This window comes from Streptomyces tsukubensis (assembly GCF_003932715.1).
GTDB classification, from domain to species: Bacteria; Actinomycetota; Actinomycetes; order Streptomycetales; family Streptomycetaceae; genus Streptomyces; species Streptomyces tsukubensis.
The window spans coordinates 6,093,837-6,150,990 of the sequence record NZ_CP020700.1; the positions used below are offsets into that span (position 1 = coordinate 6,093,837).

47 protein-coding genes (2 of these 47 only partly in view) are annotated in these 57,154 nt (G+C 72.1%); 26 read left to right on the forward strand and 21 right to left on the reverse strand.

Features of this window, described 5'->3' with window-relative positions; translation table 11 throughout:
• The 7 genes from B7R87_RS25330 to B7R87_RS25360 all read left to right on the forward strand — a co-directional run.
• On the forward strand, positions 1-513 hold the 3' portion of the coding sequence (locus B7R87_RS25330) for a helix-turn-helix domain-containing protein (RefSeq protein WP_006346200.1). 321 nt of this gene lie to the left of the window's left edge; only the last 513 of its 834 coding nucleotides appear in the window; the start codon falls outside the window, past its left edge; it ends in the stop codon at positions 511-513.
• Between the two features lie 129 nt (positions 514-642).
• Positions 643-2,265: a 30S ribosomal protein S12 methylthiotransferase RimO gene (gene rimO, locus B7R87_RS25335; protein ID WP_391118857.1), complete on the forward strand. Its 1,623-nt coding sequence runs from the start codon at positions 643-645 to the stop codon at positions 2,263-2,265.
• Entirely contained in the window at positions 2,262-2,933 is a 672-nt protein-coding gene (gene pgsA / locus B7R87_RS25340; protein ID WP_161990807.1) for a CDP-diacylglycerol--glycerol-3-phosphate 3-phosphatidyltransferase, read from the forward strand. The genes rimO and pgsA overlap by 4 nt, the downstream gene beginning before the upstream one ends.
• On the forward strand, positions 2,930-3,448 hold the full coding sequence (locus B7R87_RS25345) for a CinA family protein (RefSeq protein ID WP_006346197.1): 519 nt from the start codon (positions 2,930-2,932) through the stop codon (positions 3,446-3,448). Before pgsA ends, B7R87_RS25345 begins: the two co-directional genes overlap by 4 nt.
• Positions 3,449-3,557: 109 nt before the next feature.
• Positions 3,558-3,938, forward strand: coding sequence for a helix-turn-helix domain-containing protein (locus B7R87_RS25350; RefSeq protein WP_006346196.1), 381 nt, complete (start codon positions 3,558-3,560; stop codon positions 3,936-3,938).
• 285 nt (positions 3,939-4,223) lie between these two features.
• Positions 4,224-4,694, forward strand: coding sequence for a Dps family protein (locus B7R87_RS25355; protein WP_040913912.1), 471 nt, complete (start codon positions 4,224-4,226; stop codon positions 4,692-4,694).
• A 131-nt stretch (positions 4,695-4,825) separates the two neighbouring features.
• Positions 4,826-5,059, forward strand: a complete 234-nt coding sequence (locus B7R87_RS25360; RefSeq protein ID WP_006346194.1) for a hypothetical protein — start codon at positions 4,826-4,828, stop codon at positions 5,057-5,059.
• Positions 5,060-5,121: 62 nt separating this feature from the next.
• Here the strand turns inward: B7R87_RS25360 and B7R87_RS25365 are convergent, their stop codons facing one another.
• The 3 genes from B7R87_RS25365 to B7R87_RS25375 form a co-directional block, all read right to left on the reverse strand.
• Positions 5,122-5,898, reverse strand: a complete 777-nt coding sequence (locus B7R87_RS25365) for an SDR family NAD(P)-dependent oxidoreductase (RefSeq protein ID WP_040913913.1) — start codon at positions 5,896-5,898, stop codon at positions 5,122-5,124.
• A 32-nt stretch (positions 5,899-5,930) separates the two neighbouring features.
• Positions 5,931-6,767 (reverse strand): Fpg/Nei family DNA glycosylase, encoded by an 837-nt coding sequence (locus B7R87_RS25370; RefSeq protein WP_006346192.1) that lies wholly within the window; start codon positions 6,765-6,767, stop codon positions 5,931-5,933.
• 463 nt (positions 6,768-7,230) lie between these two features.
• On the reverse strand, positions 7,231-11,886 hold the full coding sequence (locus B7R87_RS25375) for an ATP-dependent helicase (RefSeq protein WP_130585267.1): 4,656 nt from the start codon (positions 11,884-11,886) through the stop codon (positions 7,231-7,233).
• Positions 11,887-12,232: 346 nt separating this feature from the next.
• Here B7R87_RS25375 and B7R87_RS25380 point away from each other — a divergent pair, with 346 nt between their 5' ends.
• Positions 12,233-13,225, forward strand: coding sequence for an AzlC family ABC transporter permease (locus B7R87_RS25380; RefSeq protein WP_233168924.1), 993 nt, complete (start codon positions 12,233-12,235; stop codon positions 13,223-13,225).
• Positions 13,222-13,530, forward strand: coding sequence for an AzlD domain-containing protein (locus B7R87_RS25385; RefSeq protein WP_130585268.1), 309 nt, complete (start codon positions 13,222-13,224; stop codon positions 13,528-13,530). Before B7R87_RS25380 ends, B7R87_RS25385 begins: the two co-directional genes overlap by 4 nt.
• Before the next feature lie 171 nt (positions 13,531-13,701).
• Here the strand turns inward: B7R87_RS25385 and B7R87_RS25390 are convergent, their stop codons facing one another.
• Positions 13,702-14,664, reverse strand: coding sequence for a hypothetical protein (locus B7R87_RS25390; protein WP_045852836.1), 963 nt, complete (start codon positions 14,662-14,664; stop codon positions 13,702-13,704).
• A gap of 185 nt (positions 14,665-14,849) precedes the next feature.
• Here B7R87_RS25390 and B7R87_RS25395 point away from each other — a divergent pair, with 185 nt between their 5' ends.
• Both B7R87_RS25395 and B7R87_RS25400 read left to right on the forward strand, forming a co-directional pair.
• Positions 14,850-15,044 (forward strand): DUF3046 domain-containing protein, encoded by a 195-nt coding sequence (locus B7R87_RS25395; protein ID WP_040913910.1) that lies wholly within the window; start codon positions 14,850-14,852, stop codon positions 15,042-15,044.
• A gap of 485 nt (positions 15,045-15,529) precedes the next feature.
• A complete protein-coding gene (locus B7R87_RS25400) occupies positions 15,530-16,687 on the forward strand; it encodes an AI-2E family transporter (protein WP_006346186.1) in 1,158 nt (385 codons plus the stop codon).
• A 331-nt stretch (positions 16,688-17,018) separates the two neighbouring features.
• Here B7R87_RS25400 and B7R87_RS25405 read toward each other — a convergent pair whose 3' ends face one another.
• Positions 17,019-20,018 (reverse strand): tetratricopeptide repeat protein, encoded by a 3,000-nt coding sequence (locus B7R87_RS25405; protein WP_130585269.1) that lies wholly within the window; start codon positions 20,016-20,018, stop codon positions 17,019-17,021.
• Positions 20,018-21,889 carry an HSP90 family protein gene (locus tag B7R87_RS25410; protein ID WP_006346183.1) on the reverse strand — a complete coding sequence of 624 codons (1,872 nt, stop codon included), beginning with the start codon at positions 21,887-21,889 and terminating at the stop codon, positions 20,018-20,020. The genes B7R87_RS25405 and B7R87_RS25410 overlap by 1 nt, the downstream gene beginning before the upstream one ends.
• Positions 21,890-22,312: 423 nt before the next feature.
• Here B7R87_RS25410 and recA point away from each other — a divergent pair, with 423 nt between their 5' ends.
• Together recA and recX are read left to right on the forward strand one after the other, a co-directional pair.
• Positions 22,313-23,437 carry a recombinase RecA gene (gene recA / locus B7R87_RS25415; protein ID WP_006346182.1) on the forward strand — a complete coding sequence of 375 codons (1,125 nt, stop codon included), beginning with the start codon at positions 22,313-22,315 and terminating at the stop codon, positions 23,435-23,437.
• 2 nt (positions 23,438-23,439) lie between these two features.
• The gene (recX, locus tag B7R87_RS25420; protein ID WP_006346181.1) at positions 23,440-24,027 is read left to right on the forward strand and encodes a recombination regulator RecX; all 588 of its coding nucleotides are present in this window, start codon (positions 23,440-23,442) and stop codon (positions 24,025-24,027) included.
• A gap of 250 nt (positions 24,028-24,277) precedes the next feature.
• Here recX and B7R87_RS25425 read toward each other — a convergent pair whose 3' ends face one another.
• The 8 genes from B7R87_RS25425 to B7R87_RS25455 all read right to left on the reverse strand — a co-directional run bounded on the left by B7R87_RS25425 (position 24,278) and on the right by B7R87_RS25455 (position 30,862).
• Entirely contained in the window at positions 24,278-24,712 is a 435-nt protein-coding gene (locus tag B7R87_RS25425; RefSeq protein ID WP_006346180.1) for a rhodanese-like domain-containing protein, read from the reverse strand.
• A complete protein-coding gene (locus B7R87_RS25430; RefSeq protein WP_006346179.1) occupies positions 24,709-25,263 on the reverse strand; it encodes a cupin domain-containing protein in 555 nt (184 codons plus the stop codon). Before B7R87_RS25430 ends, B7R87_RS25425 begins: the two co-directional genes overlap by 4 nt.
• A gap of 88 nt (positions 25,264-25,351) precedes the next feature.
• Positions 25,352-25,438 (reverse strand): putative leader peptide, encoded by an 87-nt coding sequence (locus B7R87_RS34440; RefSeq protein ID WP_338116662.1) that lies wholly within the window; start codon positions 25,436-25,438, stop codon positions 25,352-25,354.
• Positions 25,439-25,470: 32 nt separating this feature from the next.
• The gene (locus B7R87_RS25435; protein ID WP_006346178.1) at positions 25,471-27,066 is read right to left on the reverse strand and encodes an FAD-dependent monooxygenase; all 1,596 of its coding nucleotides are present in this window, start codon (positions 27,064-27,066) and stop codon (positions 25,471-25,473) included.
• Between the two features lie 392 nt (positions 27,067-27,458).
• Entirely contained in the window at positions 27,459-28,340 is an 882-nt protein-coding gene (locus B7R87_RS25440; protein WP_006346177.1) for an amino acid ABC transporter permease, read from the reverse strand.
• Complete coding sequence (locus tag B7R87_RS25445) at positions 28,337-29,011, reverse strand: amino acid ABC transporter permease (RefSeq protein ID WP_006346176.1); 675 nt, start codon at positions 29,009-29,011, stop codon at positions 28,337-28,339. Before B7R87_RS25445 ends, B7R87_RS25440 begins: the two co-directional genes overlap by 4 nt.
• 78 nt (positions 29,012-29,089) lie before the next feature.
• Positions 29,090-29,911, reverse strand: a complete 822-nt coding sequence (locus B7R87_RS25450; RefSeq protein WP_006346175.1) for a glutamate ABC transporter substrate-binding protein — start codon at positions 29,909-29,911, stop codon at positions 29,090-29,092.
• Positions 29,912-30,091: 180 nt separating this feature from the next.
• Positions 30,092-30,862 (reverse strand): amino acid ABC transporter ATP-binding protein, encoded by a 771-nt coding sequence (locus tag B7R87_RS25455; protein ID WP_006346174.1) that lies wholly within the window; start codon positions 30,860-30,862, stop codon positions 30,092-30,094.
• 346 nt (positions 30,863-31,208) lie between these two features.
• On the opposite strand from B7R87_RS25455, the gene B7R87_RS25460 reads away from it, so the two are divergent.
• Both B7R87_RS25460 and B7R87_RS25465 read left to right on the forward strand, forming a co-directional pair.
• On the forward strand, positions 31,209-31,925 hold the full coding sequence (locus B7R87_RS25460) for a response regulator transcription factor (RefSeq protein WP_006346173.1): 717 nt from the start codon (positions 31,209-31,211) through the stop codon (positions 31,923-31,925).
• Between the two features lie 7 nt (positions 31,926-31,932).
• Complete coding sequence (locus B7R87_RS25465; RefSeq protein ID WP_006346172.1) at positions 31,933-33,336, forward strand: sensor histidine kinase; 1,404 nt, start codon at positions 31,933-31,935, stop codon at positions 33,334-33,336.
• On the opposite strand, the gene B7R87_RS25470 is transcribed toward B7R87_RS25465, so the two are convergent.
• Complete coding sequence (locus B7R87_RS25470; RefSeq protein ID WP_006346171.1) at positions 33,326-34,324, reverse strand: TAXI family TRAP transporter solute-binding subunit; 999 nt, start codon at positions 34,322-34,324, stop codon at positions 33,326-33,328. The two genes, B7R87_RS25465 and B7R87_RS25470, sit on opposite strands and share 11 nt — an antisense overlap.
• A 237-nt stretch (positions 34,325-34,561) precedes the next feature.
• Between B7R87_RS25470 and miaB the strand changes: the two genes are divergently transcribed.
• Together miaB and B7R87_RS25480 are read left to right on the forward strand one after the other, a co-directional pair.
• Positions 34,562-36,082 (forward strand): tRNA (N6-isopentenyl adenosine(37)-C2)-methylthiotransferase MiaB, encoded by a 1,521-nt coding sequence (miaB, locus tag B7R87_RS25475; protein WP_040913899.1) that lies wholly within the window; start codon positions 34,562-34,564, stop codon positions 36,080-36,082.
• A gap of 193 nt (positions 36,083-36,275) precedes the next feature.
• Complete coding sequence (locus B7R87_RS25480; protein WP_006346169.1) at positions 36,276-36,983, forward strand: class III extradiol dioxygenase subunit B-like domain-containing protein; 708 nt, start codon at positions 36,276-36,278, stop codon at positions 36,981-36,983.
• Positions 36,984-37,092: 109 nt separating this feature from the next.
• On the opposite strand, the gene B7R87_RS25485 is transcribed toward B7R87_RS25480, so the two are convergent.
• Together B7R87_RS25485 and B7R87_RS25490 are read right to left on the reverse strand one after the other, a co-directional pair.
• Positions 37,093-37,350 carry an antitoxin gene (locus tag B7R87_RS25485; protein WP_006346168.1) on the reverse strand — a complete coding sequence of 86 codons (258 nt, stop codon included), beginning with the start codon at positions 37,348-37,350 and terminating at the stop codon, positions 37,093-37,095.
• Between the two features lie 91 nt (positions 37,351-37,441).
• A complete protein-coding gene (locus B7R87_RS25490; RefSeq protein ID WP_100249074.1) occupies positions 37,442-37,744 on the reverse strand; it encodes a hypothetical protein in 303 nt (100 codons plus the stop codon).
• 181 nt (positions 37,745-37,925) lie between these two features.
• Here B7R87_RS25490 and miaA point away from each other — a divergent pair, with 181 nt between their 5' ends.
• The 6 genes from miaA to hflX all read left to right on the forward strand — a co-directional run bounded on the left by miaA (position 37,926) and on the right by hflX (position 46,152).
• On the forward strand, positions 37,926-38,864 hold the full coding sequence (gene miaA / locus B7R87_RS25495) for a tRNA (adenosine(37)-N6)-dimethylallyltransferase MiaA (protein ID WP_006346166.1): 939 nt from the start codon (positions 37,926-37,928) through the stop codon (positions 38,862-38,864).
• A 105-nt stretch (positions 38,865-38,969) separates the two neighbouring features.
• Positions 38,970-39,410 (forward strand): hypothetical protein, encoded by a 441-nt coding sequence (locus tag B7R87_RS25500; protein ID WP_006346165.1) that lies wholly within the window; start codon positions 38,970-38,972, stop codon positions 39,408-39,410.
• Positions 39,411-39,481: 71 nt separating this feature from the next.
• Positions 39,482-40,435, forward strand: coding sequence for a diaminopimelate epimerase (gene dapF, locus B7R87_RS25505; RefSeq protein WP_006346164.1), 954 nt, complete (start codon positions 39,482-39,484; stop codon positions 40,433-40,435).
• Positions 40,436-40,589: 154 nt separating this feature from the next.
• On the forward strand, positions 40,590-42,749 hold the full coding sequence (locus B7R87_RS25510; RefSeq protein WP_006346163.1) for a RelA/SpoT family protein: 2,160 nt from the start codon (positions 40,590-40,592) through the stop codon (positions 42,747-42,749).
• 64 nt (positions 42,750-42,813) lie between these two features.
• On the forward strand, positions 42,814-44,442 hold the full coding sequence (locus B7R87_RS25515) for a M1 family metallopeptidase (protein WP_006346162.1): 1,629 nt from the start codon (positions 42,814-42,816) through the stop codon (positions 44,440-44,442).
• 219 nt (positions 44,443-44,661) lie between these two features.
• A complete protein-coding gene (gene hflX / locus B7R87_RS25520) occupies positions 44,662-46,152 on the forward strand; it encodes a GTPase HflX (RefSeq protein WP_006346161.1) in 1,491 nt (496 codons plus the stop codon).
• A 133-nt stretch (positions 46,153-46,285) separates the two neighbouring features.
• Here hflX and B7R87_RS25525 read toward each other — a convergent pair whose 3' ends face one another.
• Together B7R87_RS25525 and B7R87_RS25530 are read right to left on the reverse strand one after the other, a co-directional pair.
• Entirely contained in the window at positions 46,286-47,518 is a 1,233-nt protein-coding gene (locus B7R87_RS25525) for a trypsin-like serine peptidase (RefSeq protein ID WP_006346160.1), read from the reverse strand.
• A gap of 144 nt (positions 47,519-47,662) precedes the next feature.
• Positions 47,663-48,838 carry a trypsin-like serine peptidase gene (locus tag B7R87_RS25530; protein WP_006346159.1) on the reverse strand — a complete coding sequence of 392 codons (1,176 nt, stop codon included), beginning with the start codon at positions 48,836-48,838 and terminating at the stop codon, positions 47,663-47,665.
• A gap of 453 nt (positions 48,839-49,291) precedes the next feature.
• Between B7R87_RS25530 and B7R87_RS25535 the strand changes: the two genes are divergently transcribed.
• Positions 49,292-51,262, forward strand: a complete 1,971-nt coding sequence (locus B7R87_RS25535) for an ATP-dependent DNA helicase (RefSeq protein ID WP_040913898.1) — start codon at positions 49,292-49,294, stop codon at positions 51,260-51,262.
• A 179-nt stretch (positions 51,263-51,441) separates the two neighbouring features.
• On the opposite strand, the gene lexA is transcribed toward B7R87_RS25535, so the two are convergent.
• Entirely contained in the window at positions 51,442-52,236 is a 795-nt protein-coding gene (gene lexA, locus B7R87_RS25540; protein WP_006346157.1) for a transcriptional repressor LexA, read from the reverse strand.
• Positions 52,237-53,050: 814 nt separating this feature from the next.
• On the opposite strand from lexA, the gene nrdR reads away from it, so the two are divergent.
• Together nrdR and B7R87_RS25550 are read left to right on the forward strand one after the other, a co-directional pair.
• Positions 53,051-53,563, forward strand: coding sequence for a transcriptional regulator NrdR (gene nrdR / locus B7R87_RS25545; protein WP_006346156.1), 513 nt, complete (start codon positions 53,051-53,053; stop codon positions 53,561-53,563).
• Between the two features lie 176 nt (positions 53,564-53,739).
• Positions 53,740-56,637 (forward strand): vitamin B12-dependent ribonucleotide reductase, encoded by a 2,898-nt coding sequence (locus B7R87_RS25550; RefSeq protein WP_040913904.1) that lies wholly within the window; start codon positions 53,740-53,742, stop codon positions 56,635-56,637.
• 87 nt (positions 56,638-56,724) lie between these two features.
• Here B7R87_RS25550 and B7R87_RS25555 read toward each other — a convergent pair whose 3' ends face one another.
• A protein-coding gene (locus tag B7R87_RS25555) for a TerD family protein (RefSeq protein ID WP_006346154.1) crosses the window boundary here: on the reverse strand, positions 56,725-57,154 show its 3' portion. Its footprint extends 95 nt past the window's final position; 430 of the gene's 525 nt are visible here — the last part of the coding sequence; its start codon lies off the right edge, out of view; its stop codon occupies positions 56,725-56,727.

Genomic DNA, 57,154 nt, shown 5'->3' on the forward strand with positions numbered 1-57,154 from the left:
GCCGAGCGGATCCGACCCGAGCCGCGCCGCCCCAACTGGACCGCGGCCATGGTCGCGGCGATCGTCGCCGTCATCGGCTTCGTCGGCTTCACCCTCTTCAGCGGCGGGGACGACGAGGGCGGCAAGGGCCAGATCGCCAAGGGCCCGCAGGCCGAGCGGTCGACCGGCCCCGGGACGGCCAAACCGTCCGGAGGGGCCACCGACGCCCCCGGGCCCGTACCCTCCGACTCCGCGATCGCCGCGGCCCCCGCCGACAAGGTCACCGTCAAGCTGACCGTCGTCAAGGACAAGAGCTGGATCTCGGCCAAGGCCGCCAACGGCAAGAAGATCTTCGACGGCACCCTCTCCGAGGGCGACACCCGCACCTTCCAGGACGACCGGCGGATCAACCTCATCCTCGGGAATGCCGGAGCCATCGAGCTGTACGTGAACGGCAAGAAGATCGACGGCGAGTTCAAGACGGGTCAGGTCGAACGGCTCTCGTACACGAAGGGCGACCCCGAAGCGGGCTGACCTCACGGCCGCGTACGGAGCGGATCACGGGCCCACGACGGGGGCGGGACGGCGGGGCGCCGGCCCGGCGCCCCCGTCCGGCGAGGCTCGGGGCGAATCCGCGGGCCCGGACGAAGTAGTCTTGAGCCCATGCCCGAACGCCGTACCGTCGCCCTTGTCACTCTTGGCTGCGCCCGTAACGAGGTGGACTCGGAGGAGCTAGCAGGCCGTCTGGCAGCGGACGGCTGGGATCTGGTCGACAACGCCTCCGACGCCGATGTCGCCGTGGTCAACACCTGCGGCTTCGTCGAAGCCGCCAAGAAGGACTCCGTCGACGCCCTGCTGGAGGCCAACGACCTCAAGGACCACGGCCGCACCCAGGCCGTGGTCGCGGTCGGCTGCATGGCCGAGCGGTACGGCAAGGAACTCGCCGACGCCCTCCCGGAGGCCGACGGCGTCCTCGGCTTCGACGACTACGCCGATATCTCCGACCGGCTCCAGACCATCCTCAGCGGCGGCATCCACGCCGCGCACACCCCGCGCGACCGGCGCAAGCTGCTGCCGCTGAGCCCCGCCGAACGGCAGTCCGCCACCGATGTGGCCCTCCCCGGACACGGCGCCCCCGTGGACCTCCCGGAGGGGCTCGCGCCCGAATCCGGTCCGCGCGCCCCCCTGCGCCGCAGGCTCGGCAGCAGCCCGGTGGCCTCCGTGAAGCTGGCGTCCGGCTGCGACCGGCGCTGCACCTTCTGCGCCATCCCCTCCTTCCGCGGCTCCTTCATCTCGCGGCGCCCCGCCGACGTCCTCGGCGAGACCCGCTGGCTGGCCGAGCAGGGCGTCAAGGAGATCATGCTGGTCTCCGAGAACAACACCTCCTACGGCAAGGACCTCGGAGACATCCGGCTCCTGGAGACGCTGCTGCCCGAGCTGGCGGCCGTCGACGGCATTGAACGTGTACGGGTCAGCTACCTCCAGCCCGCCGAGATGCGGCCCGGACTGATCGACGTCCTCACCGGTACGCCCAAGGTCGCGCCCTACTTCGACCTGTCCTTCCAGCACTCCGCCCCCGGTGTGCTGCGCGCGATGCGCCGCTTCGGTGACACCGAACGCTTCCTGGAGCTGCTGGAGACCATCCGCACCAGAGCCCCGCAGGCCGGAGTGCGCTCCAACTTCATCGTCGGCTTCCCCGGCGAGACCGAGGCGGACTTCGCCGAGCTGGAGCGCTTCCTCACCCATGCCCGGCTCGACGCCATCGGCGTCTTCGGCTACTCCGACGAGGACGGCACCGAAGCCGCCACCTACGAGAACAAGCTCGACGAGGACACCGTCGCCGAGCGGCTCGCACACCTCTCCCGGATCGCCGAGGAACTGACCGCGCAGCGCGCCGACGAGCGGCTAGGGGAGACCCTGGAGGTCCTCGTCGAGTCCGTCGCCGACGGCACCGGCACCGGCGACGGACTCGACGAGGGCACCGCCGCCGTCGGGCGGGCCGCGCACCAGGCGCCCGAGACCGACGGACAGATCGTGTTCACCTCCGCCGAGGGGCTCGCGCCCGGCCGGATGGTGCTCGCCAAGGCCGTCGCCACCGAGGGCGTCGACCTGGTGGCCGAGTACACCGGTCTGCCCGGCGAGCCGGGACCCGCCCCGGCGACCGCAACGACCGCCGGGGGAGCCTCCGCACTCGACGCCCTGGTCGCCGGCGCGACCGGGCTCGGCGCCCGCCCGTTCACGGCGGACGGCGGTCGGCGCGCCGCCGGCGAGGAGGCGGGCAGATGACCGGAGTGCCGGCGTCCGCGGGGGGCGGTCGGCCCGGCCGGCCGACGCCGCCCGGCGGCAAGCTGGGCGCTGCGGCCGTCAACCAGGCCAGCCTCTGGAACATCGCCAACCTGCTGACCATGCTGCGGCTGGTGCTCGTACCGGCGTTCGTGGTCCTGCTGCTCCAGGACGGCGGATACGACCCGGCCTGGCGCGCCTGGGCCTGGGCGGCCTTCGCCGTCGCCATGATCACCGACATCTTCGACGGCCATCTGGCCCGGACGTACAACCTGGTCACCGACTTCGGCAAGATCGCGGACCCGATCGCCGACAAGGCGATCATGGCCGCGGGGCTGATCAGCCTCTCCGCCCTCGGCGATCTGCCCTGGTGGGTCACCGGCGTGATCCTCTTCCGTGAGCTGGGCATCACCCTGATGCGGTTCTGGGTGATCCGCCACGGAGTGATTCCGGCCAGTCGCGGCGGAAAGATGAAGACTCTGGCCCAGGGCACGGCCGTGGGAATGTACGTTCTGGCGCTCACCGGCCCCCTGGCCACCCTCCGCTTCTGGGTGATGGCGCTGGCCGTCGTGCTGACCGTGGTCACCGGTCTGGATTACGTGCGCCAGGCGATCTCCCTGCGCCGCAGGGGGCTGGCCAAAGAGCGCGGTGCGGGCCCGGACCCGCGATGACGGCCGAGGCGGCCGCGCGCCGAGCCCTTGAGGTGCTCGCGGAGCGTGACCAGACGCTGGCGGTCGCCGAATCCCTCACGGGTGGGCTGGTGGCCGCGGAGCTGACGGCCGTACCCGGCTCCTCACGCTCCTTCCGGGGCTCCGTCACCGCGTACGCCACGGACCTGAAGGGGTCGGTCCTCGGGGTCGGCGCGACCCTTCTGGCGCAGCGCGGCCCGGTGGATTCCGAGGTCGCACGGCAGATGGCCGCGGGCGTACGGACCGCGCTGGGGTCGGACTGGGGCATCGCCACGACCGGGGTCGCCGGGCCGGGACCGCAGGACGGGCAGCCGGCCGGGACGGTCTTCGTGGCCGTATCGGGACCGGCCGGGAGTGAGAAAGTGACCGCGCTGCGATTGAACGGCAGCCGGGCGGAAATCCGTAGAGAGAGTGTACGGAGCGTGCTGGAGCTGCTCGTCGGCGAACTGCACGGAAATGCGCGGGCACAGGATACGGAACAGAACGGGGGGAATTGATGTTTGCAGCCCTGAGTGAACACGTCATCGCTCCCCGCACGGCCGCAGCGCGAGGCGGTACGGTGGGGCGTGAAGGATGCGGCTACGCGGTCCGAGGAGGGAGCCACCGATGATTCTGCTCCGTCGCCTGCTGGGTGACGTGCTGCGTCGGCAGCGCCAGCGCCAGGGCCGTACTCTGCGCGAAGTCTCCTCGTCCGCCCGAGTTTCGCTCGGCTATCTCTCCGAGGTGGAGCGGGGGCAGAAGGAGGCTTCCTCCGAGCTGCTCTCCGCGATCTGCGACGCGCTGGACGTACGGATGTCCGAGCTCATGCGAGAAGTGAGCGACGAACTCTCACTCGCCGAGCTGGCACGGTCGGCGGCGGCCGAACCGGTGCCCGCACCGGTGCGCCCGATGCTGAATTCCGTCTCCGTGACGTCGGTGGCGGGTGTGCCGACGGAGCGGGTGACCATCAAGGCGCCGGCGGAGGCCGTCGACGTCGTCGCGGCCTGATCCGGCGGCAGCCGGCCGATTCCGCGGGCCCTGCCCGCGGACGGGACTGTCGGCGTTCCCGGGATCGGGTGCGCCGGACGGCCTGTGGGTTCTGGGCTCGGCCCCGGTACTGCGTGTCCTCTGCGGGGGGCGGGCGGTGCCGGGGCTTCTGTCGTCCGGGTCCGCCCGCCGGGGTTTCCGTCGGTGGGTTTCCCTCCAGATGCGCGGGGCAGGCGCCACTCGTCGAAATGTTCCCTCCCGGGTGCTATGTCATGGTGGGAGGGACGGTGACCGAGTGGAGGACGCATGTCTGTTGTGAAGAGCCCGCTGTCCGACGCCGACCTCAAGAGCGTGGGTACGGCACTCCAGGGGGCGCTGGTGGATCTCGTGGATCTCGGGCTGGTGGCCAAGCAGGTCCACTGGAACGTCATGGGCCCGCGCTTCCGGTCCGTCCACCTCCAGCTCGACGAGGTCGTCGACACGGCGCGGCTGCACTCCGACACCGTGGCGGAGCGGTGCTCCGCGATCGGGGTGCCGCCGGACGGGCGGGCCGCGACGGTGGCCGCGCAGAGCGCGATCGGCGGGGTCCCCGAGGGCTGGGTCAAGGACACCGACGCGGTACGCATCATGGTGGACGCGCTGGGCGCGGTGATCGAACGGATGCGGGAGCGGATCGGGGTGACCGGGGACCCGGACCCGGTGAGCCAGGACATCATCATCGGGCTGACCGCCGATCTTGAAAAGCATGCGTGGATGTTCCAGGCCGAGAGCGTGTGACCCGGGGCGGTACGGGGATCCGGGCGTTTCCGGTGTGCCCTGTGCCGGTGTCCGCGGTGATGTCGTGGCGTTCGTGGCGTTCGTGAGGTTGCGGCGGCGGGGAAGGTCGTGAGGTCCGGAGGGAGACTGCCGTGGTGCGACGCCGGTGGACCGCCCGGCCCGTGGCCGCCCTCGGACTCGTACTGGCCGGGCTGGTGGGCGGTGCGCTGTGGTGGTGGGCCGTACTGGGGCTGGCGCTGGTCCCGGAGCGGACCGGGTTGCTGGAGGGCATCCTCGCGGCGGGCGGCTGGGGGCTGGGCCTGCTGCCCGTGCACGTCACGCCCCACCGCGGGCCCCGGCGGGGTGCGGCGGCCGGGCGGGGCTGAACCGGTGCCTGTCGGGCGCGTGCGGTGTGTGTTCCGGTTGGGCGGGCAGGGGCGGGCCGGGGTCACCAGGGCATGGCGACACCGCCGTTGGGGCGGATGATCTGGCCGGTGGTGAAGGCCGATGCGTCCGAGGCCAGATGCAGTACGGCGTGAGCGACGTCCTCGGGTTCCCCGACCCGGCCCAGGGGTGAGCGCCGCGCCATCGCCGTCCGGACCGCGCGGTGCTCGGCGGGGTCGTCCCGGTGGGTCATCGGCGTCCGGACCCAGCCGGGGGCGACGGCGTTCGCCCGGATGCCGTGCGGGCCGAGTTCCGTGGCGAGGGTACGGGTGAGCTGGACGACCGCTGCCTTGGCTGCGCTGTAGCCGAACAGGCCGGACCCGGCCGCGTCGACGGCGCCGGAGGCCATGGTGACCAGGGAGCCCGGAGTGCCGGTCGCGATCATGGCGCGGGCGGAGTGCCGGCAGGAGTACAGCACTCCCTTGAAGTTGACGGCCAGGATGCGGTCGAGATCCTCGTCGGCCGTGTCGAGGACCGGGGCGGTGTGCATGATCCCGGCGATTGCGGCGAGGACGTCGAGCCGTCCTGAGGAGTGGACGGCGGCGTCGACCACCGCCGCCACCGCGGTGTCGTCGGTGACGTCCAGGGGGTGGAGGCGGGCCGTACCGCCGTCGGCCCCGATCAGGGCATGGGTGCGGTCGAGGCCCTCCTCGTCGACGTCGGCGCAGTGGACGGTGGCTCCCGCCCGGGCCAGGAGCACGGCGCAGGCGCGTCCGATGCCGCCGGCAGCGCCGGTGATCAGCGCGGAACGGCCGGTGAGGTCGTACGCCGTGAGGGGCATGCCGGGACCGTACGACCAGATCTGACGGTACGTCAACTATGTCGGCCGGGCTCGGGGGCGGGGCCGAGCTGGCAGCCGGGGCACCAGTAGGTGACCCGTTCGTCGCCGGAGGCGGCCGGGCCCGGACCCCTCCGGGACGTGGTGCTGATGGGGCCGCCGCAGCGCAGGCAGGGGGCGCCGGGGCGGCCGTACACATAGAGGAGCGGACGGTGGTGGCCGGTGCCGGGGACCGTGCGGCGCTCGAAGGTGTCCCGGTTGGCGGTCAGCAGCCGGTGAGCGGTGGCGACCAGACGCGCGACCGTCTCCGCGGAGAGTTCACCGACCGGCAGCCAGGGGGTGACCCGGGCCAGGAACGCCAGCTCGCAGCGGTACACATTGCCGATTCCCGCGAGGTTGCGCTGGTCGAGCAGGGCATCGCCGAGGCTGCGGGCGGGATCGGCCCGCAGCCGTGCCACCGCGGTGTCGGCGTCCCAGTCGGGGCCGAGGAGGTCGGGGCCCAGCCGGCCCGTGATCCGCTCCTCCTCGGCGGTGGGCAGCAGCTCCAGCACCGGGAGGCGGTAGCCCACGGCGGTCCGCTCCCGGGTGCCCAGCACCGCCCGGATCTGATGCTCCGGGCCGCCGGTCCACCGCTCGCCGGAGGCGAAGATGCGCCACGAGCCGTCCATGCGCAGATGGGAGTGGAGCGTCAGACCGCCCTCGATACGGGCCAGCAGATGCTTGCCCCGCGGGGTGACCTCCAGCACGGACCGCCCGGTCTGATCGGCCGTGGCGAACCGGGGCACCCGCAGGTCGAACCGGGTCAGCACCTGCCCGGCGAGGGCGTCGTTCAGCCGTCGTGCGGTCAGCCAGACGGTGTCTCCTTCGGGCATGGTTCCATCATGCGCGAGCGGGGTGCGCGGAGCGTGTGCCCAGGGGCGGCCGGACCCGCCGGGCGGGTGTCCCGGGCGCCGTACGGTACGGCTCGGCGCGTCCGTACGCCGCCGGGGCACGGCACGTCTGCGGTCCCGGCGGGCCCTCGGCCGTACAGCGCCGTACGGTGCGGCCCTGCGCGCTCGTACACGCCCGGGGCACGGCACGTCTGCCGTCCCGGCGGGTTCCTCTGCCGTGTCCGACTCGTCCCGTCCGGCCCGCGACGTCCGGCCCGCACGATCCCCGCCTGTGCCTTCGGGCACGGAGGCACCGGGTGGTGGCCCGGGTTGCCGGGATCCCCGAGTACTTCCCCGAGCCGCAGGCCTGGAGGAGCCGGGGCCCTGACCTCCGGGTGGACGTCGCGATGTGTCGGGCACATCCCGGCCTGCGGCCCGGAACCGTCCCGCGGAGCGCCCGGGCCGGTCAGGGTCTGAGGCGCAGTCCCCGCGGGGTCGCGTGGAAGCCCGCGGCCTCCAGGGCCCGGCCGATGGGGGAGGTGAGGGCCGGGGTGCCGTTGGCGCGTTCCACGGTGATCGTGCCGAGGGTGCCCGCACGGGCCGCGTCGGCCAGTGCCGAGGCGGCGGCGGTGAACGCGGGGGATTCGGGGTCGGGCCAGGCCAGCAGCGTTTTGCCGCCGCGCTCCAGATAGAGCGCCGGGTCGCCGTCGACGAGGACCACCAGGGAACCCGCCTTCCGGCCCGGCTTGTGGCCCGCGCCGTCCGGCGGATCGGGCCAGGACAGGGCGGCACCGTAGGCGTTGGCGGGGTCGGCCGCGGCCAGCAGCACGGCCTGCGGGGCCTCCTGTCCCGCCGACCGCTCCCGGGCCCCGGCCGTCGCCCGCAGCCGGTCGACCGCGCCGTCCATCGCGAACTGGGCCGCCCCCAGACCCTCGACCACATAGCCCCGGCGGGCCTGTCCACGGTCCTCGAAGGCCGACAGCACGCGGTACGCAGCGGAGAAGCCGCCCTCGACGCCCTCCGCCGCCACCGCGCCCCGGGTCACCACCCCGTGCCGGTCGAGCAGGGTCCGGGCGAGGGCATGGGCCCGGTGCGTGGGATCGGGCTCCGCGGCCGGCAGCAGCGACCAGCGGCCGCTCACCGTCGGCGGACCGCCGCGCGATACGGGCCGGGCGCCCGCCGTCAGTCCGCCGTACCGGCCGCGGGGCACGGCCCGCCGGGCCCGGTGCGCAGTCGCCCCAGCGGTGCGGCCCGAGCCGAGCAGGGCGCGCAGCGGCGCGAGGGTGTCATTGGTCAGCCGCCCCGACCAGGCCAGCTCCCAGACCGCGTCCGCCAGCTCCGGATCGGTGGCTTCCGGATGGGTCGTGGCCCGCACCTGGTCGGCGATCTGGCGGAAGAACAGGCCGTACCCCGGGGCGAGGGCGGCCAGCACCGACGCATGGAGCGCGGTCTCCTCCAGCGGATGGGGCGGGGGCAGCAGCAACGGGGCCGCGTCGGCGAGGTAGAGGGAGACCCAGCCGTCCTTGCCCGGCAGGGCACCCGCGCCCGCCCACACCACCTCACCCGTGGTCGTCAGCTCGTCCAGCAGGGCCGGGGTATAGCCGTGGACCCGGGACGGCAGGATCAGCTTCTCCAGAGCCGATGCGGGCACGGCGGCCCCCTGCAGCTGCTCGACCGCGCGGGCCAGCCCGTCGATGCCGCGCAGGTCCCGGCCGCCGATGTGCTGCCAGCGGGGGAGGAAGTCACCGAGCGCGGCGGGCGGGACGGGCTCCAGCTCGTGCCGGAGGGCGGCCAGGGAGCGGCGCCGCAGCCGCCGCAGCACCGTCGCGTCGCACCACTCCTGCCCGCCGGCCGGGGAACCGAGCGCCGCCGGGGCGGGATGGAACTCGCCCAGGACGATCCGGCCGGCCGCGGCGAGCCGGTGCAGCGTCCCGTCCGTGACCGCCGTACCCAGACCGAAGCGGGCTGCGGCCCGGGCCGAGGTGAACGGCCCGTGCGTGCGGGCGTAGCGGGCGAGCAGATCGCCCAGCGGGTCCTTGACCGGTTCGGTGAAGGCTTCCGGAACACCGACCGGGAGGGCCGTGCCCAGGGCGTCCCGCAGCCGCCCGGAGTCCTCGACGGCCGCCCAGTGCTCCGCCCCGGCGATTCTGACCCGGACCGCCCGGCGGGCGGCGGCCAGACTCTCCGCCCACGCGGGCTCCGCCCCCCGCTCCACCAGCTCGGCGGTGGTCAGCGGCCCGAGCAGCCGCAGCAGATCCGCCACGCCTTCCTCGTCCTTCACCCGGCGGTCCTCGGTCAGCCACTGGAGTTCGCGCTCCAGCTCGGCCAGGACATCGGGGTCGAGCAGCTCCCTCAGCTCCGCCTGGCCCAGCAGCTCGGAGAGGAGCCGTGAGTCGAGGGAGAGGGCGGCGGCCCGGCGCTCGGCGAGCGGCGAGTCCCCCTCGTAGAGGAACTGGGCGACGTAACCGAAGAGGAGGGAGCGGGCGAAGGGCGACGGCTCCGTGGTGGTGACCTCCACCATCCGGACCCGGCGGGCCTCGATATCGCCCATCAGCTCCGTCAGGCCCGGCACGTCGAACACGTCCTGGAGGCATTCCCGGACGGCTTCGAGGACGATCGGGAAGGAGCCGAACTCACTGGCCACCTGGAGCAGCTGCGCGGCACGCTGCCGCTGCTGCCACAGGGGGGTGCGCTTGCCGGGGCTGCGCCGGGGCAGCAGCAGGGCCCGGGCTGCGCACTCGCGGAACCGGGAGGCGAACAGCGCCGAACCGCCGACCTGCCCGGTGACGATCCCGCCGATCTCGCCCCGGTCGAAGACCGCGTCCGCCGCCCCGACGGGCGCCTGCCCGTCGTCGAAGACCGGATCGGGACCCGAGGGGTCCTGGTCCAGCAGGTCGAGGCCCATCAGATCGGCGTCGGGCAGCCGCAGCACGATGCCGTCGTCGGCATGCATGACCTGGGCGTCCATACCGTAACGCTCGGCCAGTCTGGCCCCGATCGCCAGCGCCCACGGCGCGTGGACCTGGGCCCCGAACGGGGAGTGGATCACCACGCGCCAGTCGCCCAGCTCGTCCCGGAAGCGCTCCACCAGGATCGTCCGGTCGTCGGGGACATGGCCGCAGGCCCGGCGCTGCTCGTCGAGGTAGGCCAGGAGGTTCTCCGCCGCCCAGGCGTCCAGACCGGCGGCCAGCAGCCGCAGCCTGCCGTCCTCCGGCTCCAGGGCGCCCACCTCCCGCAGGAAGGCACCCACCGCGCGGCCCAGCTCCAGGGGCCGGCCGAGCTGGTCGCCCTTCCAGAACGGCAGCCGGCCCGGCACCCCGGGCGCCGGGGTCACCAGGACCCGGTCGCGTGTGATGTCCTCGATGCGCCAGGAGGTGGTTCCGAGGGTGAAGACGTCGCCGACCCGGGACTCGTACACCATCTCCTCGTCGAGCTCCCCGACCCGCCGGCCCCCGCCGCCCTTCTCCCCGGCCGAACCGGCGAGGAAGACGCCGAACAGTCCGCGGTCGGGAATCGTCCCGCCGGAGGTGACGGCGAGGCGCTGGGCGCCGGGACGGCCGGTCACGGTGCCCGCGATCCGGTCCCACACCACGCGCGGCCGCAGTTCTGCGAAGGCGTCCGAGGGATAGCGCCCGGCGAGCATGTCCAGCACCGCGGTGAAGGCCGACTCCGGCAGGGCGGCGAAGGGCGCGGCCCGGCGGACCAGCGCCAGCAGATCGTCCACCTGCCGGACGTCGAGGGCGACGATCGCGACGAGCTGCTGCGCGAGGACGTCCAGCGGATTGGCCGGGATCCGCAGCGATTCGATGGCCCCGGACCGCATGCGCTCCGTGACCACCGCGGACTGGACCAGATCGCCCCGGTACTTAGGGAAGACCACGCCCCGGGAGACCGCGCCCACCTGGTGTCCGGCCCGGCCCACGCGCTGGAGCCCGGAGGCCACGGACGGCGGCGACTCGACCTGGACGACGAGATCCACCGAGCCCATGTCGATGCCCAGCTCCAGGCTGGACGTCGCCACCACGGCAGGCAGCCGGCCGGCCTTCAGATCCTCCTCGACCAGCGCCCGCTGCTCCTTGGAGACCGAGCCGTGGTGCGCCCGGGCGAGCAGCGCGGGCGCACCACGCGCGGCGCCGGACTGGGCCATGATCTCGGCCGGCGGGGCGCCCTCGGGCAGCCGCTCGCCCACGGCCCGCTCGTACGCGATCTCGTTGAGCCGGTTGCACAGCCGCTCGGCGAGCCGCCGGGAGTTCGCGAAGACGATCGTCGAACGGTGCGCCTGGACGAGATCGGCGATCCGCTCCTCCACATGCGGCCAGATGGAAGGCCCGTCGCCGCCGCCGGGCCCCCCGGACGCCTCGGCGGCCGGGGCACCGCCCAGCTCGCCCAGATCCTCCACGGGAACCACTACGGAGAGGTCGAACTCCTTGTCCGACGAGGGCTGGACGATCTCCACCCGCCGCTGCGGCGACAGATAGCGGGCCACCTCGTCCACCGGCCGGACGGTCGCCGACAGACCGATCCGGCGCGCGGGCCGGGGCAGCAGCTCGTCGAGCCGCTCCAGGGACAGGGCGAGATGGGCGCCCCGCTTGGTGCCCGCGACGGCGTGGACCTCGTCCAGGATGACCGTCTCGACCCCGGTCAGGGCATCGCGGGCGGCCGAGGTCAGCATCAGGAACAGGGATTCGGGCGTGGTGATGAGGATGTCCGGGGGCCGGGTGGCCAGCGCCCGGCGCTCGGCGGCCGGGGTGTCGCCCGACCGGATCCCGACCCGCACCTCCGGCTCCGGCAGTCCGAGGCGCACCGCCTCCTGGCGGATCCCGGTCAGCGGGCTGCGCAGATTGCGCTCCACATCGACCGCCAGGGCCTTGAGCGGGGAGACGTAGAGCACCCGGCAGCGCGCCTTGGGGTCGGCGGGCGGCGGCACGGACGTCAGCCCGTCGAGGGCGGCGAGGAAGGCGGCCAGGGTCTTTCCCGAACCCGTCGGCGCGACCACGAGGACGTCCGACCCCTCGCCGATCGCCCGCCAGGCGCCTTCCTGCGCCGCGGTGGGCGCGCTGAAGGCGCCCGTGAACCAGCCGCGGGTCGCGGGGGAGAACGAGTCGAGCGCATTCCCGGCCATGCCCCCCATCGTGCACCCCGCCACTGACAATCGGGCGGGACGGGTCCGCCGGACGGCCCGGTACGGGACCGGGGCACAGGCCGGGGCACGGGCGGGAAGGGTCGGATCCGCCCCGGGCGGGCGGTGGACCGGCCCCGCGGCGGGTGACTTCCGTCATGGTGGCGCCGGCCTTCGGAGGGCGTCGCTCCGTTACCCGCCGGCGCGACGGAGGCCGTGGTTCCGCTCAACCGGGCGGATCCCGTGCCGGTACGCGTCCGGGGCGCGGTACCCGCAGGCTGCGGGCCCTGCGGCCGGGTGCCGGAAACGCGCGAGACCGGCGGGCGCCGGGCCGCGTACCGTCCCTGCCATGGCAGAACAGACCGTCCCGGCCGACCCGCCGGAGAGCAGCCCACCCGCCGGACCCGCCCCGGGAACCGGCCACGACCGCACCCCGGGGTCCGGGACCGGCCGCACTCCGGGGTCCGGGGTCGGCGGCGCGGCCGTCGCGGCGGACGGCCCCGCTGCCAAGCCCGACGCGGCCGTCGTACGCGACGCCCTCGGGGTGGGCATCGCGGTCGGGCTCTCCGGCTTCGCCTTCGGTGTCACGGCCGCGGGCTCCGGCCTCAGCCTGCTCCAGACCTGCGCCCTGAGCCTGCTGGTCTTCACCGGCGCGTCGCAGTTCGCCCTGGTCGGGGCGTTGGCGGCGGGCGGAAATCCGTTCACGGCCGCCGCCGGGGCGTTCTTCCTCGGCATCCGCAACGCCTTCTACGGGCTGCGCCTGTCGCAGCTGCTCGCCCTGCCGCGCGCCGTGCGGCCGTTCGCCGCCCACTGGGTGATCGACGAGACCACGGCCGTCGCACTCGCCCAGCCGACGAGACGGGCCGTACGCCTCGGCTTCACCGTCACCGGACTGACGCTGTACGTCCTGTGGAACCTCACGACCTTCCTCGGCGCGATCGGCGCCGAGGCCATCGGCGACACCAATGCCTGGGGTCTTGACGCGGCCGGACCGGCCGTCTTCCTCGCGCTCCTCGCCCCCATGCTCCGTACCGCCGCCGAACGGGCCGTCGCCGGGCTCGCGGTCCTCCTCGGGCTCGGATTCCTGCCGCTGCTGCCCGCCGGGGTGCCGGTCCTGGTGGCGGCGCTCGCCGCACCCGCCGTGCTGTGGTTCAAGGGCCGCACGTCCGGCCGGGGCACGGCGGACGCCGTGGACACCCGTACCGCGATACCCGGCGCCGGTCGGCCCGGCAGCGACTCCGCGGGCACCGCACCACGCGGTGAGGGGGCCGAGGGCGCCCACAAGGGACGCGGCGAGGACAGTACCGACGGCGGGCAGCGGTCCGTGGAGGAGGGGCGATGAGCGTCTGGATCGCGATCGCGGTGACCGCGGTCGGCTGTTACGTGGTGAAGCTGGTGGGCCTGCTGGTACCGGCCGAGGCACTGGAACGTCCGCTGGTGCGGCGGCTCGCCGCCCTGGTGCCCGTCGCGCTGCTGGCCGCGCTCACGGCGCAGCAGACCTTCAGCACGGCGGGCTCCCTGGTGGTCGACGCGCGCGCCGCCGGGCTGGCTGCCGCCGCCGTCGCCCTGGTGCTGCGCGCCCCCTTCCTTGTGGTGGTTGCCTCGGCCGTGCTGGTCACCGCGGGCATCCGGGCGCTGGGCGGCTGACCCGCGACCGGGGCCGCCGACTCACCGACTCACCGACTCACCGACTCGGCGGCTTGACGGCTTGAAGATCCGGCGGCCCGGCTGTCGGGCCGTCACGGCCGGGACGGGTCCGAGCCGCCGGACCGTCGGGCCGGGGCCGCGTCGAGCCCCCGGCCCCCGCGGCCCCGCCGCTCAGCCGATGGTCCGGCCGTACGCCCGCAGGGTCCGCAGCGCCTCGATGGTCACCAAGGGGCGCGCCTCCAGCGACGTCCCCGGGGCCCACTGCCGCCAGTTCACCGGCCACCCGCCGTCCTCGCACTGCGCAGCGGCGAGATGGTCCAGCGACCGCCCGACCTCCTCGTCCGTGAACCAGTGCCGGGCCAGTGATTCCGGCGCCCGGGCGTAGTCGTACGCGAAGTGGTGCTCCCCCGGGGCATAGCCGGGGGACACGGGCTGCTCGTCCGCCCGGTCCGGGTCGAGGACCACGAGCCCCTTCTCCCGTACCAGCCGCCCCAGCCGGTCGGCGGCCGTCCGGGCCCGCGCCCGGTCCGGGACCCCGTTCAGGAAGGCGACCGCTGCCTCCACCTCGTACGGGTGGGAGGATTCCAGCGAATCGACCGCGGCCCAGCAGAAGTCCGTGGCCCGGAACAGCCACGCGTGCCACACCTCGTTGCGGTGGAGCAGCCCCACGACGGGGCCGGTGGTCAGCAGCGATCCGGGCGGATCGTCGACGATCGGGACGAAGGGCGCGGCCGGATAGCCGCGCTGGGACGGATGGACGGCGGGCAGCGCGCCCTCCGGGGTCGACACCCCCGTCAGATAGCGGCACAGCCGCTCCGCGCGCAGTCCGCCGCAGCGTCCGATGGAGTCCAGGACCCGCAGCGCATGAGCGGTGTGCAGCGGCTGGCTCACCGGACCCCGCAGATCCGGTTCGAGGGCGTGGCCGTAGCCGCCGTCCTCGTTGAGGTACGGGGAGAGGGCGGCGTCGACGCCGTCGGCGCCGCCGCCCAGGAAGTGGTACGCGAAGCGGCGCTGCTCCAGCACGCGGGCGGTGAGCCAGACGAAGTGCTCGGCGCGCGCCAGCGGCGACGAGGACGGCGGCGGGGGACCGCCCGGGCCCTCCGGTTCACCGGCCCGGGACCGGTTCCCGGACATCTCCCCGGACCCTTCGGCGGATGCCTCCGCGGCGTTCTTCCCGGGGCCCGCCGCCTGCTCGGCGGCCACCTCGGGTCCTTCCTCACGGGTTTCCTCGGGTTCGGCCATGGTCCGACCGTAGAGCGGAAAGGTTCCGGGGGCGGCGAGAGGGCCGGGGCGCACCCCCTGCGCGGGATACTGGCGTCATGCGGTTGACGATTTTCTGGGAGCGGATGGCGGACCACTTCGGTGCCGCGTACGCCGACTCCTTCGCACGGGACCATGTGATGTCCGAGCTGGGCGGGCGGACCGTCCACCAGGCGCTCGACGCGGGCTGGGAGGCCAAGGACGTGTGGCGCGCGGTCTGTGCGGCCGTCGACGTCCCGGCCGACCGGCGCTGACCGCACTCCCTCAGGACCCGCCGTCCGCTCGCCGCCACCCGCCGTCCGCTCGTCGGCGGGTCGTCGGCCGGTCGTTGTCCACAGGCCATCGGGGTGGGTCCCCGGACGGGGCACTTGTGCGCGACACTGGGCCGGTGGCCCCGACGAGTGACAAGCGCGACGACAACGAACACGACGGTTCCCCGGACCGTGCCGGTGAGGACCGGGACGACCGCGGCAGACGGAACGACCGCAGCTCAGGCCGGCCGGACGGCGACGGCGGCCGCGCCGGGCGGCTGTCCGTGCCCGCGCAGGGCGCGGCGGCAGGCGGTCCCGCCCTTGCCGAAGGCATAGGGGGCGGCGGACCGCCCCGGACCGGCGGCGTCTCCGTCGACGCGCCCGCGCCCGGGGCGGACACCCCGGCCGACGGCGGGCCCGCCCGGTCCGTGACCCCGCCCGGCCCGCCGCCCCCCTCCGCGGTCGGCGGCGCCCTCGGCCCCGCCCGGATGCCTCGCTGGCTGCCGCGCGCGATGCTGCTCGCCCTGGCGCTCTACGCCTGCTTCCAGCTCGGGGTCTGGGCCTTCCACCAGCTCATCGGGCTCCTGCTGAACATCCTGATCGCCTTCTTCCTCGCCCTCGCCATCGAGCCCGCAGTCGGGCGGATGGCGGCGCGGGGGATGCGGCGCGGGGTCGCCACGTTCCTGGTGTTCTTCGGGATCCTGATCTCCGTCGTCGGATTCGTGGTCATGCTCGGGTCGATGCTGGCCGACCAGATACTGGCCATGGTCGACGAGTTCCCCAAATACCTCGACTCGGTGATCAACTGGATCAACAGCACCTTCAAGACCGAGCTGTCCCGGGTCGAGGTGCAGGACAGTGTCCTGAAGTCGGACTGGCTGCAGCAGTACGTGCAGAACAGCGCCAGCGGTGTGCTCGACGTCTCCGCCACGGTCCTCGGCGGGCTGTTCAAGCTGCTGACGATCTTCCTCTTCTCGTTCTACTTCGCCGCCGACGGGCCGCGGCTGCGCCGGGCGCTCTGCTCCGTACTGCCCCCGGCCAAGCAGGCGGAGGTGCTGCGCGCCTGGGAGATCGCCGTCGACAAGACCGGCGGATATCTGTACTCCCGCGGACTGATGGCCCTCATCTCGGGCGTCGCGCACTTCGTCCTGCTGGAGATCCTCGGGGTGCCCTACGCCCCGGCGCTGGCGATCTGGGTCGGACTGGTGTCCCAGTTCATCCCGACGATCGGTACGTATCTGGCCGGGGCCCTCCCGATGCTGCTCGCGTTCACCGTGAACCCCTGGTACGCGGTGTGGGTGCTCGGGTTCGTCGTGGTGTACCAGCAGTTCGAGAACTACGTCCTCCAGCCGAAGCTGACCTCCAAGACCGTCGACATCCACCCGGCCGTGGCCTTCGGTTCCGTCATAGCGGGTACGGCGCTGATGGGTGCCGTGGGCGCGCTGATCGCGATCCCGGCCGTCGCCACCCTCCAGGCGTTCCTCGGTGCCTATGTGAAGCGGTACACCGTGGCCGACGACGCCCGGGTGCAGGGCCACCGCCGACGGCGCGGACAGATGCTGCGGCGGTTCCGGCCGGTCGCGGCGATGCGCCGGGACGGGACGGAGACGGCCGAGCCGGGCGGCGGACTGAGCACCGCCGACTGACCGCCTCAAGACCGCCCGGGCCCGGCCACCTCGCCCCGGACCGCCCCGGTGTCGCGCCGGGGCCGCCTCGACGGCCGGGGCGGGGCGTCGGAGTCGTGGCCGGTCGGCCGCAACCCCCGGTCGGCCGCAGCCCCGGGCCGGGCTCCGGCCGGGGCCGTACCTCCGGGGGACGGCCCCGCCCCGCCCGGACGTGGTGCCCGCCGCTCGGCAGCGGACACCACGGACCGGCGACCGTATCCGTCCGGCCGGACACCCGCCGGACGGTCGCGGCGAGGGCCCTGGGAAGGGCGGGCGGTTCACGGCCGCCCACCGGTATCCGCTGCCGGACCCATTACCCCATCTCGTGGAGCATCTCGCGGGCCTGCTCCAGCAGTTCGGCGGTCTCCTCGCCCTCCCGCTCCGCCGCCTCCTCCAGCTCCGTCACCAGCGCCGTCATCCGGGCCTTCGCCGCGTCCACCCGGTTCCGGTTGTGCTCCGTCCACGCAGCCCGGGCCAGGGCGTTGAAGCGGTCGTGGCGCGCGGCGTCCCCGAACTCCGCGAAGAGCCCCGCCGCCCGGTCCAGCAGGACGATGTCCCGGTCCGGCACGGCCGGCCCCCCTCCGGCGGCAGCGGGTGCCGCAGAACGCTCCTCCCCGTCCTCCGGATCCTCGGCGTCCAGCAGCCGCGCCAGCTGGGAGCAGGTCTCCGCCCACTCGTACCGCAGCTCGGCGACCTCGGAGTCCTGGACCAGGGCGAGCGCCTCGCCCATGAACCTCCGGGCCCGCTCGTACTCCTCCGGAGGCGAGTCGTACCGCAGTCCGAGCCACGCCAGGGAACGGAGCACCCGCACTTCGGAGACCACACAGTCACCCGCCCGGCGCCACAGCTCCAGCGCCCGCAGATAGGCCGCCTCCGATTCGCCGGTCAGCTCCGCCTCGGCGAGACACTCGGCCGCGGAATGGGCCAGGCTCGCCTGCGGCCGGGGGTCCTCCCACGCGGTGGTGCCCTCGGCGGCCAGCAGATACTGCTCCGCCGCGCCCCGGGGATCGTCGAGCCCGTTGAGCAGGCCACCCAGCAGCTGCCGAGCCCGTACCACCTCCTCGTCACCCGCCCCGCCGTACGTCTCCACCAGATCGGGGAGGGCCGAGTGCAGCACCTCGGCGGCCTCGGCATGCCGGTCCGTATCGGCGTACGCCCGCGCGAGCAGCAGCCTCGCCCGAGCCCCGGGGCCTGCGGAGAGCCCCGCCCGGTCGAACCAGTGGGCGGCACCGAGGGCGTGCTCCGCGGCCTCCGCCGCGGAACCCTCCCGCTCCATCAGGACCTCGGACAGCGTCAGCCGTACGGAACCCAGCACATCGGGCTCGACGGCCTCGGCGGAGTGGGCGAGCGCGGCCCTGGCATCGGCCTCGGCCGCCACCTGATCCCCGCCCGCCGCGACCACCCGCGCCCGGAGCTCCAGCGGCCGGGCCGCCTCCCAGGGGCGGCCGGCGGCCAGGAAGTGCTCCGCCGACGACGCCAGCAGCGCCACGGCCCGATCCTGCTCCCCGGACGGCAGCAGCACTTGCGCGAGGAACAGCTCGGCTTGGGCCAGGACATCCGTCGTACCGCCCGGGTCCGCGACGGCCCGGTCCTTGCCCCGCTCCGCCACAAAGGCGTCGAGCTGCTCCCGGAGCACGGTGTCGACCGACTCGGCCCCTTCCCCGGATCCTTCTTCGGAGGTGTGCTGCTCCCGGTGGCGCAGCAGCGATTCCAGGCGCAGCGTGGCGAGCCCGGCCAGCGCGACCCGGCGCTCACGCATCGGGTCCGAAGCGTCGAGATCCCCGGCCGACCGCACGGCCGCCGCCAGCCTCTCCGTGATCTCCGAAGCCGGGGCACCGGCCCGGGCGGCGCTGCCCGCGGCCGCCAGATCCGCGTACGCGGCCCGGCTCGGCGATCCGGCCTCGCGATGGGCGCCGGCGGCCCGGGCGAAGCGCTCCGTGGCGTCCCCGGCTCCGTCCTCGTACGCGGTCCAGGCCTCGAACTCCAGCAGATCGGCGGCGAGCTCCGGATCCGCCGCGCTGTCCGCCGTGGTGTCCGCGGCGGCCCGGCGGGACACCTCCGCCCACTGGGCGCGGGCGGACGGATGCCCACGGCGGCGGGCCGTACGCGCCCGCTCGACGAGGTCGGCGAAGGAGGGCGCGGCACCGTCACCTCCCGCCGGGGCCGCGGCGGCGCGGTCCGGGGCCGCCGGGGTGGGCAGCGCCGGGCTGCGCACCCCGAGCGGCAGCGCGTCGGCCAGCGGCTGCCGGACCGTCCGCTCCGCGAACCGGTCCGACTTCAGCGAGTTGCCGTTGCGCGCGTCGAAGCGCGCGGCGATCGCGGCGGCGTCCGCGTACAGCAGGTCGTACAGCTCGGCCGCGGTCCGCACCTCGCCCTCGTAAGGGACGGTGGGCCGGTCGCCGTGGCCGGTGTCCTTCAGCCGGCGCAGCAGGACCAGGATGCCGGCGTTGAAGTCGAGCTGGGCGTCGACGTCGACGAGGGCGCCGAGATGTCCGGCGTGCTCGGCGAGGATTTCGAGACCGCGGGACTCGTTGCCGGTCAGGGCGCAGAACTCGATGTGCGCACCGATGGAGCGGAGCAGGCTCTCGTTGCCCCGCGCCATGCGGTAGCCGCGGAGATGGTTGGCCCGGGCCTCGTCGGCCCGGCCGAGACGGAGCAGCGGCAGCAGAGAGTGCGCGAGGACCCGGTGGGGCTCCTCCAGACAGTCCTCGTCACCCGCCAGGACCGGCCCCCAGAGCCGTATCGCCCCGGCGTCGTCCCCTCGGACGGCCCGATAGCGTCCCTGGTCGTTCAGCTCGCAGGCATGGCAGTCGCTCATGGCGTCGCGGTCGGCGGCCAGCCAGGCGGCGAAGGCGCGGTCCGTGCGCTCCTCGTCCCCGGTCGCCTCGGCGAGCAGCTGCTCGGCCTGGCGCACCGCCCGCTCGCTGTGGCCCGCGAGCCGGTAGCGCCGCTCCATATCGGTGAGCCAGCGCTCCACCGACGCCAGCGGGATGTCCGGCGAGTCGAGGATGCCACCGGTCACCCACTTGAACCGCCAGAACAGGCTGTGGACCTCCCACGAGGTGAAGGCCCCCGGATCCCGGTCGTACTCCTGGAGGAGCCGGGCGAACGGCACCAGGATCCTGGTGCGCTCGGCGCTGTGCTCGTAGGCGTCGATCAGCCCCATGAGGGACTGACGGAACAGGGCGCTGTCCCCGGACGCTTCGGCGGCGGCGCCGAGGGCCTCGGCACGGGCGGTGCGGGCGGGGCCGTACGGCGCGTCGGAGTTCTCGAAGAGACCCAGGCGGATCTCCTCGACGGTCATCGTGCTCATCAGCGGCCTTCCTGGGCGGAACCGCCCGTGGCGGGGTGGGTCGCCCATTCCAGGAGCCCGAGGAAGGCCCGGTTGAGCAGGGTGGAGTCGGCGGGCCGCAGGGGGCGCTGGGACATCAGCAGCGCCTGCCCGTAGAGCGACTCGACCGCGGTGGCGGTCAGCTCCGGATCGGGCAGTGCGGCGATCCGGCGGATCAGCGGGTTGTTGTGGTTCAGCACCAGACGGGCGCGCGGCGCCGATCCGCGCAGGGAACCGAGGATGTCGTTCCACAGGGAGTCGGCGTTCGCCTCGGCGGCGGCCCGGTCCCGCTCGTGGCGCGCCTGCCGGTCGTCCAGGTAGAGCGCGGGCACCGTCACGGGCTGGAAGGCGCGCAGCGCCACGTCGCAGCCCTCCGCGTCGAGCCGGGCCCGGGCGGTGGAGAGGAAGCCGGCCAGCGCCAGCTCGGCCTCGGTGGGCACCGGGTCGAGGCGCTCGGTGACGGCACCGGCGTCGAGTTCGGTGACCTTCACCGAGGGGCGGACGGTGGGCAGCAGGGCGAGCAGATCCGCGTCGTACGTGTATCCGGCGTTGACCACGCCCAGGCCGTGGGCGGCCGCGATGGGGGCGATCTGGCGGAACTCCTCCACCGTGCGGGTGAAGTGGATCTCCCCGTGCGCCGCGGCGAACTCCTCCAGGCCGACCCGGCCGTCGCTGGTCTCGAACGGCAGCCACGGCAGCATCAGCCCGAACAGCTCCGGATCGTGCCGCGCCAGGGACTTCACCCCGAGGTGGTGGACGCTCAGGAAGGCGGCGAGCCGCTGCGGATCGCCCGCGGCCAGCTCCGCCAGCCACCGGCGGACGGCGGAGCCGAGGGCGTCGCGGACGGCGTCCAGCGTCTCGTCGTCGTAGAGGCTCTCGCGGGACGCGGTGGGGCGCAGCGCGTCGGTGTCGACCACGGCCCGGACGAAGAAGGCCCACTCCGGCAGCAGATTGTCCGCCCGGTCGGTGAGCAGCATGCCCTTGAGATAGGCGCGGTGCCCGCCGCGGTGCGCGGGGCTGGCGGGATCGGGGAGCACATAGGCGACGCCGCGGACCCCGGCGACCGGCAGGTCGAAGTCGATCGTGTCGAGCGGGGTGAAGCCGAACAGCGCGGCGCAGTGCCCGGCGAGCGCCTCCCGGCGGGCCGACGGAGTGGGGTGATCGCGGTCCCAGACGGCGGGCCGGTCGGTCACCGGACGCTCCGCCCCGCTGCCGTCCGCGAAGACGATGTCGTACGGCAGGAGGGAGCCGAAGTCGCGCGCCAGCTCCTCCACCCGGGCCGGGGCCAGCCACTCCCCGGAACCGGGGCGCGGCTCCAGGAAGACGGTGGTGCCGGGGGCGGGGCGGGCCTCGTCGGGCAGCGTACGCACGGTGTACGAGCCGTCGTCCCGGGCCAGCCACTCCACGGGGGCCGCGCCGGGGGTGCGCGCGGAGCGGGTGACGACACGGATCTCGCGGGCCACGACGAAGCAGGCGAGCAGCCCGATGCCGAACTGGCCGAGGAATTCACGGCGGGCGGACTCCAGACCGTGCTCGCCGCCGCGCTTGGAGCTGCGTCCGATGGTGGCGAGCAGGGTGTGGACCTCGTCGGCGGTCAGACCGATCCCGCTGTCCTCGATGGAGACCCGGCCCGCCTCGGCGGAGAGCCGGATCCGGTCCGGGCACCCGGGGTCGTCGGCCCGGCGCGCGGTGACCGCGTCCACGGCGTTCTGCAGGAGCTCGCGGACATAGACCCGCGGGCTGGAGTACAGATGGTGGGAGAGCAGGTCGACCAGGCCCCGCAGGTCGACCTGGAAACTGCTGGACTCGGGCGGGGTCTCTGCCGCTTCGGTCGTGGACGTCGTGGATGTCATGCCGCATCACCTCGCGATTACGCGCTGACCGGCTCGGACGGTTCCGCGAGCCGGGTTGTGGGAACGGGCGATCGCGAGGTCCCCCCTCACAGATCACGAACGAATCTCAGAGTAGAGGGGGGCACTGACAAAGCTCTCCGGATTTCCTGCGCCCCGGAATATCACCGGCCCGGCCCTTGACGGACCGGCCCGGGCCCCGGGCCGACCGCCCGGCGAGTGCCCGGGGGCGGCCCCACCCCTTCGGCGGCACGCCGGGCGGATGCGCTTGACACAAAAATCGAACATCCATTCTTATGGGGTGTCCGGCCCCTGCCTCACCGGGCGGTTGTCCACAGGCGGGACGGGTGTCGGGGCCCATTGTCAGTGGCAGGGGTTAGCGTCATTGACGTGAAGCGATCGACACAAGCAAATCGGGTGGAACCCATGGCAGGAACCGACCGCGAGAAGGCGCTCGACGCCGCGCTCGCACAGATTGAACGCCAATTCGGCAAGGGCGCGGTGATGCGCCTCGGCGAGCGCCCGAACGAGCCCATCGAGGTCATTCCCACCGGGTCGACGGCGCTGGACGTCGCGCTCGGCGTCGGAGGGCTGCCGCGCGGCCGCGTGGTGGAGGTGTACGGACCCGAGTCCTCCGGTAAGACGACCCTCACGCTGCACGCGGTGGCCAACGCACAGAAGGCCGGCGGCTCCGTCGCCTTCGTGGACGCCGAGCACGCCCTCGACCCGGAGTACGCGAAGAAGCTGGGCGTCGACATCGACTCCCTCATCCTCTCCCAGCCGGACAACGGCGAGCAGGCCCTTGAGATCGTCGACATGCTGGTCCGCTCCGGCGCGCTCGACCTCATCGTCATCGACTCGGTGGCGGCCCTGGTGCCCAGGGCCGAAATCGAGGGCGAGATGGGCGACTCCCACGTGGGTCTCCAGGCCCGTCTGATGAGCCAGGCGCTCCGCAAGATCACCAGTGCCCTGAACCAGTCCAAGACCACCGCGATCTTCATCAACCAGCTGCGCGAGAAGATCGGCGTGATGTTCGGTTCGCCCGAGACCACGACCGGTGGCCGCGCGCTGAAGTTCTATGCGTCGGTGCGTCTGGACATCCGCCGGATCGAGACCCTGAAGGACGGCACGGACGCGGTGGGCAACCGCACCCGCGTCAAGGTCGTGAAGAACAAGGTCGCCCCGCCGTTCAAGCAGGCCGAGTTCGACATCCTCTACGGCCAGGGCATCAGCCGCGAGGGCGGTCTGATCGACATGGGCGTGGAGCACGGCTTCGTCCGCAAGGCCGGTGCCTGGTACACGTACGAGGGCGACCAGCTCGGCCAGGGCAAGGAGAACGCCCGTAACTTCCTGAAGGACAACCCCGATCTCGCCAATGAGATCGAAAAGAAGATCAAGGAGAAGCTGGGCGTGGGCGTCCGGCCCGAGGCTCCCGCCGCGGAGCCCGGCGCGGACGCGGCGGGCGGTTCCCCGGCCGCTGACGCGGCGAAGTCGGTGCCCGCCCCCGCCACCAAGGCCAAGCCGGCCAAGGCGGCGGCGGCCAAGAGCTAGCCGTGACCCGGCGCACCGAATGGCCGGGCGGCAGTGCCGACTCGTCGAGGGCCGAGAAGGCGCTGTCGCCCCAGGATCCGGCGGAGCGGGCGCGGGCGATCTGCCTGCGCCTGCTCACCGGGACCCCGCGCACCCGCAAGCAGCTCGCGGATGCGCTGCACCGCCGGGAGATCCCGCCGGAGGTGGCCGAGGATGTGCTCTCCCGGTTCGAGGACGTCGGGCTGATCGACGATGCCGCGTTCGCGGACGCCTGGGTGGATTCCCGGCATCACGGCCGGGGGCTCGCCCGCCGCGCTCTCGCCCGTGAGCTGCGGACCAAGGGAGTGGACGCGGCCCTGATCGACGAGGCGGTGGGCCGGCTCGACTCCGAGAGCGAGGAGGAGACCGCCCGCGCCCTGGTCGTGCGCAAGCTGCGGGCCACCCGGGGCCTCGACCGCGACCGGCGGATCCGCCGGCTCGCCGGAATGCTGGCCCGCAAGGGCTACGGGGAAGGCATGGCGCTGCGGGTGGTCCGGCGGGCGCTGGAGGAAGAGGGGGAGCCGGACCTTGACGAGGCCATGGACGCCCTGGACCTCGAAGGTCTTCCGTAGACCGGTTGGACCGGTCTATGGAAGTGCCTGGAAGGGCCCGGCCGTGAGTACGGCGGCGCGCTCCGCGGGGGAGACCGCGGCGCCGTGACACACGGCCCGGCGGACCGGACCCCTTCCCCTGTTCCACGGAAGACGCTCCGCAGAAGGCAGGGGAAGGGAGAGCTGTCAGTCCGTTCCGGGCATCCCGTTCGTTCCCCGCTCCCCGGTCGCCGTCCGGCGGACGGTCCGGCGCCGGTTCACCCGGTGACGGTCACTTCTCCACCGGGAGTCCGGCGGCCCGCCAGGCCTGGAAGCCGCCGATCAGATCCGTCGCCCGGTGCAGCCCGAGCTGCTGGAGCGAGACCGCGGCCAGGGAGGAGGCGTAGCCCTCGTTGCAGACGACCACGATCCGCAGATCGTGGTGGTCGGCCTCCGGGAGACGGTGGCTGCCCTGGGGGTCGAGCCGCCACTCCAGCTCGTTCCGCTCGACGACGACGGCCCCGGGGATGAGACCGTCGCGGTCACGCAGCGCCGCATAGCGGATGTCCACCAGCAGGGCGCCGTTCAGTGCCTCGTCGTACGCCTGCCGGGGAGTCACCCGGTCGAGGTCCTCCCGGACCTGTTCGAGTAAAGCGTCGATACCGATGGGCGCGGCGGCCCGGTCACCGGCTGCGCTGCCGACGGCGGATACACGATGGTTGTTCACTGCCAGTCCTCCGGACGTTCGACCTGTTCCAGGCGGAGTACCGCACCGGTGCGGCTGAACCTGCGGATCAGCGGCAGCGGCGGGTAGTACGCATGGACAGAGACGGCATGCGCGGCGGACGCGTTCAGTACCTCGTGCACATGGTGCCGGCCGAAGGCCCGGCCCCGGCCGGCCCCCAGCTTCCGCCCGCGGTCGACGTCCTCGCGCAGTTCGAGGGTCTTCCAGCCGTCGGCCGGGAGCCGTACCGCCAGCGAGTGTTCCGTCAGTTCGCCGACCGCGGTGGCGAAGGCGCCGACCGACTCCGCATGGTCGTGCCAGCCGGTGCCCGTACCGGGCGGCCAGCCGATCAGCCAGGCCTCGCTGCCGCCCGGTCCGTCGAGCCGGACCCAGGTACGGCCCTCGGGGTCGAGGGGAAGCGAGGCGATCAGTTCGGGGTCGGCCGCCGCTCCGCGGACGAAGTCCAGCAGTTCGGCGGAGGTGGGGGCATGAGCGCGGGAGACCGTGGTGGCCGACCCGGCGGCCGAAGGGGATGCGGGCACGGGCTGGGACATGAGGAACCGTCCTGGATGTTCGCGAAAGTACGCGCGCAGGGGCGCACAAGGCCCGCGGGGCGCGCGAAGGGAAAGGAAGGACGCGAGGTCAGCAGGACGGTCGACACACGCAGCCCGCGTAGCGGAGGAGGTCCATATGGACCCTCCGCCACAGGCGTACATCGGTGCCGGTCACGAAACGGAGTACACCACGGTGCCCCCGCGGGGTCAATTGACGTCCGCGGTGCGGTCGCTGGGGGCGTCCGAGGGGCTGCCGCCGCGGACCGCGTCCGCCGCCTCGTACAGCTCCTCGGGCCGTACCCCGGAGAAGGCGGCGACGAACTGTCCGTCGGGCCGGACGAGCAGCACGGTATGCGCGGAGGCCCCGGGATAGGCCTCCGTGACCAGCAGCTCGGCCGGAACCGGGAGGGCCGAAACCGCGGAAGCCAGCCGGGGCATCACGCCCGCGCTCTGCCAGTGCCGCCGGTCCCACACCCCGGTGCCCGGGGCGACCAGTACCACCAGGAGCTGCCCCTGCCCGAGCCGGTCCCGGAGCCGGGCCGAGGTGCCGTCGGGCGCGGTGATCCGTACGTCCTCGACCGGGGCACCCGGTTCCGTACCGATCGGGACATGGGCCGGAGAGGGATCCGGGGCCAGCGGTGAATGCGTGTGGACCGGGGGTGCCCCCAGGGGGCCCCGGCCGAGATGGGCATCGGTGAGCAGACCGTCGAGCCGGGCCGCACCGGGCAGTCTCGCCCGCAGGGCGCTGCCGCTGCGCAACGACGGCAGTACCTGGTCGGCGGCGCGCAGCCGGGCGGCGACGGCGCTCCGCCGCTCCGCCTGATAACTGTCCAGCAGGGCCTCGGAACCGCCGTGCCGGTGGACGTGCGCCAGCTTCCAGGCCAGGTTCTCGGCGTCCCGGAGCCCCTCGTCCAGCCCCTGTGTCCCGAGTGCCCCCAGCAGATGGGCCGCGTCGCCCGCCAGGAACGCCCGGTCCACCCGCCAGCGCCGGGCCAGCCGGTGGTGAACCGTGTAGACGCCGGTGTCCAGGAGGTCGTACGGCGGTGTGGTGCCGCCGCACCAGGCCCCGAGGGTGTCCCGTACCCGTGCCACCAGGGTGTCGGGGGTGACCAGGTCGCCGCCGGGGGGCAGCAGCCAGTCCAGCCGCCAGACGTCGTCGGGCAGGGGGCGGGCGGCGATCTCGTCACCGGCACCCCGCCACGACGGCTGACGGTGCAGCAGCGCCTCGTCCGGCCAGGGGAGTTCGGTGCGCAGAGTGGCGACGGCGTGCCGCTCCACGGCCGTACGCCCGGGGAAGCGGATACCGAGCAGTTTGCGGACCGTCGACCGGGCTCCGTCGCAGCCCACAACGTGACTGCCCCGCCACCAGGTGGCGTCCGGGCCGCGGGTGTGGACGGTGACCGTGTCGCCGTCCTGCTCCAGCGCGTCCACCCGGCTCTCGGCGACCAGCTGGACCAGCGGCTGGGCGGCGACGGCATCCCGCAGTCCACGCGTGAGGGCGTGCTGGGGAATGTGCAGGGGCGAGGGCGGGGCGTCCCCGCCCAGCGGCAGCCGGCGTACCTCCTGCTTGCGGCGCATCGCACGCCAGTGCGTCCAGCGGGCCCCTTCGTCACGGACCGTGGCACAGCCGAGGCGCTCCATGGCTGCCGCGGTGTCGGGGCGCAGCACGACGGTCCGGGCGGGGCGCGGCTCCTCGCCGCCCGTGCCTTCGTCGAGGACGACGGAGGGCACGCCCTGCTGCGCCAGCGCGAGCGCGAGCGCGAGTCCGACCGGTCCGGCCCCGACGACGATCACCGGGTCCACGGGGTGACTCCTCGGGCTCTGAGGGGCGTGAGGGCGGTTGGTGACGTAGGGGAAGGTGAGGTGGAGCCCCGGTGCGCGATCACAGAACGTATGCAACCCACTGGGGGTGCCTGCGTCAAGTGACGGGGGAGCGCCACGGCGGGCACTGATCCATCGGTGGTGCGCGGGTGCCGCCGGGAGGGGAGAAAGCCGGGGATCGGGTGGTGAGGGAATGCGGGGTGGTACGGGTGGGGCGGGGACCGTCCGGGGGCCCGGCCGCCTTTCACGGCAGGCGGCGGGGAGGGCGGGGCGAGGTGTCGGGGATACGGGGGTACGGGGATACGGGGGTACGCAGAGAGGCGGCGGTGCCGTGATGGCACCGCCGCCTCTCCGCCGGGTGTGTCGGATCGGTCCTACAGGACTCCGCCGCCGGCCCCGGCCTCCACACTGTCCTGGGCGACGACCGCCCCGGTGCTCTTCTTGCCCCGGCGGACCCGCTTCTCCAGCCAGCTCGCGAAGCTGGTGAGCGCGAAGTTCAGCAGGATGAAGATGAGGGAGATGACCGTGAGGGCCGCGATCGTGTTGGCGCCGTAGTTCGCCGTGATCGCCCGGTTCTGGTACAGCAGCTCGGTGAAGCCGAGGAGTGCGCCGCCGAGTGCGGTGTCCTTCACGATGACGACCAGCTGGCTGACCAGCGCGGGCAGCATCGCGGTGACCGCCTGCGGCAGCAGGACGTACACCATCATCTGGCCCTTGCGCATGCCGATCGCCTGGGCGGCGTCGGTCTGGCCCCGGGGCAGGGACAGGATGCCCGCCCGGACGATCTCCGCGATGACGGAGGCGTTGTAGAGGACCAGGCCCGTGACGACCGCGTACAGCGGACGGATCTCCGACTCCAGATCGGAGAACTCCACGAACGCCTGGAAGGCGAAGACCATCAGCAGCAGCACCGGGATGGCGCGGAAGAACTCGACCACGGCGCCGACCGGGATCCGGACCCAGGCATGGTCGGAGAGCCGGCCGATGCCCAGGGCCGCGCCGAGCGGAAGGGCGATGACCAGGGCGAGGGCCGCTGCCTTGACCGTCTCCCACAGGCCCGGGAGCAGGAAGGTCGTCCAGACCTTCGAGTCCTTGACGAACGGACTCCACTTGTCCGCCGCGAGCTGGTCCTTGTCCGCCATGGTGGACAGGACCCACCACAGGACGAGGCCGAGCGCCACCAGGAACCCGACGGTGTAGGCGATGTTCCGGGCCTTCGCCTTGGGGCCCGGCTCGTCGTACAGAACGGAACTCATCGCTTCACCGCCACTCGCTTGGCCACCCAGCCCAGCAGCAGACCGGTCGGCAGGGTCAGAACGATGAACCCGAAGGCGAAGACGGCGAACACGGCGAAGAGCGCGTCGGACTCGTTCTCGACCATCGTCTTCATCAGGGCCGAGGCCTCCGCCACGCCGATCGCCGAGGCCACCGTGGTGTTCTTGGTGAGGGCGATCAGCACGTTGGTGAGGGGGGTGACGGCCGCGCGGAACGCCTGGGGGAGGACGACCAGGGTCAGTACCTGGAAGAAGCTCAGCCCCAGGGCCCTGGCGGCCTCCGCCTGGCCGACGGGGACCGTGTTGATGCCGGAGCGCAACGCCTCGCAGACGAAGGTGCCCGTGTAGGCGGTCAGTCCGAGGACGGCCATCCGGAAGCCGATGTCCTCGAAGTTCTCACCACCGAGCGTGATGCCCATGGTGGAGGCGAGGCCCAGCGAACAGGCGACGACGACCACGGTCAGCGGGGTGTTGCGGACGACGTTGACATAGCCGGTGCCGAAGGCCCGCATCATGGGGACCGGGCCGACCCGCATACCGGCCAGCAGCGTTCCCCAGATCAGGGAACCTATTGCCGAGTAGACGGTGAGTTTGACCGTCACCCAGAACGCGTCGAGCAGGTCGTACTGCCCTGAATCGAGGAAATCGAACACGTTGACCCGCGATCTCTCCTGGTGGTTAGGTGGCGCGCGCCGCCGGCCGGTCCGGCCGGCGGCGCGTCACCGATGGCCTCAGCTCGCGTCGATCGCCGGCGCGGGCTCGCTCTTGTAGCCGGACGGACCGAAGTTGGCCTCGACGAACTTGTCCCAGGACTTGTCGGACTTCATCTTCTCCAGGGCCTTGTTGATCTTGGCCTTGAGGTCGCTGTCGCCCTTCTTGACGCCGATGCCGTACTTCTCGTCGCTCAGCTGCAGACCGGCCAGCTTGAACTTGCCCTCGTGCTCCTTCTGCGAGGCATAGCCCGCCAGGATCGCGTCGTCCGTGGTCAGCGCGTCGACCGACTTGTTCTCCAGGCCGGTCAGGCACTCGGAGTAGCCGCCCAGGGGCTGCAGATCGGCCTTGGGGGCGATCTTCTCCTTCATGTTCTGGGCGGAGGTCGACCCGGTGACGGAACAGAGCTTCTTGCTGTTGAGGTCCTCGGCCTTGGTGATGCCGGTCTCGTCCTTGCGGATCAGCAGGTCCTGGTGGGCCAGGAAGTACGGGCCGGCGAAGTCGACCTTCTCCTTGCGCTGGTCCGTGATGGAGTAGCTGGCGGCGATGAACTTGACGTCACCGTTGGCCAGCATCGTCTCGCGCTGGGCGCTCGGGGTCTGCTTCCACTCGATGTCCTTGGCCTCGTAGCCCAGTTCCTTGGCCACGTAGGTCGCGACGTCGACGTCGAAGCCGGTGTACTTGCCGTCCTGGGTCTTCAGGCCGATACCGGGCTGGTCGAACTTGATCCCGATGGTGATCTTCTTGCCGCCGCTGCCCGAGTCTCCGTCGCCGCACGCGGTCGCGGCCAGCGAGAGGGTCAGAACGGTGGCAATGGCCGCGGATACCTTGCGGAGCTTCATGTGAACATCCCTTGCGTCGTGGGTCGCCGTTGCGTGAATGCGGTCCATCGGCTGCCGGACCGGACGGGCCGGAGCCCGGTCCATGAGGGTGCGGTACGGACCGGCCGGGCCTCGGGCCCGGCCGGAAGTGCCGTTCGTGCGGCAGCCGGTGTGTTCAGGGGGGTGACGTGACCACCGGGGTCAGTGGTGCAGGATCTTCGACAGGAAGTCCTTGGCGCGGTCGCTGCGCGGGTTGCTGAAGAACTCGTCGGGCGTGGCTTCTTCGACGATCCGGCCGTCGGCCATGAACACGACCCGGTTGGCCGCGGAGCGGGCGAAGCCCATCTCGTGGGTGACGACCACCATGGTCATACCGTCCCGGGCGAGCTGCTGCATCACTTCCAGCACCTCGTTGATCATCTCGGGGTCGAGGGCCGAGGTCGGCTCGTCGAACAGGATGACCTTGGGGTCCATCGCCAGCGCCCGGGCGATCGCGACCCGCTGCTGCTGGCCGCCGGACAGCTGGGCCGGGTACTTGTCGCACTGCGAGCCCACGCCCACACGGTCGAGCAGTTCCCTGGCCCGCCGCTCGGCCTCGTCCTTGTCCTTCTTGCGGACCTTGACCTGGCCCAGTACGACGTTCTCCAGGACCGTCTTGTGGGCGAACAGGTTGAACGACTGGAACACCATGCCGACGTCGGAGCGGAGCCGGGCGAGCTCCTTGCCCTCCGACGGCAGCGGCTTGCCGTCGATCGTGATCGACCCGGAGTCGATGCTCTCCAGCCGGTTGATCGTGCGGCACAGCGTCGACTTGCCGGAACCGGACGGCCCGATGACGACGACGACCTCGCCCCGGGCGATGCTCAGGTCGATGTCCTGGAGCACGTGCAGTGCACCGAAGTGCTTGTTCACATCACTCAGTACGACCAGCCCCTCGGCGGCGGGAACAGCATCCCCGTCGACCTTGGACATAGACACTCCGCTCATCGGCCCACAGCTCCCGTCCTCCTCGGTTGGGAGGACAGTAGTGACGCGGTGCGACCAGCGTCATTACATCTGAGCGGAAATTGAGGATAACGATCCGGCCTCGTCCGTATACGATGCGTGAGGAAGGCGGCCGGCGGCGTACCGGGTGGATAACGGAAACCGACGGTCTCCCGAATGTCTCTTGACTCTCCGTACCGGATCGGCCTTGATGCCGAGGTACACCATGTCGCGCGCCGGGTAAGGACCATCACCGGGGAGCGCGAACACATCGAAGGACCGACGGCCGCGGAGTCAGTACCGCGGCGGGGTGCCACGGACCGGAGGGGGGCCGTTGAGACTGCTGCTCGTCGAGGACGACAACCACGTCGCCGCAGCCCTGTCGGCCGTCCTCGCCCGGCACGGCTTCGACGTGGTGCACGCCCGCAACGGCGAGGAGGCCCTGCGGGCGGTCCTCCCCGCGACCCACCCCGGCAAGCCGCCCTTCGGAGTGGTGCTGCTCGACCTCGGCCTGCCCGACCAGGACGGCTACCAGGTCTGCGGAAAGCTGCGGAAGCTCACCTCCACTCCGGTGATCATGGTGACTGCGCGCGCCGACGTACGCTCACGGATCCACGGCCTGAACCTCGGCGCCGACGACTATGTCGTCAAGCCGTACGACACCGGTGAACTGCTGGCCCGTATCCATGCCGTGGCCCGGCGCACCTCCGCCGGCGACGAGTTGCCCGCCCCGGGCCCCGGAGGAACGACGGACGACGCGCTGCGGCTCGGCGGAGTCACCGTCGAACTGCCCACCCGGCGCGTCCGGGTGGACGGCGAGACCGTCCAGCTCACCCGCAAGGAGTTCGATCTGCTGGCCCTCCTCGCGCAGCGGCCGGGCGTCGTCTTCCGCCGGGAGCAGATCATCAGCGAGGTGTGGCACACCAGCTGGGAGGGGACCGGCCGGACCCTGGAAGTGCATGTGGCATCGCTGCGCTCCAAACTGAGGATGCCCGCGCTGATCGAGACCGTCCGCGGGGTCGGCTACCGCCTTGTGACTCCGGGCGACTGACGGGACCGTGCGCACTCGTCTGCTGCCGCTGCTCATCGTCCTCATGGCGGGTGTGCTGCTGGCACTCGGCTTCCCCCTGGCCGTCAGTGTCGCCTCGGCACGGCAGCAGGAAGTAGTGGTCGACCGGATCGACGACACCGTGCGGTTCGCGGCTCTGGCGCAGTTCGTCTCGGACGGTGAGGGAGTCGAGGACGAGCGGCTCTCCACGCTCCAGGACCAGTTGAACCGCTACTACTCGACCTACGGCATCCATGTCGGTGTCTTCCTGCGGAACGGCAGATCGCATCTGGCGCGGGCTCCCCAGGACTGGGGAGTCCCGCCGGAGGGCGAGGGCCAGCAGGCGTTCCGCGAGGCCCTGTCGGGGCGCCGATCGCAGGACCCGCCGCAGGTGTGGCCCTGGGACCGTGACGGCCGGCTGGTCGTCGCCTCGCCCGTGGTGCGGGACGGGGACGTCGTCGCCGTCGTCCTCACCGATTCGCCCACCGACCATCTGCGCTCCCGGACCCTCCGTGGCTGGCTGCTGATCGCGGCGGGCGAGGCGGCGGCCATGCTGCTCGCCGTCGGCGCCGCCTTCCGGCTGACGGGTTGGGTCCTGCGTCCCGTACGGGTGCTCGACGCCGCCACCCACGACATCGCCACCGGCCGGCTGAAGTCCCGGGTGGCGGCCGCGGGCGGACCGCCCGAACTGCGCCGGCTGGCCCGCTCCTTCAACGAGATGGCCGACAACGTCGAGGGCGTACTCGAACAACAGCGGGCGTTCGTCGCCGACGCCTCCCACCAATTGCGCAATCCGCTGGCAGCCCTGCTGCTGCGGATCGAACTGCTGGCCCTGGAACTCCCCGAGGGCAACGAGGAGATCGCCTCCGTCCGCACCGAGGGCCGCCGTCTCGCCCAGGTCCTCGACGATCTGCTCGACCTCGCGCTCGCCGAGCACACCTCCGCCGACCTCGAACTGACGGACATCGGCGCACTCGCCGCCGAGCGGGTGGCCTCCTGGCGCCCCGTCGCCGAGGACAAGGGCGTCCGCCTCACGGGCAACGGCGGCGCCGTCACGGCCTGGGTGGACCCGATCGCCCTGTCGAGCGCGCTGGACGCGGTGATCGACAATGCGGTGAAGTTCACCCCGCGGGGCGAGACGGTCACCGTGACCGTGGCCTCCCAGGGCGACACCACCACCGTGGTGATCACCGACGGCGGTCCCGGACTCACCGAGGACGAACTGGTCCGGATCGGTGACCGCTTCTGGCGCAGCAACCGCCACCAGAACATCAAGGGCTCCGGCCTCGGACTCTCCATATCCCGTGCCCTTCTCTCCGCGGGCGGCGGCAGGATCTCCTACGGCCACCACGAGCCGCGGGGCCTCAAGGTCACCCTGACCGTCCCCCGTACCCCGCCCGCCTCTACGGCTTGACCGAGCGGTAGTAGCGCCGTGATCCCTCGTGCAGCGGCAGGGGATCGGTGTAGATGGCGGTACGGAGATCGACGAGCTGGGCGGGGTGGACGGTGTTGCCTATGCGATCGCGACTTTTGATCACCGTGCGGGTGAAGCCCTCGACCAGCGCCGGGTCGATCCGGTCGGTGGTCACCAACAGATTCGCCACGGCCATCGAGTCGACCGGCAGCCCGCTCTGGGTGAGGGGATACAGATCGGGCGGCATGACCGCGAAGCGGTAGTACGTCGTCGGATTGCCGGTGCTGTGGACCTTCGATATCAGCTCCCGTCCGAGCGGGACCAGACGTATGCGGAAGCGCTCCGAGAGCGACTCCACCGCGGTGGTGGGGAGCCCGCCGGACCAGAAGAAGGCGTCTATCGTGCCGTTCGCCAGCAGCTGGGGGACGGTGTCGATGCCGTTGGGCGCGGCAGTGACGTCCTTCACGGGATCGAGCCCTGCGGCGGCCAGCAGCCGCTCCGCGATCAGCCGCACCCCCGACCCCGGCTGTCCGACGCCCACCTTCAGCCCCCGCAGGTCGGCGACCTTCCGCACCTGGGATCCGGCGGGCACCACCAGTTGCACATAGTCGTCGTAGAGCCGGGCACAGCCCCGCAGCCGGTCGGCCCCCGGCTTGCCGTCCTGCTGGTACTTGGCGACGGCGTCGGCGGTGGCGATGGTGAAGTCCGCCTCCCCGGATGCCACCCGGGCCAGATTCTCCTGGGAGCCTTCGCTCGTCCGCAGCGCTATGTCCACCTCGGGCAGGTCCTTGGCGAGAGCGACCTGGAGCAGTGCGCCGTACCGCTGGTAGACGCCGCTCTGCACACCGGTGCTGAAGGTCATCGTGCCGCGGGGGCCCGGCTCGCCGAGCGGCAGCAGCCACCACAGCATCAGTCCGAGCGCCGCGAGCACGGCGGCGGACACGGTCAGCGCGCGCCGGCGCCCCGTGCGGAGCAGGTTGGTGAACATGCTTGCGATCCTGTCAGTTACTCACCGTGATGACCAGACCGATGGCGAGGACTCGCCAGAGATGGAATCCCGACCTCCGGCGGGGTCCGCCCCGGGGCCGTTCCCCGCCGGAGGCCCACCGGGTGCCCACCCGCTGCCTGCCGGTGTCCGGCCCCTGCCCGGCCCCGGTGAGCCCTCCGCCCGCCCTCCGCCCGGGTTCCGGCCGGGGGCACGCCGGACAACGCCTACTCTTGTTGCATGAGCAGCAGGGACCGGAGCGGCGCAGTGGATGCCACACGTACATATGAGGTTCGTACCTACGGGTGCCAGATGAACGTCCACGACTCGGAGCGCCTCTCGGGCCTGCTGGAGGGCGCAGGATACGTCCGCGCCCCCGAGGGCTCCGACGGCGACGCGGACGTCGTCGTCTTCAACACCTGCGCGGTCCGCGAGAACGCCGACAACAAGCTCTACGGCAACCTCGGGCGGCTCGCCCCCCGGAAGACGCAGCGCCCCGGTATGCAGATCGCCGTCGGCGGCTGTCTCGCGCAGAAGGACCGCGACACGATCGTCAAGCGCGCCCCCTGGGTCGATGTCGTCTTCGGTACGCACAACATCGGGAAGCTGCCCGTCCTCCTGGAGCGCGCCCGGGTGCAGGAAGAGGCGCAGGTAGAGATCGCGGAGTCGCTGGAGGCCTTCCCCTCGACCCTGCCGACCCGCCGCGAGTCCGCGTACGCCGCCTGGGTCTCCATCTCCGTGGGCTGCAACAACACCTGCACCTTCTGCATCGTCCCCGCGCTGCGCGGCAAGGAGAAGGACCGCAGGCCGGGCGACATCCTCGCGGAGATCGAGGCGCTGGTCGCCGAGGGCGTCTCCGAGATCACCCTGCTCGGCCAGAACGTCAACGCCTACGGCTCCGACATCGGCGACCGCGAGGCCTTCAGCAAGCTGCTCCGCGCCTGCGGGGGCATCGAGGGCCTGGAGCGCGTCCGCTTCACCTCCCCGCACCCCCGCGACTTCACCGACGACGTCATCGCCGCCATGGCCGAGACGCCGAACGTGATGCCCCAGCTCCATATGCCGCTCCAGTCCGGTTCGGACGCGGTCCTGCGGGCCATGCGCCGCTCCTACCGGCAGGAGCGTTTCCTCGGGATCATCGAGAAAGTGCGTGCCGCCATCCCGCACGCCGCCATCTCGACCGACATCATCGTCGGCTTCCCCGGCGAGACCGAGGAGGACTTCGAGCAGACGCTGCACACGGTCCGCGAAGCCCGTTTCGCCAACGCCTTCACCTTCCAGTACTCCAAGCGCCCCGGCACCCCCGCGGCCACCATGGACGGGCAGATCCCCAAGGAGGTCGTGCAGGCGCGCTACGAGCGGCTGGTCGCGCTCCAGGAGGAGATCTCCTGGGACGAGAACAAGAAGCAGGTCGGCCGGACCCTCGAAGTGATGGTCGCCGAGGGCGAGGGCCGCAAGGACGGCGCCACCCGCCGCCTCTCCGGCCGGGCACCCGACAACCGCCTCGTCCACTTCACCCAGCCCGACGAGGACGTGCGGCCGGGCGATGTGGTCACCGTCGAGATCACCTACGCGGCCCCGCACCACCTGCTCGCGGAGGGACCCGTGTCCTCCGTGCGGCGCACCCGTGCCGGGGACGCCTGGCAGAAGCGGAACGAAGCGCCGGCGCCGACAGCCGCCGGGGTCATGCTGGGCCTGCCCTCGGTCGGCGTCCCCGCGCCCCTGCCTGCGGCCTCGGCGCCCGCCTGCGGCGCGGTCTGAGGCACGGGAACCCGCGAGAACACGGGGGTACGGGAAGTACGCGAGCACGGGGGTACGGGACACCCGGCCCGGATCAGGTACGGCGGCGCCGCATCCGGCGGCAGCCGCCCGGCCCCGGGCCCCGCTTCCGTACCGCGGCACCGGTGGCGACCGGCCCCGGGAACCCGCAGACGCACGCACTAGGCTGCCGATCATGCTTGTCGCCGCCGCAGTGTGCCCGTGTCCGCCCCTCCTCGTCCCCGAGGTGGCCGCCGGTGCCGCCGCCGAACTCGACCCCGTACGGACAGCGTGTCTCGACGCCGTCGCAGCCCTGTCAGCGGCCGACCCCGAGCTGCTCGTCGTGGTGGGAACCGCCGGGCCGGACGCGCTCGGCCGTTATCCGTCCGGGGCCACCGGCAACTTCCGGGGCTTCGGCGTCGACCTCGGAGTGCGCCTCGGACCCGGAGAGCCCGGCGGGCGGCCCCTGCCGTACTCCCTCGCCGTCGGCGCCTGGCTGCTTGCCCGGGCCGACGGGCCGCACTGCCCCGTCGAAGGGCTCGCGGTCGACGAACGGCTCGGGGCCGAGGAGTGCGCCGTCACGGGCCGGGAGACGGCCGCCCGGGCCCCCCGGGTCGCCCTGCTGGTCATGGGCGACGGCAGCGCCTGCCGGACGCTCAAGGCGCCCGGGTATCTCGACGAGCGCGCCGCCGCATTCGACGCAGCCGCCGCGCAGGCCCTCGGCAAGGCCGATATCGCCGCCCTCACGGCGCTCGACGCGACCCTCGCCCACGAGCTGAAGGCCGTGGGCCGCGCGCCCTGGCAGATCCTGGCCGGAGCGGCCGACGGCACCCGGCCGACGGGCACCCTTCTGGCGGAGGACGCCCCGTACGGAGTCGGCTACACCGTCGCCACCTGGACCTGAACGGAGCAGCGGCCACCGGCATCGGCGGACCGGGCCCCGAACAACGGCCGAGGGCCGCGGAGCGGCATGCTCCGCGGCCCTCGGCCGTGACCGGGAACGGGGCCGGGCCTCAGGCGGCCGGCGGGGGAGAGGCGGGCGGCGGAGGAGTGCCGCCGTCGTCCTTGTGCGCGATCCGGTCCAGGGCCTCCTTGGCCTTGCCGGTCCCCGTTTCGATCTTGTCGCTGTACTTGCCCTTGGTCCGTGAGTCGACCGCCTTGGCGGCCTTCTCCAGACCGTGCTCAATCTTGCCCCCGTGCTGCTGCGCGAGGTCGGAGACCTTCTCCTTGGCCGGGGCGAGCTTGGCCTTCAGCGTGTCCATGAGACCCATGGGCCACCTTCCCTCGTGAGCGACTGGTGACATCCAGTGTGACAAATCCGCGCCGGTTTCGCGTTCGGGACGGATCATGCGGGGCGACCGGCTACTGCCGGGCGCCTTCCCCGGCCTCGCTGCCCTCGATGTCGCCCGCCGACTGCTGGCGGGGGATCTCCACGCCTGCCCGGGCCGGCGTCTCCGCCGTGCCGTCCGGGGCCTTCTCCGCGTCCGCCGCTGCCGCCGTGCTTTCGTCCGCGGCCGGGGCACCGCCGTCCGCCCCCTGCGCCTCGCCGGATTCCCCATCGGCCCCGGCCGACTGCGCCGTATCCCCGGCGGGTGTCCCCGCCGACTCCGTCTCCGCCTCCTGCTTCGCCTTCTTCTTCCGGCCCAACCATGAGAAAACGCTCATCAGCACTCCATCAGCTCCTTGTGCGGGCCGCGATCCGCGGCGCCCGGAGCGCCCTGTCGCGCAGTCCGGGCCCATGGGTCCGCAAACCGGTGCCCGCGACTCCGCAACAGGAACGAAGTCCCGGCCGCCCCGTCACCTCGCTCGTTCGGGGACACGGCGCCGGGTTTGGGAGACTGGGACGGTGAGTAGTGCAGCCCCCGCCCCGCGGGTCATCGCCGTCGTCGGTCCCACTGCGGCCGGAAAGTCCGATCTGGGTGTCTTCCTTGCCCGAGAGCTCGACGGCGAGGTCGTCAACGCCGACTCCATGCAGCTCTACCGGGGGATGGACATCGGCACCGCCAAACTGACGGTCGAGGAGCGCGGGGGAATCCCGCACCACCTCCTGGACATCTGGGACGTCACCGAGGCCGCGAACGTCGCCGAGTACCAGCGGCTCGCCCGGGCCGAGATCGACCGGCTGCTGGCTGAGGGCCGGACACCGGTCCTGGTCGGCGGCTCCGGACTGTACGTCCGCGGCGCTGTCGACACCCTGGACTTCCCCGGCACCGACCCCGCGGTCCGGGCCCGGCTGGAGCGCGAACTGGACGAGTCCGGCCCCGGGGCACTGCACGCCAGGCTCGCCGCCGCCGACCCCGAAGCGGCCCGCGCGATCCTCCCCGGCAACGGCCGCCGCATCGTCCGCGCCCTCGAAGTGATCGAGATCACGGGAAAGCCCTTCACAGCCAATCTCCCCCGCCACGAGTCCGTCTACGACACCGTCCAGATCGGTGTCGACGTGGCCCGCCCGGAGCTCGACGAACGCATCACCCGACGCGTCGACGTGATGTGGGACGCGGGCTTCGTCGACGAGGTGCGCGCCCTGGAGAAGCAGGGCCTGCGGGACGGGCTCACCGCTTCGCGCGCCCTCGGCTACCAGCAGATCCTTGCCGCGCTGGCGGGGGAGTGCACCGAGGAGGAGGCGCGCGAGGCGACCGTACGCACCACCAAACGCTTCGCACGCCGTCAGGATTCGTGGTTCAGGAAGGATCCCCGGGTGCATTGGCTCAGTGGGGCTGCGGAGGACCGCGCGGAACTTCCGCATCGGGCGCTGGCGTTGATCGAACGAGCGGTTACAGCCTGATCACGTGATGGCATCGGGACGCCATGCCCGTCATCCGGGCCGTCCCGGCCGTGCCATCATCGAGCAACGATCGACGTGGAGTCCGAGTTGGGAGGGCGCGTGGCGATGGAGGCCGGCCCTCACGACACCGAGCAGCAACCCCGCGACGCCGTCGACGGCGCGCCCGGGCTCAGCTCCGACGGCCCCGACGACGGAGAGCTCATCGCCGCGGAGGTCGAGGTCGAGCTGCGCCCCGCGCGCCGGCTGAGGATCTGGCAGCTCGCGCCCATCGTCGTCCTCGCCGCCGTCGGCTCACTGATGTTCGCCTTTCCGCTCGCCTTCGGTACGGGCGAGACGGGTGCCGTCGTCGCCATGCTGGGGCTCCTGATCAGCTGCTGCGCCGCCGGCTGGGGCGTGATGGCCGCCCGCCGGGTGGGCCACACCTGGCCCGGGCTGCCGTCCCGGGGCTCCGGCGAGCGCCCGGACTGGCGGGTCCTCGCGCTCTACGTCGGCGCTGCGGCCCTGATGGTCGCCCTGGCCGTCTGGCGCGTCGCCCGCCTGCGCTGAGCAGCCGCCCACGCCCGCGGCGGCCCCCCGTCGAGCCCGGTCCGATCCACCACGACGGCGCAGCTCGTACGATGGACGGCGTGAGCACCGCACAGCCCCAGCGGCACCCGCAGCAGACCGGTCACCGGACGGCGCCCGTCGCCTTCCTCAAGGGCCACGGCACCGAGAACGACTTCGTCATCGTCCCGGACCCGGACAACGACCTCGACCTGTCCCCACGGGACGTCGCCCGGCTGTGCGACCGCAGGGCCGGGATCGGCGCCGACGGAGTACTCCACGTCGTCCGCTCCGCCGCCCACCCGGAGGCCCGCCGCCACGCCGACCGGGCCGAGTGGTTCATGGACTACCGCAACGCCGACGGCTCGGTCGCCGAGATGTGCGGCAACGGCGTCCGGGTCTTCGCCCGCTACCTCCAGCACGCGGGCCACACCGGACCCGGCGAACTGGCCGTGGCCACCCGCGGCGGGGTCAAGAAGGTCCATATCGCCAAGGGCACCGCGGACGACCCCGACGGCGGCGACATCACCGTCCACATGGGCCGGGCGCTCCTGCCGGAGAAGAGCGTCACCGTCACCGTGGACGGCCGGAGCTGGCCCGCGCGCAATGTCGACATGGGCAATCCGCACGCCGTCGCCTTCGTCGACGACCTCGACCACGCCGGACAGCTGTACGCCGCGCCCGCCTACGCCCCCGCCGCGGTCTATCCGCACGGCGTGAACGTCGAGTTCGTCGTCGACCGGGGCGACCGGCACGTCGCCATGCGGGTGCACGAACGAGGCTCCGGCGAGACCCGCTCCTGCGGCACGGGCGCCTGCGCGGTGGCCGTGGCGGCCGCGCGCCGCGACGGCGCCGATCCGTCGGTGACCGGACTCCCCGTCACGTACACCGTCGATCTGCCGGGCGGACGGCTGGTGATCACGGAGCGGTCCGACGGGGAGATCGAGATGACGGGACCCGCTGTGATCGTCGCAGAGGGTCACATCGGAGCTGCCCTGCTCGTACGCTCCGAAACCACCGACGGATAGAGCTTCGCTCGAACGGGTGATCCGGTTCACGCTCGGCGAGAGCCGGACTGCTCCACGTGGTGGGCTCGGTAGCATCAAGCACCGGCCCCGGGGGCACGACCGCTCCGCCGACCGCCGGGCCCAGCGTTCCGAAGTCCCCGCGCGGAGGTGCCCCATGAGTGCAGAGGCCGCCAATCCCGGTGCCCACAGCCGCCGACGCGGCCGGCCCCGGCTCGACCTCCGCCGACTGGGGCGTGCCGCACTCCTCGGCCCGGCCGCCCGGCACCGCCTGCCGGACGCCATCGGACATGTGGCCGATGTGCACCGCGCCCACCACCCGGACGCGGATCTCGCCCCGCTGCACCGGGCGTACGTCCTCGCCGAATCGTCCCACCGCGGCCAGTTCCGCAAGAGCGGCGAGCCGTACATCACCCATCCGCTGGCCGTCACCCTGATCCTTGCCGAACTCGGCGCCGAGACCACGACCCTGACGGCCTCTCTCCTCCATGACACCGTCGAGGACACCGAGGTGACGCTCGACCAGGTGGAGCGCGGGTTCGGCGCCGAAGTCGCTTACCTCGTCGACGGGGTCACCAAGCTGGAGAAGGTCGACTACGGGGCCGCCGCGGAGCCCGAGACCTTCCGGAAGATGCTCGTCGCCACCGGCAACGACGTCCGGGTGATGTCCATCAAACTCGCCGACCGGCTGCACAACATGCGCACTCTCGGGGTGATGCGCCACGAGAAGCAGGTCCGGATCGCCAAGGTCACCCGGGACGTACTCATTCCGCTAGCCGAACGGCTCGGTGTGCAGGCCCTCAAGACCGAACTGGAAGACCTGGCCTTCGCCATTCTCCACCCCGCCGAGTACGAGCGGACCCGCGCGCTCATCGCGGACAACACCGCCGCCGGGGCCGTGCTCGACGAAGTCGCGGAACGTTTCCGCGCTGTACTGCGGGACTCCGGCATCACCGCCGAGGTCCACCTCCGGCCGCGCCACTTCCTCTCCGTCCACCGGGTCGCCGCCAAACGGGGCGAACTCCGCGGCACCGACTTCGGACGGCTGCTGATCCTGGTCGCCGAGGACGCCGACTGCTACGGAGTCCTCGGTGAGCTGCACACCTGCTTCAACCCGGTGGTCTCCGAGTTCAAGGACTTCATCGCCGCCCCCAAGTTCAACCTCTACCAGTCCCTCCACACCGCGGTGGCCGGCCCGGACGGCGCGGTCGCCGAAGTCCTCATCCGCACCCACCAGATGCACCGGGTTGCCGAAGCCGGAGTGATCGCCCTCGGCAATCCGTACTCCCCGGCCGAAGGCGCCGCCGAATCCGCCCCCGCGGCCGACGGCGAGCGCGCCGACCCCACCCGGCCCGGCTGGCTCTCCCGCCTCCTCGCCTGGCAGGAGGCCACCCCCGACTCCGACGCCTTCTGGAGCTCCCTCCGCGCCGACCTCGCCCAGGACCGGGAGATCGCGGTCTTCCGGGCCGACGGCGGGATGCTCGGCCTGCCCGCCGGAGCGACCTGCGTGGACGCCGCCTACGCGCAGTACGGCGAACGCGCCCACGCCTGCATCGGCGCCCGCGTCAACGGCCGTCTGGCCGCCCTGGGGACGGTCCTCAAAGACGGTGACACGGTCCATCTGCTGCGCGCCGACGACGATGCCCGCGACGACGCCGTTGACGACGGTGCCCGTGAACGGTCCAGGGAAACGGCCTCCGGTCCCTCGCCGGACTGGCTGGACCATGCCAGGACCCCCGCCGCCCGGATCGCCATCACGACCTGGCTGGAGGCCCACCCGGGAGGCACCGACCTGCCCGCCGCGGCGCCCCGCGGGCCCGTGCCCGTCGCCGTCGACCCGCCGACGGGCACGAACGCCCTGGTCGACCTGGTGGGTGAGGACACCGACACCGATGCGGTCGTACGGCTCGCCGGATGTTGTACGCCCGTTCCCCCCGACGCCGTCACCGGCTTCCCCGTACGCGGAGGCGTGGTGACCGTACACCGCCAGGAATGTCCCGCCGTCGGCCGGATGCGTTCGCTCGACCGGAAACCCGTCCCGGTGCGCTGGGGCGATGCCACGGGCTGCCGGGTCACCCTTGTTGCCGAGTCGTTCGGCCGCGCCCGGCTGCTCGCCGATCTCACGGACGCCATCGCCACCCAGGGCGCCGCCATCGTCTCCGCGACCGTGGAGCCCCCCAGCGAACAGCGCGTCCGGCACACGTACACCCTGCAACTGCCGGACGCAGCCCAGTTGCCGTCTCTGATGCGGGCGATGCGGGGCGTACCAGGGGTGTACGACGTCAGCCGCACTCAGCATCCGGCGGCCACCGGCTGACCCGTTCGGGCGATATGGAGCGCGCCGCCGCACACGGGCCGCGATGCGCTGGTAGCCGTAGCACATGCCGTCCACCACGACTGCCCGGCCGTTCCGCCGGCTCCTCGGGATCACCCGGTCCCCCCGGCCGCCGCGGGTACGCCGCGGACTGCTGCGGGCCACCGTCTTCGGAGCTGCTTCCGCCGCCCTGGTCGCCGCCGCCCTGCCGCCGCCCGCCCCGGTCCCCCTGGGCATCGGGGACCCCCTCTTCCCTTATCTCGGCAACCCCGGCTACGACGTCGTCGCTTATGACATCGCCCTGAACTACCGGGGCAGCAACACCGAACCGCTGGACGCCGTCACCGTCCTCGACACCCGGATCACCCAGCGGCTGGAGCGTCTCAACCTCGACTTCACCCATGGAACGGTCCGTTCCGTCGAGGTGAACGGGGTACCGGCGGACTTCGCGGGTGTCGAAGAGGACCTCGTCGTCCAGCCCGTCCGGCCCCTGGACCGCGGCTCGCGCGCCCGGATCACCGTCCGCCACACCAGCGACCCGACCGGCCCCCGGAACGCCGGCGGCTGGGTCCGTACCGGCGACGGTCTGGCCATGGCCAACCAGGCCGACGCCGGCCACCGGGTCTTCCCCTCCAACGACCACCCCGCCGACAAGGCGTACTTCACATTCCGGATCACCGTCCCCGACGGACTCACTGCGGTCGCCAACGGGGTGCGGAAGCGGACCACCGACAACGGCGACACCACCACATCCGTGTACCGCACCCGCCACCCCATGGCCACCGAACTGGCGCAGGTGTCCATCGGGAAGTCCGCCGTACCCACCCGCGTGGGGCCGCGCGGGCTCCCGCTGCGCGACGTGGTGCCCCTGGCCGACCTGGAGACGCTGGAGCCCTGGCTCCGCAAGACCCCCGCCCAGCTGGAGTGGCTGGAGAGCAGAGTCGGCCGCTACCCCTTCGAGACGTACGGGGTGCTGATCGCCGACGCCAACACCGGCTTCGAACTGGAAACACAGACCCTCTCCCTCTTCGAGAGGTCGCTGTTCACCGCCGGATACCCCGAGTGGTACGTCGATTCGATCATGGTGCACGAGCTGGCCCACCAGTGGTTCGGCGACAGCGTCACCCCGCGCGCCTGGTCCGATCTGTGGCTCAACGAGGGACACGCCACCTGGTACGAGAGCCTCTACGCGGACGAACTCGGCGGCTACACCCTGGAGCGGCGCATGCGCGAGGCGTACCGGCGCTCCGACCAGTGGCGGGCGGACGGCGGCCCTCCGGCGGCGCCCCGGCCCCCCGAGCCCGGCCGGAAGATCAGCCTGTTCCGGCCGATCGTGTACGACGGTGGGGCACTCGTCCTGTACGCCCTGCGGCAGACGATCGGAACGGACGCCTTCGACCGCGTGGAACGGGCCTGGGTGCGCGAGTACCGCGACGGTACGGCGGGCAGCACCGACTTCGCCCGGCTGGCGTCCCGGATCGCCGGACGCGATCTCGGCCCCTTCTTCCAGGGATGGCTGTACGGGGAGCAGACGCCGCCCATGCCCGGTCACCCGGACTGGACGAGCACCCCGCCGCAGACCGGGACCCGGACGGCGCCCGAAGCGGTACGGCCGACGGAGCCCGGGACCGTGCCGCGCTCCGGGCCCGTGGTCCGCGGTGAAAACGGTCCGTGGTCCGCGGTGAAACCGGGGTGACGGGCCGGAGCACGCCGTGCGACCATCGAGGGGTCGGCGCAGCGGGCGGGCCCGGCCCTCCCGGCGGATCCACCGATCCGGCCGGGCGGGAATCAACCGGGACCGTTACGCGTTGTGACTGACGAAGGCCGTACCGGAAGAGGTTGTGACGGACCCCTTCCGGCACGACCCCGCTCGGTCGCCCGAGCGCACGTTTTCTCCCACCGACGTAAGGATCAAATGACCTCCTCTTCTTCCCCTTCCCAGGACCAGCGGAACTCCGCTCAGACGCGCACCGAGAGCCTTCGGGCCGATGCCCTGATGGAAGAGGACGTCGCCTGGAGCCACGGGATCGACGGAGAGCGGGACGGCGAACAGTTCGACCGCTCCGACCGCGCGGCACTGCGCCGTGTGGCGGGCCTCTCCACCGAACTCGAAGACGTCACCGAGGTCGAGTACCGCCAGCTGCGTCTGGAGCGGGTCGTCCTGGTCGGTGTCTGGACCTCGGGCACGGTGCGGGACGCGGAGAACTCCCTCGCGGAGCTCGCCGCCCTCGCGGAGACCGCGGGCGCCCTCGTGCTCGACGGCGTCATCCAGCGCCGCGACAAACCCGACCCGGCCACCTACATCGGCTCGGGCAAGGCCCTGGAACTGCGCGACATCGTCCTGGAGTCCGGCGCGGACACGGTCGTCTGCGACGGTGAACTCTCCCCGGGCCAGCTCATCCACCTCGAAGACGTCGTCAAGGTCAAGGTCGTCGACCGGACGGCCCTGATCCTCGACATCTTCGCCCAGCACGCCAAGTCCCGTGAGGGCAAGGCGCAGGTCGCCCTCGCCCAGATGCAGTACATGCTGCCCAGGCTGCGCGGCTGGGGCCAGTCGCTGTCCCGGCAGATGGGTGGCGGCGGCGGTGGCGGTATGGCCACCCGCGGCCCCGGTGAGACCAAGATCGAAACGGACCGGCGGCGGATCCGCGAGAAGATGGCGAAGATGCGCCGGGAGATCGCGGAGATGAAGACCGGCCGCGAGATCAAGCGGCAGGAGCGGCGCCGTAACAAGGTTCCTTCGGTTGCCATCGCCGGTTACACCAACGCCGGAAAGTCCTCCCTGCTCAACCGGCTCACCGGCGCCGGTGTCCTGGTGGAGAACGCCCTGTTCGCCACCCTGGACCCGACGGTCCGCCGGGCCGAGACGCCGGGCGGCCGCCTGTACACCCTGGCCGATACGGTCGGATTCGTCCGCCATCTTCCGCATCATCTCGTCGAGGCCTTCCGCTCCACGATGGAGGAGGTCGCCGACGCGGATCTGATCCTCCACGTGGTCGACGGATCCCACCCCGTGCCGGAGGAGCAGCTCGCCGCCGTGCGCGAGGTCATCCGCGACGTGGGCGCCGTCGGCATCCCCGAGATCGTGGTGATCAACAAGGCGGACGCCGCCGATCCGGTGGTGCTCCAGAGACTGCTGCGCATCGAGCGGCGGGCGATCGCGGTATCCGCGCGCAGCGGTGCGGGTATCGAGGAGCTGCTGGGCCTGATCGACCTCGAACTCCCGAGGCCGGAGGTCCAGGTCGAAGCCCTCGTGCCGTACACCGAGGGAGGCCTGGTCTCCCGGGTCCATGCGGACGGCGAGATCCTCTCCGAGGAGCACACCTCGGAGGGCACGCTGCTCAAGGCCCGGGTCCACGAGGAGCTGGCCTCGGCGCTGGCCCCGTACGCCCTCGTCGGAAGCTGAGCCGTACCGCCTCTCAGGACAAGACGACTGCGCCCGGCCCCTTGCACAAGGGGCCGGGCGCAGTCGTTCCTTCGGTGAGCGTTGTTACGGCGCTGCCGCGCGTCGGCGGGGCGGTCCGCCGACGCGCCCGGTCTCAGGGCTGCGCTGCGTACTTCGCGCTCACCGAGGTGTAGACGCGCTCGGCGTCCTTGCCGAGCCGGGGTCCCGCCAGCCACACCGGGTCGGCCGGGCCGATGGAGGTGTTGGAGACCAGGACCGGTGTCCCCGCGCGGTCGGTGACCCAGCCCCCGCCCGACGAGCCGCCGGTCATGGTGCATCCCATGCGCCACATCACCGGGGCGGCGGTGTCGAAGGCGAACCGCCCGGGCCGGTCCGTACAGGAGTGCATGAGGGCCCCGTCGTACGGTGCCGCCGCCGGGTAGCCCCGGATGCCGAGGGACGTGACCCGGTGCGCCTCGGGGGCCGCGAAGTCGACGTCCAGGGCGGATCCGACGGTCTCCTCAAGGGAAGCGGTGCCGTCCTCGGGCTTGACGTGCAGCACCGCGTAGTCGTAGGGGGCTCCGGTGCCGTCCGCGGGGTTGCCGGTGGCGATCCACCGGTCGGAGGTCGCGACCCAGTCCGCCCAGAACGTGCCGTAGGGGGCCACGTCCTCCGGGGCCGCGGCGGCCAGTTCCCGGGCCGGCAGACCGCCGGAGTTGTAGGCGGGGACGAAGGCGATGTTGCGGTACCAGCCGCCCTTGCTGCCCGCGTGGACGCAGTGTCCGGCGGTCCACACCAGATTGGATTTGCCGGGGTTGGCCGGGTCCTTCACGACCGTGGCGGAGCAGACCATGGTGCCTTCGGGGGCGTCGAAGAAGACCTTGCCGGAGGTCGCCGCATGCTGCCGGTAGGGGGTCCGCTCCGGCTGGGCCTCGACGGCGGCGGGCTCCGGGTCCGAGCCGTCCTCCACCACGGGGTCGGTGTCGGGCTCGACGGTACGGTCCGGCGGCTCGGCCGTGACCATGCGGTCGGGCTTCCACAGATCGTCGATCACGGGGTTGACGAAATCGTCCGAGTCACGGCGCCAGGTGCCCCGGTCCCAGTCCTTCCACCCGCCCGCGCGCCACTTCGGGTCGGCCGTCCCGCTCCGGCGCGAGTCCCCGGACCGGGCGGGGGAGGGGTTCGGGGAGGTGGTCGCGGGGTGTTCGGCGGTCGGAGACGGTACGGCGGCGGGTGGCGGCGGGGCGGCAGTGCCGGGTCCGGCGGCCGGGGACGAAACGGCTTCCGGCTCGCCGGACGACCGGTTCTCGTTCAGCCCGCAGGCCGTCGTGAGCGTCAGTGCGCCGACCAGGCCGACGCCGGCAAGCAGCGGGCGTATGGATCGCATGGGGGACGGAACTCCTGGGTGGTACGGGACGGGCATCCCCGGAGACGGAGACGGAGACGGGGCACGGGGCCGGTGGGGCGAAGGCCCGCCGGGTTGCCCCGGGCGCGGGGGCACCCGGGGCGTCTTCTGCGGCCGAGGTCCGACTCAGCGGCCCGCGAACTTCTTGCTGACCGCCTCGTACACGCCCTTGGCCTCCTTGCCGAGGCGCGGACCTGCGAGCCAGCCGCCCGACACCGGGCCGATGGAGGTGTTGGACACCAGGACCGGCTTTCCGCCGGTGCTCTCGGTGAGCCAGCCGCCACCGGACGAACCGGCGGTCATGGTGCAGCCGATGCGGTGCATGGTCGGCTGGTCGGTCTTGACGGAGAGCCGGCCGGGCCGGTCGGCGCACTGGAACAGCCGCTGGCCGTCGAAGGGCGGTCCCGCCGGATAGCCGGTCGCCTCCATCCGGGCGATCTTCGAGGTGGCCGGGGCGTCGAAGTCCACGTCGACCGCCGAACCGACCGTCTCCTCCAAAGACTTGCCCGTGCCGCCCTTCTCGGGTGTGACGTGGATGACGGCGAAGTCGTAGGGCGCGCCGCGGCCGCCGGAGGTGGCGCCTTCCTTGATCCACTGGTCCGAGGTCTGGGCCCAGTCACCCCACCACACGCCGTGCGGAGCGACCTCGGTCTTCGGGGAGCTCTCCAACCGCGCCGTGGGCTTCGCCTGATCGTTGTACGAGGGGACGAAGGCGATGTTGCGGTACCAGCCGCCCTTGCTGCCCGCGTGGACGCAGTGTCCGGCGGTCCACACCAGATTGGATTTGCCGGGGTTGGCCGGGTCCTTCACCACCGTGGCGGAGCAGACCATCGAGCCCTTGGGGCCGTCGAAGAAGACCTTCCCCGCCGTGGGCGCGCTGGTGCGGTAGGGGGCCTTCACCGGGCGGGCTTCGATCCGGCGCGGCGTGGGATCGGTGACCCCCTGGTCGCCGGAGATGTCGTTGTCGGTGGGCTGCTCCGGCTTCTCGGCGTCCCGCATGCGGTCCGGGTCCCACAGGCCCTCGATGATGGGGTTGATGAAGTCCCTGGCCTCGCGGAGCCAGGTGTCCCGGTCCCAGTTCTTCCACTCGCCGTTGCGCCAGGCGTCGATGTCGAGCCCGTGCTCCTTGAGCCGGTTCTTCAGGTCGTCGGGTATGGGGATTCCGGCGGCGTCCGTGGGCAGGCCGGTGGGCAGCTCTGCCCCGCCGCCCGCGGAGTTCTCACTGCCGCCGCAGCCGGTGGCCGTCAGCGCGAGGGCCACGGCGATGGAGGCCGCCGCCAGCGTCGGGCGAATGGGTCGCATGTCTGATCCCCCTGGTGAGCTTCGGTGCTTCGGTGGTTGCCGGTCCGGTGCGAAGCCGGTCCGGTCCGGTCCGGTCCGCCCGGCGACCTGCCGTGACGGCCCGACGGAGCCGCCGGGAACCTTACAAGGTCACCGGGCACCGGGAACGGCGGGGCCGTACAAGGAACTTCCGGAACGCCGTCGGTCCCGATCCGCAGCCGTCGGTACGTACGGGGTACGGGTGCCGCAGCGACAGTGTTCAGCCCCGGTGGGCGCGGTGGGGGAGCCGTACCCGATGTGCGACGCAGCTGTTACAGCGCAACAGCAGACCTCCTGCTCCTTCCGCACCGCCCGGCGCTCATGGCCCCCGCCGAGGGGCACGGATCCCCCGGGGCCGGGCCCACCGCACTCGTGGGAGTGGATCCACCGGGATCGGGACGCGCTGTCAGTCGTGGCACGTATGGTGGTCGGCCTATGACGAAGCCATCCCTCCCCGAACTCCTCCATGCCGCCGTAGCCTCCGTCGGCGGGGTGGAACGCCCTGGTCAGGTCAGCATGGCCGAGGCCGTAGCCGAAGCCGTCGAGGACGGCTCCCACCTGCTCGTCCAGGCGGGAACCGGTACCGGAAAGTCGCTCGGCTATCTGGTGCCGTCCCTGGCCCACGGGGAGCGGGTCGTCATCGCCACTGCCACGCTGGCACTGCAGCGGCAGCTCGTCGAGCGCGATCTGCCGCGCACGGTGGAAGCGCTTCACCCCCTGCTGCGCCGGCGGCCGGAGTTCGCCATGCTGAAGGGCAGGTCGAACTACCTCTGCCTGCACCGGCTGCACGAGGGCGTTCCGCAGGACGACGAGGAAGGCCTGTTCGACCCCTTCGAGGCCGCGGCCCCCACCAGCAAGCTCGGGCAGGACCTCCTGCGGATGAGGGACTGGGCCGACGAGACCGAGACCGGCGACCGGGACGCGCTGACCCCCGGTGTCTCCGACCGGGCCTGGGGCCAGGTGTCGGTCTCCTCCCGGGAGTGCCTCGGCGCCAGCAAATGCGCGTACGGAGCGGAGTGCTTTGCCGAGATGGCCCGGGAGCGTGCCAAGCTCGCGGAGGTCGTCGTCACCAATCACGCCCTGCTCGCCATTGATGCCATCGAGGGGGCGCCGGTGCTCCCTCCGCACGAGGTGTTGATCATCGACGAGGCGCACGAGCTGGTCTCTCGGGTGACCGGCGCCGCCACCGGCGAGCTCACACCCGGCCAGGTCAACCGTGCCGTCCGCCGGTCCGCGAAGCTGGTGAACGAGAAGGTGGCCGACTCCCTGCAGACGGCGGCCGAGACCTTTGAACGGGTCATGGAGCTGGCGCTGCCGGGGCGGCTCGAAGAGATTCCGGAGGATCTGGGCTATGCCTTGCTGGCGCTGAGGGATGCCGCCCGCAATGTGATCTCCGCGCTGGGATCCACCCGCGACAAGTCGGTCCAGGACGAGGACGCGGTACGCAAGCAGGCTCTGGCCTCAGTGGAGACCGTTCACGATGTGGCCGAGCGCATCACTCAGGGGTCCGAGTTCGACGTCGTCTGGTACGAGCGTCATGACCGCTTCGGAGCCTCCCTGCGGGTGGCACCGCTGAAGGTGTCCGGGTTGCTGCGGGAGAAGCTGTTCACGGACCGCTCGGTGGTGCTGACCTCCGCGACGCTCCAGCTCGGTGGCGATTTCAACGGGGTCGGAGCGTCCCTGGGGCTGCCTCCCGAAGGGACCGAGGGCGATGACGTCCCGCAGTGGAAGGGCCTGGACGTCGGCTCGCCGTTCGACTACCGCAAGCAGGGCATCCTCTATGTTGCCCGCCATCTGGCCACGCCGGGCCGGGAGGGCTCGCGCACGGACATGATGGACGAGCTCGCGGAGCTGGTGGAGGCGGCCGGCGGCCGGACCCTGGGGCTGTTCTCCTCGATGCGGGCCGCTCAGGCCGCCGCCGAGGAACTGCGTTCCCGGCTGGACCATCCGATTCTCCTCCAGGGAGAGGAGACCCTCGGCGAATTGATCAAGAACTTCGCCGCCGACCCCGGCACCTGCCTCTTCGGCACGCTCTCGCTCTGGCAGGGCGTCGACGTCCCCGGGCCGAGCTGCCAGCTGGTGATCATGGACCGGATTCCGTTCCCGCGGCCCGACGATCCCCTGATGAGCGCACGGCAGAAGGCGGTCGAGGAGGACGGCGGCAATGGCTTTATGGCCGTGGCGGCCACTCATGCGGCCCTGCTGATGGCCCAGGGAGCGGGGCGCCTGGTACGGGCGACGGGGGACCGGGGCGTCGTCGCGGTTCTCGATCCCCGGCTGGCCAATGCGCGCTACGGCGGATTTCTGCGGGCCTCGCTGCCGGACTTCTGGTACACCACCGACCGCAATCAGGTGCGGCGCTCGCTGGCGTCGATCGACGCTGCGGCGAAGGCTGATCAGACCTGAGGAGTTTCCCTGTGGATCGGGCGAGCCGGGCAAGGTCCACGAGGGACGACCTGGTCCGCCGGGCCCCGGTCACCGGGCCGTCGTGCGACGGCCCGGCGGGCGGCAGGGAAGGGGCCGGATGAATTCAGGGCCCCGGGACCGGCGCAGTGGGTCCCGGGGCCGGTCTGGGCGGACGGGTGTCACACCCGCCGCAGCACGGCGACGACCTTGCCGAGAATGGTCGCCTCGTCGCCGGGGATGGGCTGGTAGGCGGCGTTGTGGGGGAGCAGCCACACATGGCCGTTCTCCCGCTTGAAGCGCTTGACCGTGGCCTCGCCGTCCAGCATGGCGGCGACGATGTCGCCGTTCTCCGCGACGGGCTGACGGCGGACGGTCACCCAGTCACCGTCGCAGATCGCGGCCTCGATCATGGAGTCGCCGACGACCTTCAGCACGAAAAGCTCTCCGTCGCCGACGAGCTGGCGCGGCAGGGGGAACACGTCCTCGACCGACTCCTCGGCGAGGATCGGGCCGCCGGCCGCGATCCGGCCCACGAGCGGAACGTAGGACGCGGCGGGCTTGCCGGTGGTGTCCGTGGGCTGAGTGTTGGGCTGGTCCGAGCCGCGGACCTCGTACGCCCGGGGGCGGTGCGGGTCGCGGCGGAGGAAGCCCTTGCGCTCCAGCGCCATCAGCTGATGGGCGACGGACGAGGTGCTGGAGAGCCCCACCGCCTGACCGATCTCCCGCATCGACGGCGGGTAGCCGCGCCGCTGCACGGAGTCACGGATGACCTCGATGACCCGCCGCTGCCGATCGGTGAGCCCCGTACTGTCCGCCCTGATCCCTGGAGGCCGGCCGGGCAGTGCACGCGTGGGCCGGGAGGGCTCCGAGCCCTCTGCGGCCGTGGCGGCGTCGCTCATGGCGCGCACCGGTTCGAATCGGCTCTGGGGGCGGTCATGGGCGGTGAAGATGGCACTGTCTGCGGTGGTGGTCATGTCGGCCCCTCTCGAATGGTCTCCCTGGCTGAACAACGGTAGTTGGTTTCGAAAGGTTGCGCCAAACACACGTTCGAGTGAAAAAACGCTGATTGCCTTACGTGGACATGCGTTTGGGTGTATGTGTCTGAGGGTGGCTCCGGATCGACGTCTGCGGCCGCCGTGCGGCGGCCCGGACCGGTCGTCCGGCCCGGAGGCGGGGCCGGTGTCCGGTGTTCGGTGGGCCGGGATCCGACATCCGGATGGGCCGTGTCGTTGGGATCCCATGGGTTTCAACGGGCTTCCACAGGGTCCAACGGGCTCCAGTGGGGTCCAGTCTTGCATCCGCCACCCCGGAATCGGCGGATCCGCCGCGTGTCCCGTACTCTCGTGACCGGGCCCGACCCGGCCGCGGGTTTCGCGCGTCCGTTCCTGTGTGCACCGGCCCCGTCATCCCGCTGTCCACCATGTGCCGGATGCCGATGCGGTCCGCGCCGTACCGCGTGGCGGCCCCCATCGACACCCGTCGTGCCGTATACCGGTCCCGGCGCGGAGCATGCCGCGAACCGCGCCTCCGATGGTGCGTCGTGCGGTGGTGCCGTGGTGTCACCGGGCGTACGCCGTCCGCGACCAATCCGCCCCGCGCGACACGCGTCGTGCGAGGTATCCCGGGCAAACCCCATATGTAGTGGTTGGATTGGGGGTGCCGCCCACAAGTTGTGGTCCCCGGTGCTCCAAGGCTCAGGCCATCGCCTATGCTTGGGCTTGCTCCGAAGGGCTGCGGCCGTGTTTGCCGGGGCTGTTCAGTCGTGCCGTCAGGGAGGGTTTGGGAACCATGCACTGCCCCTTCTGCAGGCACCCCGACAGCCGTGTGGTGGACAGCCGCACGACCGACGACGGAACGTCGATCCGGCGCCGCCGTCAGTGCCCCGACTGCTCCCGCCGCTTCACGACGGTCGAGACCGCCTCGCTCATGGTGATCAAGCGCAGCGGAGTCACGGAGCCCTTCAGCCGTACCAAGGTCATCTCCGGCGTGCGCAAGGCGTGCCAGGGGCGGCCGGTCACCGAGGACGCCCTCGCCCAGCTCGGCCAGCGGGTCGAGGAGGCGGTGCGCGCCACCGGAAGCGCCGAGCTGACCACCCATGACGTGGGTCTGGCCATACTCGGCCCCCTGCAGGAACTCGACCTCGTCGCGTACCTGCGCTTTGCATCCGTCTACCGGGCGTTCGATTCGCTCGAAGATTTCGAGGCCGCCATCGCGGAGCTCCGGGTGCGGCGGCCACCGGCCGCGGAGGACGGGAACGACGGGGCCCCCGAGGTGCCCGTTCCCGCCCGCGCCACCGACTGACGCGACCGCACGGCGGTCCGGGCCCGGCTCGCCGGGCATCCGGCCGGCCGGGAGCGGCGGCAGTCCGGCGAACAACACCGACCGTGAGCGCTCGGCGCGCACGGTATCCAAGACAGGCAGTGCCACGGGAAGATCTGGGCACTTCAGGGCGTTTTTGCCCGTAAATGGGAGGCGGCATGACAGAGACGACGAGCGGTCCCGCACGAGGGTCCCGAGCCAAGGGAGCCAAGGCGAACAAGGGCCTGCGCATCGAGCGTGTCCACACCACCCCCGGCGTGCACCCGTACGACGAGGTGGTCTGGGAGCGCCGTGACGTCGTCATGACCAATTGGCGCGACGGCTCGATCAACTTCGAGCAGCGTGGCGTCGAGTTCCCCGACTTCTGGTCGGTGAACGCGGTCAACATCGTCACCAGTAAGTACTTCCGCGGCGCTGTCGGCACCCCTCAGCGCGAGACCGGTCTGAAGCAGCTGATCGACCGGATCGTGAAGACGTACCGGAAGGCCGGCGAGGACCACAGCTACTTCGCCTCGCCCGCCGACGCCGAGATCTTCGAGCACGAGCTGGCCTACGCCCTGCTGCACCAGATCTTCAGCTTCAACTCCCCGGTGTGGTTCAACGTCGGCACGCCCCAGCCGCAGCAGGTGTCCGCCTGCTTCATCCTTGCCGTGGACGACTCCATGGAGTCGATCCTGGAGTGGTACAAGGAAGAGGGAATGATCTTCAAGGGAGGTTCGGGCGCCGGTCTGAACCTCTCCCGGATCCGTTCCTCCAAGGAACTGCTCTCCTCCGGCGGCAACGCCTCCGGTCCGGTCTCCTTTATGCGCGGAGCCGACGCCTCCGCCGGAACGATCAAGTCCGGTGGCGCCACCCGCCGCGCGGCCAAGATGGTCATCCTCGATGTCGACCACCCCGACATCGAGAGCTTCATCGAGACCAAGGTCAAGGAAGAGGAGAAGATCCGCGCCCTGCGGGACGCGGGCTTCGACATGGACCTGGGCGGTGACGACATCACGTCCGTCCAGTACCAGAACGCCAACAACTCCGTCCGGGTCAACGACGAGTTCATGAAGGCCGTGGAGTCGGGCGGCCGCTTCGGGCTGCGCGCACGGATGACCGGCGAGATCATCGAGGAGGTCGACGCCAAGGCACTCTTCCGCAAGATGGCCGAGGCCGCCTGGGCCTGCGCCGACCCCGGCATCCAGTACGACGACACCATCAACCACTGGCACACCTGCCCCGAGTCCGGCCGGATCAACGGCTCGAACCCGTGCAGCGAGTACATGCACCTGGACAACACGTCCTGCAACCTCGCCTCGCTGAACCTGATGAAGTTCCTCAAGGACGACGGCGAGGGCCACCAGTCCTTCGACGTCGAGCGCTTCTCCAAGGTCGTCGAGCTGGTCATCACGGCGATGGACATCTCCATCTGCTTCGCCGACTTCCCGACGCAGAAGATCGGCGAGAACACCCGAGCCTTCCGTCAGCTCGGCATCGGCTACGCCAACCTCGGCGCCCTGCTCATGGCCACGGGCCACGCCTACGACAGCGACGGCGGCCGGGCCCTGGCGGGTGCCATCACCTCGCTGATGACGAGCACGTCGTACCGCCGCTCCGCGGAGCTGGCCGCCGTGGTCGGCGCCTACGAGGGCTACGCCCGGAACGCGAAGCCCCACAACCGCGTCATGCAGCAGCACGCCGACGCCAACACCAAGGCCGTCCGGGTGGACGACCTGGACACCCAGATCTGGGCCGCTGCCACCGAGGCCTGGCAGGACGTGATCCGCCTGGGCGAGAAGAACGGCTTCCGCAACGCCCAGGCCTCCGTCATCGCGCCGACCGGCACCATCGGTCTCGCCATGTCGTGCGACACCACCGGCCTGGAGCCCGACCTCGCCCTGGTGAAGTTCAAGAAGCTGGTCGGCGGCGGCTCGATGCAGATCGTGAACGGCACCGTGCCGCAGGCGCTGCGCCGCCTCGGCTACCAGCCCGAGCAGATCGAAGCGATCGTCGCCCACATCGCCGAGAACGGCAACGTCGTCGACGCCCCCGGCCTGAAGACCGAGCACTACGAGGTCTTCGACTGCGCCATGGGCGAGCGGTCCATCTCCGCCATGGGCCATGTCCGGATGATGGCCGCGATCCAGCCCTGGATTTCCGGTGCGCTCTCCAAGACGGTGAACATGCCGGAGTCGGCGACCGTCGAAGAGGTCGAGGAGATCTACTTCGAGGCCTGGAAGATGGGCGTCAAGGCGCTCGCGATCTACCGCGACAACTGCAAGGTGGGCCAGCCCCTCTCCGCCAAGACCAAGGAGAAGGAGAAGGCGGAGATCACCGAGAAGACCGAGGAGACCATCCGGTCCGCGGTCGAGAAGGTCGTCGAGTACCGTCCGGTCCGCAAGCGGCTGCCGAAGGGCCGTCCCGGCATCACCACCTCCTTCACCGTGGGCGGCGCCGAGGGTTACATGACCGCCAACTCCTACCCGGACGACGGTCTCGGCGAGGTCTTCCTGAAGATGTCCAAGCAGGGGTCCACCCTCGCGGGCATGATGGACGCCTTCTCCATCGCCGTCTCGGTCGGCCTGCAGTACGGCGTGCCCCTGGAGACCTACGTCTCCAAGTTCACCAACATGCGCTTCGAGCCCGCCGGTATGACGGACGACCCGGACGTGCGGATGGCGCAGTCGATCGTCGACTACATCTTCCGCCGCCTGGCGCTCGACTTCCTGCCGTTCGAGACCCGCTCGGCGCTGGGGATCCACTCCGCGGAGGAGCGTCAGCGCCACCTGGAGACCGGTTCCTACGAGCCGTCCATCGAGGACGACGAGGTCGACGTGGAGGGGCTCGCCCAGTCCGCGCCGCGTCAGCAGGACGTCGCACCGGCGCCCGTTCCGGCGCCGAAGGCGGCGATCCCCGCACCTCAGCAGGCGCCGCACACCTCGGCCGAACTGGTCGAGATGCAGTTGGGCATCAGTGCCGATGCTCCGCTCTGCTTCTCCTGCGGCACCAAGATGCAGCGGGCCGGGTCCTGCTACATCTGCGAGGGCTGCGGGTCCACGAGCGGCTGCAGCTGATCCGGCGCCCGGGGCGCCGACCGGTCTCCGGTCGGCGCCCCGGGCCGTTTGCCCGGGAGGCGCCGGGCACCGGCCGCCGGAGATGGATCAGCCGCGGCCCATCAGGCTGACGAAACCCTCGGGGTCGGTATCGAAGCCCCGTACCCCGTCGTGGAAGACCCAGCTCCCCGTGTCGCTGCGGACGAACTCGGCTATGACCGCCGCCGTCGCGTCCGGCACCGACGAGAAGTCGACACTGTCCAGCTCGGTGTAGCCCTCGGCCATCGTGACCCGGGTGTTCGCCACCTCCGCGAAGGCCAGCCGGCCGTGGGCCTGCTGGACGACCACTCCGACGAGAACCCGTCCGTACTCGGGGGCGAGCCGCTCCAGCTCCAGCTTCATCACCTCGTCCGAGCCGAAGCCCTGACCGGTGCGGCTGTCCCGGGTCAGGCTGATGGTGCCGTCCGGCGAGCGGCTGTCGAAGTGCACGACGTACGCCGGGTCCCCGGACGGCGCGTCCTTGCGATAGGTCGCGGCG

Bases quoted from the DNA above. Each gene is read 5' to 3' on its own strand.
- B7R87_RS25530 (WP_006346159.1), bottom strand. From the start codon at position 48,838: ATGCGACCCATTCGCCCGACGCTGGCGGCGGCCTCCATCGCCGTGGCC.
- B7R87_RS25400 (WP_006346186.1), top strand. From the start codon at position 15,530: ATGCCTCGCTGGCTGCCGCGCGCGATGCTGCTCGCCCTGGCGCTCTAC.
- B7R87_RS25410 (WP_006346183.1), bottom strand. From the start codon at position 21,889: ATGACATCCACGACGTCCACGACCGAAGCGGCAGAGACCCCGCCCGAG.
- B7R87_RS25430 (WP_006346179.1), bottom strand. From the start codon at position 25,263: ATGTCCCAGCCCGTGCCCGCATCCCCTTCGGCCGCCGGGTCGGCCACC.
- B7R87_RS25390 (WP_045852836.1), bottom strand. From the start codon at position 14,664: ATGTCCGGGAACCGGTCCCGGGCCGGTGAACCGGAGGGCCCGGGCGGT.
- B7R87_RS25510 (WP_006346163.1), top strand. From the start codon at position 40,590: ATGAGTGCAGAGGCCGCCAATCCCGGTGCCCACAGCCGCCGACGCGGC.
- B7R87_RS25515 (WP_006346162.1), top strand. From the start codon at position 42,814: ATGCCGTCCACCACGACTGCCCGGCCGTTCCGCCGGCTCCTCGGGATC.
- rimO (WP_391118857.1), top strand. From the start codon at position 643: ATGCCCGAACGCCGTACCGTCGCCCTTGTCACTCTTGGCTGCGCCCGT.
- B7R87_RS25380 (WP_233168924.1), top strand. From the start codon at position 12,233: ATGGCAGAACAGACCGTCCCGGCCGACCCGCCGGAGAGCAGCCCACCC.
- B7R87_RS25440 (WP_006346177.1), bottom strand. From the start codon at position 28,340: ATGAGTTCCGTTCTGTACGACGAGCCGGGCCCCAAGGCGAAGGCCCGG.
- B7R87_RS25405 (WP_130585269.1), bottom strand. From the start codon at position 20,018: ATGAGCACGATGACCGTCGAGGAGATCCGCCTGGGTCTCTTCGAGAAC.
- miaB (WP_040913899.1), top strand. From the start codon at position 34,562: ATGAGCAGCAGGGACCGGAGCGGCGCAGTGGATGCCACACGTACATAT.
- B7R87_RS25470 (WP_006346171.1), bottom strand. From the start codon at position 34,324: ATGTTCACCAACCTGCTCCGCACGGGGCGCCGGCGCGCGCTGACCGTG.
- nrdR (WP_006346156.1), top strand. From the start codon at position 53,051: ATGCACTGCCCCTTCTGCAGGCACCCCGACAGCCGTGTGGTGGACAGC.
- B7R87_RS25375 (WP_130585267.1), bottom strand. From the start codon at position 11,886: ATGGCCGGGAATGCGCTCGACTCGTTCTCCCCCGCGACCCGCGGCTGG.
- B7R87_RS25450 (WP_006346175.1), bottom strand. From the start codon at position 29,911: ATGAAGCTCCGCAAGGTATCCGCGGCCATTGCCACCGTTCTGACCCTC.
- B7R87_RS25485 (WP_006346168.1), bottom strand. From the start codon at position 37,350: ATGGGTCTCATGGACACGCTGAAGGCCAAGCTCGCCCCGGCCAAGGAG.
- hflX (WP_006346161.1), top strand. From the start codon at position 44,662: ATGACCTCCTCTTCTTCCCCTTCCCAGGACCAGCGGAACTCCGCTCAG.
- B7R87_RS25345 (WP_006346197.1), top strand. From the start codon at position 2,930: ATGACGGCCGAGGCGGCCGCGCGCCGAGCCCTTGAGGTGCTCGCGGAG.
- lexA (WP_006346157.1), bottom strand. From the start codon at position 52,236: ATGACCACCACCGCAGACAGTGCCATCTTCACCGCCCATGACCGCCCC.
- B7R87_RS25500 (WP_006346165.1), top strand. From the start codon at position 38,970: ATGGAGGCCGGCCCTCACGACACCGAGCAGCAACCCCGCGACGCCGTC.
- B7R87_RS25395 (WP_040913910.1), top strand. From the start codon at position 14,850: ATGCGGTTGACGATTTTCTGGGAGCGGATGGCGGACCACTTCGGTGCC.
- B7R87_RS25350 (WP_006346196.1), top strand. From the start codon at position 3,558: ATGATTCTGCTCCGTCGCCTGCTGGGTGACGTGCTGCGTCGGCAGCGC.
- B7R87_RS25490 (WP_100249074.1), bottom strand. From the start codon at position 37,744: ATGAGCGTTTTCTCATGGTTGGGCCGGAAGAAGAAGGCGAAGCAGGAG.
- B7R87_RS25455 (WP_006346174.1), bottom strand. From the start codon at position 30,862: ATGTCCAAGGTCGACGGGGATGCTGTTCCCGCCGCCGAGGGGCTGGTC.
- pgsA (WP_161990807.1), top strand. From the start codon at position 2,262: ATGACCGGAGTGCCGGCGTCCGCGGGGGGCGGTCGGCCCGGCCGGCCG.
- B7R87_RS25370 (WP_006346192.1), bottom strand. From the start codon at position 6,767: ATGCCCGAAGGAGACACCGTCTGGCTGACCGCACGACGGCTGAACGAC.
- B7R87_RS25365 (WP_040913913.1), bottom strand. From the start codon at position 5,898: ATGCCCCTCACGGCGTACGACCTCACCGGCCGTTCCGCGCTGATCACC.
- B7R87_RS25385 (WP_130585268.1), top strand. From the start codon at position 13,222: ATGAGCGTCTGGATCGCGATCGCGGTGACCGCGGTCGGCTGTTACGTG.
- recA (WP_006346182.1), top strand. From the start codon at position 22,313: ATGGCAGGAACCGACCGCGAGAAGGCGCTCGACGCCGCGCTCGCACAG.
- B7R87_RS25525 (WP_006346160.1), bottom strand. From the start codon at position 47,518: ATGCGATCCATACGCCCGCTGCTTGCCGGCGTCGGCCTGGTCGGCGCA.
- B7R87_RS25480 (WP_006346169.1), top strand. From the start codon at position 36,276: ATGCTTGTCGCCGCCGCAGTGTGCCCGTGTCCGCCCCTCCTCGTCCCC.
- B7R87_RS25550 (WP_040913904.1), top strand. From the start codon at position 53,740: ATGACAGAGACGACGAGCGGTCCCGCACGAGGGTCCCGAGCCAAGGGA.
- B7R87_RS25535 (WP_040913898.1), top strand. From the start codon at position 49,292: ATGACGAAGCCATCCCTCCCCGAACTCCTCCATGCCGCCGTAGCCTCC.
- B7R87_RS25355 (WP_040913912.1), top strand. From the start codon at position 4,224: ATGTCTGTTGTGAAGAGCCCGCTGTCCGACGCCGACCTCAAGAGCGTG.
- dapF (WP_006346164.1), top strand. From the start codon at position 39,482: ATGGACGGCGTGAGCACCGCACAGCCCCAGCGGCACCCGCAGCAGACC.